This is a genomic window from Bradyrhizobium sp. SPXBL-04, assembly GCF_051853035.1.
Taxonomy (GTDB): domain Bacteria; phylum Pseudomonadota; class Alphaproteobacteria; order Rhizobiales; family Xanthobacteraceae; genus Bradyrhizobium; species Bradyrhizobium zhanjiangense.
This window is the reverse complement of sequence record NZ_CP182472.1, coordinates 4,696,511-4,750,183: the sequence shown is the minus strand read 5'-3', so window position 1 is coordinate 4,750,183 and position 53,673 is coordinate 4,696,511. Positions and strand designations below refer to the sequence as shown.

The following is a 53,673-nucleotide window of genomic DNA, read 5'->3' as shown; positions in this document are numbered from 1 at the left end:
CGCGAGGAGAGGGCGTTCACCACGGAGATGCCGACGCCGTGCAGACCGCCCGAGGTCTCGTAGACCTTGGAGTCGAATTTGCCACCCGAATGCAGCGTGCACATGATGACTTCGAGCGCCGACTTCTTCGGGAATTTCGGATGCGGATCGATCGGGATGCCGCGTCCGTTGTCGGTCACGGTCAGGAACCCGTCCGCGCTCAGATCGACCTCGATGAAGGTCGCGTGCCCGGCCAGCGCCTCGTCCATGGAGTTGTCGATGACTTCGGCGAAGAGGTGATGCAGCGCTTTCTCATCGGTGCCGCCGATATACATGCCGGGTCGGCGCCGCACCGGTTCCAGCCCCTCGAGCACTTCGATGTCAGCCGCCGTGTAGTCGGCTTCCCCGCCGCTGCCGCGCGAGGCCGTCTTGGCGGCGGACGCACGGGACTTTGGCTCGTTGGCGCCGAACAGATCGTCTTTCGCTTTGGTTTTCAACTGCTTGGACATATTTCTTGATACGTTTTGAGGGCCGCAGGCGCGGCGAATCGGTTAGGCCGACTATGCCACTTCTGACTCGGAAAGGTTACAGCTCGGCCTGTCGGGCCGTGTGGTTGGGAGCCAATCCCGGCGATTTTACGCCGCAGACCCGCCTGTTCCCGGCAATTTGACGTCCCGGCCGACCTTGGGGCGGGTTTTGTGACTTGATGTCACACAAGCCCTTGGCTTACCAGTCCTTTTCATCGAGCAGCACCTTGAGACAGGGCGGAAGGCTAATCTGGAATGGAGCAGTTTGCGCACGCCCTGGCCGACTTCGTGCGCGCTCACCAGGCTTGGGCGGCGCCGATCGTGTTCCTGCTCGCCTTCGGGGAGTCGCTTGCCTTCATCTCGCTGCTGGTTCCGGCCTGGGGCGCGCTGGTGGGGATTGGTGCGCTGATCGGGGTGAGCGGCATCAGCTTCTTTCCGGTCTGGATCGCTGGCGGCCTTGGCGCGGCGCTGGGTGACTGGGTCTCCTACTGGTTCGGCTACCGCTACAAGGAGAGCGTCGCCCAGATGTGGCCACTCTCGCGCTATCCGGAGCTCCTGCCCAAGGGCGAGGTCTTCGTGCGGAGTTGGGGCGTGCCCAGCATCTTCATCGGCCGCTTTTTCGGCCCCTTGCGCGCCTCGGTGCCGCTCGCAGCCGGCATCTTCGAGATGCCTTATTGGAGCTTCCAGATCGCCAATTTCGTCTCGGCACTGGTCTGGTCCGCGGCGCTGCTGCTGTTCGGCGACGTGATCGCGAAGCTGATGGAATGGATCTGGCGTCTCCTCTGAGACCGCGAACCTTGACGGGAACCGGATCTGGCCTTATAGCCGCGCGCCATGATCAACGCTGCGACCATTCTGTTCGCCCGTCGCCGCCGCCGCTCTTTAGCGGTTTGGGCGGTTGATCGCGTTTGAGATCATCGTCTTTGCCGCTGGATCCGGTCCGCGGCATTTTCTCTCCTGTCAGCGCGATCTGATCCGGCGGCTTCCCAAGGAGGCCCAGCAGGAGACCACGATGTACACGCCACCCTTTTTCAAGCAGGACCGCGCCGCGAGCCTGAAATTCGCCGAGGAGCGCGGCTTCGGCACCATGTGCGCCTTCGATGGTCACAAGCCGGTCGCGTCCCCGCTGCCGTTCTATCTGACCTACGCCGCTGACGGCACGCCGCAGGCCGCCTTTCATGTCGCCCGTCACAATCCGCTGCTAAAGCTTGCGGGCGGTGATGCGTCCTGGCTGCTCGTGGTCAATGGTCCCGATGCCTATGTATCGCCGGACTGGTACGTCTCGCCCGATCAGGTGCCGACCTGGCTCTACCAGTCGGTGCATCTGAGCGGGCCGGTGCGGCTGCTATCGGACGACGAACTGGCGCTGCAGATCGACACGCTCAGCGACAAGTTCGAGAACCGGCTGCTGCCGAAAAAGCCGTGGACGTCAGGCAAGATGACGGCGGGCCGGCTGGAGACAATGAAGAAGGCGATCGTAGGTCTGGTGATGACGGTTGAGGAGGTCGAAGGCAGCTTCAAGCTGAACCAGCACAAATCGGACGCCGACTATACGGCGATCGCCAATGCGCTTGGCGCCGGCGATGCCGATGCGAAGCAGATCGCGCATTTGATGCGGCAGGCCCGGCCGCAAGCTTTTGCAAACGAAACGAACATGCTCGAAGGGAGCGCGCCATGAGCCTCGCTGACACCACCAAAGCCTCGACCTCCAGCGCGGCGAAGAAGCCCGCAACCGTCTTCGTCGACGGCGGCTCCGGCACCACCGGGCTCGGCATCAACGAGCGGCTGAAGCTCCAGGGCGACGTCGCGGTGAAGACCATCGCCGACGACAAGCGCAAGGACCCCGCGGCCAAGAAGGCGCTGATGGAGGAGGTGGATCTCGTCATCCTCTGCCTGCCCGACGATGCCGCCAGGGAGACGGTCGCTCTCGTCGACAGCATGGGCGCCTCCGCACCGAAGGTGCTGGACGCCTCCACCGCCTATCGGGTCGCGCCCGACTGGGCCTATGGCTTCCCCGAACTGACGCCGGATCAGGCCGGCAAGATCAAGGCCGCGAAAAAGGTCTCCAATCCCGGCTGCTATCCGACCGGCGCGATCGCGCTATTGCGGCCGATCGTCGATGCCGGCCTGCTGCCGCAGGATTATCCCGTCACCGTCAATGCCGTGAGTGGCTATTCCGGCGGCGGCAAATCGATGATCGCGAGCTTCGAAGACGGCAGTGCGCCGTCCTTCGAGCTCTACGGTCTCGGCTTCGAGCACAAGCATCTGCCGGAGATGCAACTCTATTCGAACCTGACGCGGCGGCCGATCTTCATTCCCTCGGTTGGCAACTACCGGCAGGGCATGCTGGTCTCGGTGCCGCTCCAGCTCGACACGCTGCCGGGCAAGCCCAGCGGATCCGATCTCCAGGCCGCGCTCGCCAAGCGCTACACCGGCTCGAAATACGTCAAGGTGATGCCGCTCCAGAACGAGGCGACCAAGGGCGGCCGGCTCGAGCCGGAGGCGCTCAACGAAACCAACATGCTCGAGCTCTACGTCTTCGCCAGCGACAAATATCACCAGGCGGTGCTGGTCGCGCGGTTCGACAATCTCGGCAAGGGCGCCTCGGGCGCAGCCGTGCAGAACATGCGGCTGATGCTGGGACTGCCGGAGGAGTAGCTGAATCGAGCGTTGCTCGCGAGGCCAGTCTGGTGGACGAAGCGACGCTGCAACTTTCTACCCCGGCAAGACAATCGAATGACGCCTGAAAGGTACGCGTGATGAGCTCGAAGAAGATCGGCATTCTCGGCGCCTCTGGTTACACCGGGGCCGATGCGGTGCGCCTGTTGGCGCGGCATCCGAATGCCGAGATCGTCGCGCTCACCGCCAACACCCACGCCGGCAAGTCGATGGGGGACGTGTTTCCTCATTTCTTTATGCTGGACCTGCCGAAACTCGTGGAATGGGAAAAGGTCGACTGGAGCAAGCTCGACGCGGTGTTCTGTGGGCTGCCGCACGGCACCACGCAGGAAATCATCGCCGCCGTCCTCGAAGCAAATCCCAAAATCAAGGTCCTCGACATGTCCGCCGATTTCAGGCTGCGGGACAAGAACACCTATGCGCAATGGTACGGCCATGAGCACCGGGCGCTCGAACTACAAGGCGAAGCGGTCTATGGTCTCACCGAATTCTATCGCGAGAAGATCGCGTCGGCGCGGCTGGTCGCCTGTCCCGGCTGCTATCCAACTGCTGCGCTGCTCGCGCTGGTGCCGCTTGCGAAAGCAAAACTGATCGACGTCGATGACATCGTGATCGACGCGAAATCGGGCGTCACCGGCGCCGGCCGCGGGCTGAAACAGAGCACGCTGTTCAGCGAGGTGGGTGAGGGGCTGTCGCCTTACTCGGTAGGCACGCACCGGCATGCGCCCGAGATCGAGCAGGAGATCGGGGTTGCCGCTGGCCACGCTGTGACCGTCAACTTCACCCCACATCTCATCCCGATGGCGCGGGGCGAGCTTTGTACGTCCTACGTCAAGCTCAACGGCGCGACGCCGGACGATTTGCGAACAGCGCTGGAGAAGGCCTACGGCAACGAGCCGTTCGTCCATGTCGCGAACAAGGGCGTGATGCCACAGACCCAGAACGTGCGCGGTTCGAACTACGTGCAGATCGGCGTATTCCCCGACCGCATCAAGAACCGGGCCATCGTGATCTCGGTGCTCGACAATCTGGTGAAGGGGTCGGCAGGACAGGCGGTCCAGAACATGAACCTGATGTTCGGCTTCCCCGAGACTGCGGGCCTGGAGCAGATCGCGCTGTTTCCGTAAGTGGGATGTAGTCATGGACGAAACCACGCTGCAATTCTATCGGAGTAACGCCCAGTCCTATGCGGACTGGGCGAAAGCGCCGTCGACGCGGCTGCCGGGCTTTCTCGTCTTGCTGCCGCGAGGGGGCGCAATCCTCGAACTCGGCTGCGGCGCCGGCAATCATGCGGCGGTGATGCTGGCGGAAGGTTTTTCGCTGTGCGCCACCGACGGCTCGCCCGAAATGGCGAAGATCGCGTCGCAGCGGCTGGGGCATCCCGTCGAGGCGATGCGCTTTGACGAACTCGACGCGCAACAGGCCTATGACGGCGTCTGGGCGAGCGCCTGTCTGCTGCACGTCCCGCGCGACGAGCTCGCCGGAATCCTCAAGCGGATCCATCGCGCGCTCAAGCCGTCAGGTGTGTTTTACGCCAGCTACAAGATGGGTGAGGGTGACGGCCGCGACAGCCTCGGCCGCTACTACAGCTATGTGTCGCCCGAGTGGCTCGAGGCGACCTACGCCAGCGCGGGGCCGTGGATCACGCTGTCATCCGACACCAACGTGATCCAGAGCTTCGATGAAACGCCAGCCAACATGCTCAATTTCGTCGTTCGCAAGCCGGTGGCTTGATCCATCGGAAGTCTTGAAAGCTGCCGGCGCCAGCTAAGCGGCGATCCATTCGAGAAGGGCGTTCTGCGCGTGCAGAAGGTACGCCTTCGCTATGCATGAGCCCGCATCCGGGCGAACTTAAACCACCCCGAAGATCGCCAGCGCCAGCACGGCCTGGGCGAGGAAGCCGACGGTGAAGGCCAGGGTGCGGAACACCGGGATTCCCATCGCATAGACGATGACATGTGCGACGCGCGACCAGAAATAAATGGCGCAGGCGAGCACGGTCCATTTCGTGGAATAGTCGATCGCGTTCAGGATCAGCACCAGCGGCGCGAAGATCACGAGGTTCTCGACCGCATTGTCATGCGCGAACATCAGCCGGGTGGCCCATTCGGCCTGCGGCTTGTCGCTGCGCGAGGGATTGGCCATGGCCCCGGAAAGACCGCGGACCTGGCAGCGGTTGATGATGTAGGGGATCCAGAGGATGCCGGTCAGGATCACCGTCAGTGTCAGCCAGAACAATTCGCGCGTCATAGTCCGGTCCCCTCTGTCGTCACGGTGGTGAGAGCGAGTCTATACGAAAGCGCGCAAGATTGCGCCATGCGCAAGGATGCCTTGTTTGCGCATGACGCTTTCGGAAAACCGCTTCGCACTTTTCCGGATCATGCGCTATGCGCGGACCGTGACATAGCTGCCGGGCGCGTCTTCGATCGGGGGCAGGGCGTCGCTGCCGACCGTGCGCGCCGGGACCTCCTCCGGATCGAGTGCACCCAGCCATTGCCGCCAGTCCGGCCACCACGAGCCCTTGTGCTCGACGGCGCCCTTCATCCATTGCGCGACGTTGACGTCCTTGATGTTGTCGTTGGTCCAGTACTGATATTTGTTCGAGGCCGGCGGATTGACCACGCCGGCGATGTGGCCGGAGCCCGACAGCACATATTTCACCGGGCCCCCGAAGAACTGCGAGCCGTACAGCACCGATTCCGCCGGCGCGATGTGGTCCTCGCGGGTGGCGAGGTTGTAGACAGGGACCTTGACCTTGGAGAGATCGAGCAGGGTGTTGTCGAGCACCATCGTGCCGGTCGACAGCCGGTTCTCCAGATAGCAGTTGCGCAAGTAATAGGAATGGTTCGACGCGGTCATGCGCGTCGCATCGGAATTCCAGTGCAACAGGTCGAACGCGCTCGGCTGCTGGCCCTTCAAATAGTTGCTGACGACGTAGGACCAGATCAGATCGTTGGAGCGCAGCATGTTGAAGGCCATCGCCATCTTCGAGCCTTCGAGCACGCCGGCGGTCTTCATGTCGTGCTCGAGCGCTGCGATCTGCTCCTCGTCGACGAACACGAGGAGATCGCCGGCATGGGTGAAGTCGACCTGGGCCGCGAAGAACGTCGCCGATGCAACGCGCTGGCGGCGTTTCTCGGCGAGCCAGGCCAGCGTGGTCGCGAGCATCGTGCCGCCGACGCAATAGCCGGCGGTGTGGACCTTCATCTCACCGGTGGCCCTCTCGATCACGTCCATCGCCGTGAGCGGGCCTTCCTTCATGTAGTCTTCCCAGCCCTTGTTGCCGAGCCGCTTGTCGGGATTGACCCATGAGATCACGAATACGGTGATGCCCTGGTCGACGCACCACTTGATGTAGGATTTCTCCGGCTTGAGATCGAGGATGTAGAATTTGTTGATCCAGGGCGGCACGATCAGGAGCGGGGTGCGCAGCACCTTCTCCGTGGTCGGCGAATACTGGATCAGCTGCATCATTTCGTTCTGGTAGATCACCTTGCCCGGCGTCGTCGCCATGTTGACGCCGACGACGAGATTGTCCGGATTGGACTGGCGGATCTTCAGCATGCCCTTGCCGGCCGCGATGTCCTCGGCCAGCATCTTGAGGCCGCGCGCGAGGTTCTCGCCGCTGGACGCCACCGTCTCGCGCAGCACCTCCGGATTGGTCAGCACGAAGTTCGATGGCGACAGCGCGTTGGTGACCTGCTGGACGTAGAACTCGGCCTTGCGGCGGGTGTGCGGATCGAGCCCTTCGGCGTCGCGCACCAGTTCCTGCGCCCATTTGGTCGTGAGCAGATAGAGCTGCATCACGAAATCGAAGAACTGGTTCGACTTCCATTCCGGATCGGCAAAGCGCTTGTCGCGCGGCGAGGGCGCGATCGCGGGCGGGGCGTCCTGGCCAGCCATGCGGCGGACCGCCGAGCCCCAGAGGTCGAGATAGTCCTTGGCGAGCTTGGTCTGGAGATCGGAGGAGCGGGACGTGTCCGACAGCCAGTATTCGGCGACCGAGGTGAAGGTCTTGACGACCTCGGCAAGCTCGGCCGGAGGGCGATCCTGCACCTCGCCGCTCTCGCGTGGTTTGAGGTAGGCAGCGAGCGCCTTGCCACCACTCTCCATCGCCCGCGCGACATTCATCGCGAAGGCTTCGGCATCGAACTTCGTCTCGAACGTGTTGCCGGATTTGGGCGTGTCGGTTGTGATGGTACTCATGCGCAGAACAGTAACGATTCATTCCGTATTCGTCACCGCGAAGCTCGCATCTTTGGCGTTAAACACTCTCGAAGATGTGCTGCAGTGCGACAAATTTTCTTGGTTTCGTCACAATCGAGCCGCACCGCTCGGCTTGGTAGTGCTGGGCTATTTTCTCGCTTACACCATTTGGGCAGCAATGGTTTGAGCTTGGGCACGGTCTTGGGTAAGGTTTGCCCGGGGCCGTGCTTTGGGACGAGTAGGGGATTTCCCAAGTGTTGGCGTTATGGGACCTGCAAAAGACGCTGCCGATCCGCGGCGCGCTGTTGATCGCGGCGCTCGCCATGGGCGGCTGCTCAAGCCAGCTCGCGGATATGACGCCTGCGGATGCGCAGGCGCATCCCAAGGAGCCCGGCAGCTATCTGCCGGTGCATGATCTGCCGCCGGATCGCGATCAGGCGATTATCCCGCCGGACCAGCGCGCCAAGATCGAGGCTGAGCTTGCCGCGGCGCGCGATCGTCAGGCCGTGGCCGCCAAGGACGCGAAGTGAGCAGCCAAGTGAGCAAGTGAGACGGTGCAAGGTAATCGCTGGCGCCCCCGTCTTGCCGTGCTAAAAGACCTCAGTTCAGCCGAGAGTCAGGGCGAACGACTTCAGTCGCCATTGTCGATGATTGCTCTAAGTATTTGATTTTGAGTAATTTTCGCGAGGGGCTGGGCGCGTTTCCGAACGGCCGTTGTGGCCTGTCGATTCTGTCCTGACCGGTTGCCCGGAGCCCAGAGAGCCATGGAAGAATTTTACCGCATCCGCCGCCTGCCGCCTTACGTGTTCGAACAGGTCAACCGGGCCAAGGCGGCCGCGCGGAATGCCGGCGCCGACATCATCGACCTCGGCATGGGCAATCCGGACCTGCCGGCCCCGCCGCATGTGCTCGAGAAGCTCAAGGAGACGCTCGGCAAGCCGCGCACCGATCGCTACTCGGCCTCCCGCGGCATCCCGGGGCTGCGCCGGGCCCAAGCCGCCTATTATGACCGCCGCTTCGGCGTAAAGCTCAACCCCGACACCCAGGTCGTAGCGACGCTCGGCTCCAAGGAAGGCTTTGCCAACGTGGCGCAGGCCATCACCGCGCCGGGCGACGTCATCCTCTGTCCGAACCCGAGCTATCCGATTCACGCCTTCGGCTTTTTGATGGCGGGCGGCGTGATCCGCTCGGTACCTTCGGAGCCGACGCCGCAATTCTTCGAGGCGGCGGAGCGAGCGATCATCCATTCGATCCCCAAGCCGCTGGCGCTGGTCGTCTGCTATCCCTCGAACCCGACCGCCTATGTCGCGAGCCTCGACTTCTACAAGGATCTCGTCGCGTTCGCGAAGAAGCACGAGATCCTGATCCTGTCCGATCTCGCTTATGCCGAGGTCTATTTCGACGAGAGCAACCCGCCGCCCTCGGTGCTCCAGGTGCCCGGCGCGATGGACGTCACCGTCGAGTTCACCTCGATGTCGAAGACCTATTCCATGGCCGGCTGGCGCATGGGTTTTGCGGTCGGCAATGAGCGCGTGATCGCGGCACTCGCCCGCGTCAAATCCTATCTCGACTACGGCGCGTTCACGCCGGTGCAGGTCGCCGCGACCGCGGCGCTGAATGGCCCCGACGATTGCATCAAGGAGATGCGCGACACCTACCGCAAGCGCCGCGACGCGTTGGTGGAATCGTTCGGCCGCGCCGGCTGGGAGATTCCGCCGCCGGAGGCCTCGATGTTCGCCTGGGTGCCGCTGCCGGAGGCCTTCCGCAGCGTCGGCAGCATGCAGTTCGCGACCCTGATGGTGGAGAAATCCGGCGTCGCGGTCTCGCCCGGCGTTGGCTTCGGCGAGCATGGTGAAGGATATGTCCGCATCGCCATGGTGGAAAACGAGCAACGGATCAGGCAGGCCGCGCGCGGCGTGCGCCGCTTCCTTGAAAGCGGCATCGAAACGTTGCACAACGTCGTTCCGCTCGCCAACCGGCGCTAGTTCTCTTCTGCAGGTTTTCTGAAGTATCATGGTCGCACCCCTAAAAGTGGGCATAGCGGGGCTCGGCACCGTGGGTGCCGAAGTCGTCCGTTTGATCGAAACGCAAGCGCGCGTGCTCACCGGGCGCAGCGGCCGGGGCATCCGTGTCGTTGCCGTCACCGCGCGTTCGAAGGCGAAAAAGCGCGACGTCGACCTGCGCGGCGTCGAATGGGCGAAGGATCCGATGGCCCTTGCCACCCATCCCGAGGTCGATTGCTTCGTCGAGCTGATGGGCGGCGCCGGTGATCCCGCGCTGTCGGCGGTGGAAACCGCGCTCAATGCCGGGAAGTCGGTTGTCACCGCCAACAAGGCGCTGCTCGCCAAGCACGGCCTCAAGCTCGCCAAGGCGGCTGAAAAGCACGGCGGCGCGCTGAATTTCGAGGCAGCGGTCGGCGCCGCGATTCCTGTCATCAAGACGTTACGTGAAGGTCTTGCCGGAACCGGCATCAACCGCGTCTATGGCATCCTCAACGGCACCTGCAACTACATCCTGACCCGGATGGAGCAGGAGGGACTGTCCTTTGCCGAATGCCTGAAGGACGCGCAGCGGCTCGGCTATGCCGAGGCCGATCCGTCCTTCGACGTCGACGGCCACGACACCGCGCAAAAACTCGCCATTCTCGCCAGCCTCGCTTTCGGCACAAAAGTTGCTCAAAGCGCAGTGTATGTCGAAGGCATCTCATCCATCGCGCCGGAAGATCTCCGTGCGGCGGCCGATCTCGGTTACCGCGTCAAGCTGCTCGGCGTTGCGGTCCGCACCGCCAAGGGCATCGAGCAGCGCGTGCATCCGACCATGGTGCCAAAATCCTCCTCGATCGCGCAGGTGATGGGTGTCACCAATGCAGTCACGATCGACGGCGAGGGGATTCCGCCGATCACGCTGGTCGGCCCCGGCGCAGGCGGCGCTGCGACCGCGTCCGCCGTGGTCGCCGACATCGCCGATGTTGCGCGCGGCATCCGCGCCAATCCGTTCGGCCGGCCGATTGCGCAACTGCACGACACCAAGAAGGCGCCGATGGAGCGGCATGAAGGCGGTTATTACATCCGCCTGCTCGCGCGCGATTTCCCGGGTACAGCGGCCGCGATCGCGACCCGGCTTGCAGAACAGAAGATTTCGATCGAGTCGATCGTGCAGCGTCATCCCAATGGCGGCGCTGCGCCCAGCGACGGCAAGGCGGTGCCCGTGCCGGTCATCCTGATCACCTATGCGACCCATGAAGACGCCGTGCGCCGCGCGCTCGCCGCCGTTCAGCACGACAAGGTGATCAGCGGACGGCCGCAGGTAATCCGGATCGAGAAGAACTAGAGCATGATCCGGACCCGGAAGGCCACGTTAGCGCAACGCATGTGGCGGTTTTCCGGAAAAGAGATCATGCTCAAGCGGAGAGGACGGTTCGAACGAACCGTGGGCGTTGCGAGTTGATGCGGACACAGGTGTCCGCCGAGCCGTTTTAAAGGAGTGAGCCAATGTCGACCCATATTTCAGTCCCGCCGCAAGCGTTGCTCGAGCGCATTCTCACGCTGGAGATCGTGCGGGTGACGGAGCGGGCGGCGGTGTCCTCGGCGCGGCTGCGCGGCCACGGCAACGAGAAGCAGGCTGATCAGGCCGCTGTGGACGCCATGCGCCGCGAGCTCAACAAGCTCCCGATCGAAGGCACCATCGTGATCGGCGAAGGCGAGCGCGACGAGGCGCCGATGCTCTTCATCGGTGAGAAGGTCGGCATGAATGCCGGTCCCCAGGTCGATATCGCGGTCGACCCGCTCGAAGGCACCACGCTTTGCGCCAAGAACATGCCGGGTGCGATCGCGACCATGGCGATGGCCGATGGCGGCACCCTGCTGCACGCCCCCGACGTCTACATGCAGAAACTCGCGATCGGGCCAGGCTACGACAAGGGCGTCGTCGATCTCGATGCTTCGCCCGCCGACAACGTCCGCCGCCTCGCCAAGGCCAAGGGCGTCAAGCCGGAAGGCATCACCGTTCTTGTGCTCGACCGTCCGCGCCATGCCGACATCATCGCGAGCGTGCGCTCGACCGGCGCGGCCGTGCGCCTCATCACAGACGGCGACGTCGCCGGCGTGATCCACTGCGCCGACCCCGACAACACCGGCGTCGACATGTATCTCGGCACCGGCGGTGCGCCGGAAGGCGTGCTCGCCGCGGTGGCGCTGCGCTGCATCGGTGGCCAGATGCAGTGCCGCCTGATCCTCGACTCCGAGGAGAAGCGCGAGCGCGCCGCCAAGATGGGTGTCAACGATCCCAAGATGATCTACGGCATCGAGGACATGGCGCGCGGCGACTGCCTGTTCGCCGCCACCGGCGTCACCACGGGCTCGCTGCTGTCGGGCGTCAAGTTCCGCAAGGATGGCGTGATCGAGACCGAGACGGTAGTGATGCGCTCCGTCACCGGCACCGTACGCTACATCAAGGCCGAGCACCGCGAGCTGGCGAAGTTCCATTTGGATTGATGCTCCCTGTCATTCCGGGGCGACGGGACCGCGCAACGCGCGGCCCGGAGAGCCCGGAATCCATAGGGCGCAGAGTTCGAGGTGCAATGGATTCCGGGTGCCCCATGGGCCACCGGAATGACGATAAGAACAAGGGGAAGCGCCCATGTCCGACCTTTCCGCCGTCAAAGCCCTCGTCTTCGACGTGTTCGGCACCGTGGTCGACTGGCGCACTAGCCTCATCACCGATTTCATGTGGTGGAGCAGGCAGCGCGGCATCAGCGCCGACTGGACCGCTTTGGTCGACGGCTGGCGCGGCATGTACATGGCCTCGATGGATGACGTGCGCAAACATCCCGAGCGCGGCTATGTCATGTTGGATGATCTGCACCGCCGCTCGCTGGAAAAGCTGGTCGATCAATTCTCGATCAAGGGCCTCACCGAAGCCGATCTCGACTATCTCACCAAAGGCTGGCATCGTCTCAATCCCTGGCCCGATAGCGTCGCCGGCCTCACGCGGCTCAAATCGAAATTCGTGATCTCGCCGCTGTCGAACGGCAATGTCGCGCTGCTCACCAACATGGCGAAGTTTGCAGGGCTCCCGTGGGACCTCATCATGTCGGCCGAGCTGTTCGAGCACTACAAGCCCGATCCGGAAACCTATCTCGGCGCCGCGCGCCTGCTCTGTCTCAAGCCGGAAGAGGTGATGATGGTCGCTGCCCACAACGGCGATCTCGCGGCCGCGCAGAAGAACGGGCTGAAGACCGCCTTCGTGGCGCGGCCGACCGAATACGGTCCGCTTCAGAAGGTCGATTTCGAGGCCACCGGCAACTGGGACATCATCGCCAAGGATTTTGGCGGGATCGCCGATAAGCTGGGCTGTTAGGCCGTGTCTTCATGACCCAGTAAAGTCTGCTTGCGCACGACGACGGGACGTGAAGGCCTGAAGACCTATGAGCAAACCGATTCCCGAGCGCTATCGGAACCTCCGGATGTTTGCGTTCGGGGACAGCCCCGCACTCGCAGATGAATTGATCGAACTCGTTGTCAAGGGCATCAAGACCGCGACGTGCAGCACCGAAGACGAGCCGAACACGTCCACGCCCGGTGAGCGCTGGGTCGTGCTCGACGGGCGAGGAGAGGCGCGCTGCGTCATCGAATCCATCGACGTAACATATCGGCGCTTCAATGAGGTCGACGCAGCTTTTGCATATGATGAGGGTGAAGGTGACCGGAGCCTGGCCTATTGGCGCCGCGCCCATCAGGTCGGTAGGCTTGGACGATATCGCGACGACATGATGCTGATGTGCGAGCGTTTTCGCCTCGTCGAGGTCTTCGGCGACATTCCACGCCAGGATCCATAGCATCGGCGGTCGATGTTAGAAGTTCAGGGCCACGCCTCACGCGATGCGCAGTGTGAGGTCGTTTCCCTCCCTTTCGGCAAAACCCGCCTGCAAAACCTCTTCGCGCTTATGGCGCAGATGCGCACGCAGGATGTGGGCGAGGCCGGCGCCGTCGCGCCTTTGCAGCGCGTTCAGGATTGCATCATGCTCCTTCACTGCGAGCGCCCAGCGCTGCGGTGTCATCGGCGTGACGTAGCGCGCGCGGCGGATGCGTGCGGTCACAGACGTGTAAAGCCCCGCGAGCACTGGATTTCCGGCAGCATTGACGATGGCTTCGTGAATGGCGCGGTTGCCGCGATAGTACTGGATCAGATCACCCTCGCGATAATGCTGCACCATGTCCGCATGCGCGGCCGCGATCGCGTCGATCTCCGCGTCGGTGATGCGCTCGCAGGCAAGCTCGCCGGCGAGGGCCTCTAAGCCCTGGCAGACCTCGAACAGGTCGCGCATGTCCTTGTCGGTCAGCTTCGCCGCGCGCGAGCCGCGATGCGGCAGCAGCTGCACGAGGCCTTCGGCGGCCAGCACCTTGAGCGCCTCGCGCAGCGGCGTGCGCGAGATCTCGAGCCGCTCACACAGCTCGCGCTCGGGAATCCGCGCACCCGGCGGGATTTCGCCGTCGAGCAGGATGGCGCGGATACGGCCGACGACTTCTTCATGAAGCATGGGTCTGAACTCAGTTTGCATTCAAAAATGAACTCATGTGCGGATATTTGCAAGTTCCTGCTTGAAAATTCCAAATTTTGCATTCAAAAATGTAAAAAACAGAAAGGCATGAGGAAATGGACCTGCAAGTGGAGGCAGAAGACCTCGTCTTCGAACGCCAGGACGGCATTGGGCGGATCACCTTCAACCGTCCGCAGGCCCGCAACGCCTTCACCTTCGCGATGTACGAACGGCTCGCCGCGATCTGCGAGGAGGCCAACCGCGACCACGCGATCAAGGTGCTGGTGCTGCGCGGGGCCGGCGCCAAGGCGTTCGCCTCGGGGACCGACATCAACCAGTTCCGGGAATTCAAGACGCCACAGGACGCGATCGACTACGAGAACCGCATTGATCGGGTGCTGACCACGCTGGAGCAGTGCCGGGTGCCGACGATTGCGGCGATCAACGGGTTCTGTACCGGAGGCGGGGCGGGCATCGCCGCAGCCTGCGATCTCCGCATCGGCACCAAGAGCGCTAAAATCGGTTTCCCCATCGCCCGCACCCTCGGCAATTGCCTGTCGATGTCCAATGTCAGCCGTCTCACCGCGCTCATCGGCGCCGCGCGCGTCAAGGATCTGATCTTCACCGCACGTCTTGTCGACGCCACCGAGGCTGCAAATGTCGGGCTGCTTGGCGAAGTCGTCGAGGATATTGCCGCGCTCGAGCGGCGCACTGAGGAGGTGGCCAGGCTCGTCGCCAGTCATGCACCGTTGACGCTGAACGCGACCAAGCAGGCCGTGGCGCGCCTGCAAAGGCGGCTGACGCGTGACGAGGGCGAAGATCTCATCCTGATGTGCTACACGAGCCAGGACTTTCGCGAAGGGCTCGATGCTTTCCTCAACAAGCGCGCCCCGCAATGGCGCGGCCAATAGGAACGAGCCCGATGCAAAGTTCGCAATCCACCTCTCGTCGTTCGGGGCCGCTCGCCGGCCTCAAGGTCATCGATCTCACCCATGTCATGGCAGGGCCGACCTGCACCCTGATGCTCGCCGACATGGGCGCCGACGTCATCAAGATCGAGAAATGGCCGAACGGCGACGACACCCGCCATTCGGTGCCGCCTAAGATCGGCGACGAGGCGGCCTCCTTCCTGATGATGAACCGCAACAAGCGCGGCATCGTGCTGGATCTGAAGACCGACGGCGGCAAGCAGGTGCTGCACCGGCTGATCAAGAGCGCCGACGTGCTGGTCGAGAATTTTGCGCCCGGCGCGATGGAGCGTCTCGGTTTCGGCTACGAGGCACTGCACGCCGAATTTCCGGCGCTGATCTACTGCTCGCTGTCGGGCTTCGGCCGCACCGGTCCCTACAAGCATCGTCGCGGCTTCGATCTGGTCGCGCAGGCCATGAGCGGCATCATGAGCTTCACCGGTGAACGTCCCGACGGTCCGCCCGTCAAATGCGGCCCGCCGCTGTCCGACATCACCGCCGGCCTGCTCGCGAGCATGGGCATCCTCGCCGCCTATACGCATCGTCTCAAGACCGGCGAAGGGCAGTGGGTCGAGACTTCGCTCTATGAGGCCGCCCTGGTTCAGACCTACTGGCAATCGACCATCGCACTGGCCGCGGGCACCGCGCCGCGCGCGATGGGGTCGGCGCATCCGCTCAACGCGCCGTACCAGGCCTTCGAAGCATCGGATGGCTGGCTCGTCGTCGGCGGCGCCAACAAGAAGCATTGGCTGTTGATGCTGGAGGCGCTCGGCGCCAGCGAGCTCGCCGCTGATCCGCGCTTCGTTAACGGGGCCGACCGCATGGCCAATCTGAAAGAGCTGGAAGCGGTCCTGAGCGAACGCTTCCGCACCAAATCCCGCGCGCACTGGCTCGCGGCGCTGGACGAGAAGGGCGTGCCCTGCGGCCCCGTGCACGACATGCTGGAAGCCCTCAGCGATCCGCAGACCCTGGCGCGCGAGATGGTCGTCGAGGTCGAGCACTCCACGCTCGGCCCCGTCAAGACGATCGGACTTCCCATCAAGTTTTCGGAGACCCCAGGCAAAGTGCGATCAGGTGCGCCGGTCTATGGTCAGCACACGAGCGAGGTGCTGGCCGAGCACGGGTTCGACCAATCACGAATCGAAGCGCTCGAAAAAGAAGGCGCGATCGTGCTGGCCGCAGGAAGACGCCAGGAGCGCGTCGCCTGAGCGGACCTCGATACGACAACAACAAAAGACAAAAATCAGCTGGAGGAAATCATGGGTCGGACGTCAACATTTCTGCTCTCCGCGGCCGCGACCGTGCTCGCCGGCACGATGCCGGCGTGTGCGGCCTGGCAACCGCAAAAGCCGATCGAGTTCGTGGCCACTGCCGGGCCGGGCGGCGGCACTGACAACCTTGCCCGCGCGGTGCAGAACATCATCACCAAGCACAAGCTGACGGAGCAGCCGATTGTCGTTGTCAACAAGGGCGGCGGCAGCGGCGCCGAAGGCTATGTCTACGGCAAGGCCTCCGCCGGCGATCCCTACAAGGTGATCTTCGGCACCTCGAACGCCTGGCAGCAGCCGCTCGTCTCCAAGGTCGCCTTCAACTACACCGATCTCACCCCGATCGCGGCGATGGCCCAGGACGAGTTCCTGCTCTGGGTCAAGCAGGACTCGCCGTACAAGACGGCGGGCGACTATCTCAAGGCGGCAGCATCGGGCGAATTCAAGATGGGCGGCGCGCAGTCAAAGGACACCGACGAGGTGCTGACGCGCATGATCGAGAAGGCTGGCAAGGTCAAGCTAACCTATATCCCCTTCAAGAGCGGCGCCGAGACTGCGGTGCAGCTCGCCGGCGGACATCTCGACTCTCACGTCAACAACCCCAGCGAAAGCCTCGGACAGTGGCGCGGCGGCACGCAACGCCCGCTCTGTGTTTTCAGCCCGAAGCGGCTGCCGCAGGGCCCGAAGGTCACTGCAACCGAAGGCTGGAGCGATGTTCCGACCTGCATCGAGCAGGGCCTCGACATCCAGCAATATGAGCAGCCGCGCACGGTGTGGCTGCCCGGCAAGGTCACGCCGGACCAGGCGGCGTTCTATGTCGACCTCATGAAGAAGGTGCAGGCGACGCCGGAATGGAAGGACTACATCGAGAAGACCTCCCAGGTCGATACGTTCCTGACCGGCGCCGAGCTCGAAAAATTCATCAAGGAGGACCTCGAGCACGTCAAGCAGGTCGCGGGCGAGCAAGGCTGGCTCGTCAAGTGAGGCGGGGCTGTTGCATCGGCGGTGCCACAAATTCCGCCGTCGTCCCGGCGAAGGCCGGGACCCATAACCCCAGGGACGAGTTTGACGAAGACTCGTATCCACGTCGGTACGACGACCAATACTCCTCGAGAGATCACGCGGTATGGGTCCCGGCCTTCGCCGGGACAACCCCTGGGACAACGCGTGCGTCATGTCCGACCGCCCCTTGCACGCCGCTCGAACGGAGCCCCCAATGATCTCCCGCCGCGCGCTTGAACTTGCGACCGCCGTCCTCACCGGTAGTTTTGGTGTGGCTGTCGTCGTCTCCAGCCTCGACAACGGTATCGGCTGGTCGAGCGCGGGCGTGGACGCCGGCACGTTTCCGTTCCTGACCGGGATCATCATCGTGGTCGGGAGCCTCTACAATCTGGTGCGAGGCGTGCTGCCGGCCGCCACACTGGCGAGTGTCCCCATCGCCATCACGCCCATCGAGCTGCGCCGGCTAGCCGGCCTGTTCGTGCCAGCCGCGATCTTCGTGGCCGCGATCCCGCTGGCCGGGATGTACGTCGCTTCGGCGCTGTACGTCTTCGCAGTGCTGGCGATCCCCAGGCACCAATCCGTGCCGCGTGCGCTCGCCATGGCTGGCGCGACCGCACTCGCGCTCTACGTCGTGTTCGAGCGCATGTTTCAGGTCAGTCTGCCGCACGGCGCGCTCGCCGCCGCGTTTGGGTTCTGACGGAGAGGCCGATGGATAATCTCGCAGAGCTCCTGCACGGCTTCACCATCGCGGTCACCGTGCCGCATCTGGCGCTGATGGCAGTCGGCGTGCTGCTCGGCATTCTCGTCGGCGTGCTGCCGGGACTGGGTGCGCCGAACGGAGTGTCGCTGCTCCTGCCGCTGACCTTCGGCATGCAACCGGTCTCGGCGATCATCCTGCTCTCCAGCATGTATTGGGGCGCGCTGTTCGGCGGCTCGGTGACCTCGATCCTCTTCAACATTCCCGGCGAGCCCTCGTCGGTCGCGACCACCTTCGACGGCTACCCGATGGCGCGCGACGGCCGGCCGACGACGGCGCTCGCGACCGCCTTCGGTTCGGCGGCGTTCGGCGCGCTGATCGGCGTCATTCTGATCACCTTCCTCGCATCCTGGGTGGCGCAGGTTGCGCTCGCGTTCGGGCCGGCCGAGTATTTTGCGGTCTATTTCCTCGCTTTCGCGAGCTTCGTCGGCATGGGCGGCGTGGCGCCGATCAAGACCGTCGTGGCGCTGGCCATCGGCTTTGCGATCGCCGCCATCGGCATCGACACCGTCTCCGGCAGCGTGCGTCTCACCATGGGCGTCGATGAACTCGTCAAGGGCGTGAGCTTCGTCGTCGCCGTGATGGGCCTGTTCGGCATCGGCGAGCTGCTGGTTGCCGTCGAAGAGGAGTTTCATGCCCGCGCGGTGTCCTCCAAGATCGACTGGCGCGAAGTGTTCCGCGCGGTCGGCCGCCTGCCGCAGCATGGCGTGGCGCTTCTGCGCAGCGCGGCGATCGGATGCTGGATGGGGATCACGCCGGGCGGCCCGACCGCGGCATCCTTCATGAGCTACGGCATCGCCCGCCGTTTCTCGCGCCGCGGCCGATACTTCGGCACGGGCGAGGTCGAAGGCATCATCTCGCCGGAGACGGCCGATCATGCCGCCGGCACCAGCGCGCTGCTGCCGATGCTATCGCTCGGCATTCCCGGCTCGGCGACCGCGGCGGTCATGATGGGCGGGCTGATGATCTGGGGCCTCAATCCCGGGCCGATGCTGTTCGTCGACAGTAAGGATTTCGTCTGGGGGCTGATCGCCTCGATGTATGTCGGCAACATCGTCGCAGTCGCACTGGTGCTGCTGACCGTTCCGGTCTTCGCCGCCCTGATGCGGATTCCCTTCGTGGTGATCGCGCCGCTGATCGTGATCATCTGCGTCGTCGGCGCCTATTCGGTGTCGAACTCCTATCTCGACGTCGTCATGATGCTCGGCTTCGGGATCGTCGGCTATCTCTTCAAGAAGCTGTTCTATCCGCTGGCGCCGCTCGTGCTCGCGATCGTCATCGGCGACAAGGCCGAGGATGCGTTCCGGCAGTCGATGCTGATCTCCAAGGGATCGCTCGGGATCTTCTTTGCAAGCAAGCTGGTGACGTGCCTGATCGTGGCCGGGATCGCACTGTTGCTGCTTCCGCTCGTGCTGCAGCTCGCGCGGCTCTGGCGCAAACCCGCACCATCTACCGATCGGACGACAGCTGAGGAAAAGGTGATCATATGAGCGCAAAGCCGCTGATTGCATTGGCAATGGGAGACCCCGCCGGCATCAGCCCGGAGCTGACGGCGAAGCTCGCGGTGCAGGCCGACATCCGCGCCCGCAGCCGGCTCGTCGTCATCGGTGACCGCCGCATCTTCGACGAAGGTGCGCGCGTCGCCGGCATCAAGCCGGAGCTGACGGCGGTGGAGCAGGGGGCCGACCTTCGCGCGGCGGAGGGCGAGACGCTGTTCGTTGATCTGCGCCATCTCGATCCCAGGGAGGTCGAGCCGAGGACCGCGACCCTTGCCGGCGGAAAATTCGCGCTGACCAATTACCGGCATGCGCTCGAGCTCGGCCGCGACGGGCGCGTCGACGCCGTCTGCTTCACCCCTTTCAACAAGCAGGCGATGCGCCTTGCCCGCGCCGAGTACGATGACGAGATCGCATTTTCAGCCGAGGTGGTCGGCCTTAAGATCGCGGCGAGCGAGTTCAATGTGCTGGACCAGCTCTGGAACGCGCGGGTCACCTCCCATATCCCCCTCAAGGACGTCGCCGGGCGACTGTCCAGCGAACGTATCCATCGCGCGCTCAAGCTGACCGATTCCTGCATGCGCAATGCCGGCTTTGCGCGACCGCGCATCGCCGTCGCGGGTCTCAATCCGCATGCCGGCGACGGTGGCAATTTCGGCCGCGAGGAGATCGACGTCATCGGGCCCGTGGTCGCAACCGCTCAGCGCGAGGGCATCGCCGCGGAGGGACCGTTTCCCGCCGATACCGTGTTCCTGCGCGCCAAGGGCGGCGCCTTCGATGCGGTGCTGACGATGTATCACGACCAGGGCCAGATCGCGATGAAGCTGATGGGTTTTGATCGCGGCGTGACCCTGCTCGGGGGCTTTCCATTCCCGATCTGCACGCCCGCGCACGGCACCGCCTACGACATAGCAGGGCAGGGCATCGCATCGATCGGCGCCAGCCGCGCCGCGCTGCTGCTCGCCGCGGAGATGGCGGCGCGTCGCGGCGCTAAGTCGAGCTGACGGCAAATCAGGTCAGCGAGCCAGGCAGCTCGTCTGCAAACCGTTCCGCGATCGCAGATCGTCGTTGTGCAGACAGCGTTCTCGCGCGGAGCGTCGGTGACTTCGGCCGGCAGACCATATCGTGCCTTGAGCCAGCGCCGCTTGTCGTCGATGAAGCTGATGTAGGAGACCGGGCAGCCGCAGAGCTGCGCCGCGAGCTCGGCGATTTCGTCATCCGGCGCTATTTCGCGATCGGCGTCGTCAACTCCTTGTCGGCCGTGTCCACCACGAACACGGCAAGCAGTTTCGCAGGCTCGGTATCGCTGGCATTGGCGCTGACGGCGTGGCGGTCGCCGGGCCGCTCGGAAAAGTTCTCTCCCTTGGGAAAGACCTTGGCGGGGCCATCATTGACCTGACTGCGGATCGCGCCTTCCAGGACCGTGGCATAAATGAAGGCGGAGGGGGCGTGAATGTGGGCGGGTGAGGAGCCTCCGGGACCATACTCGACCAGCACGCCCTTCATGCTCTTGCCGGGGACGTTGGGCAGAGCCTGGTCGAACACGACCGTTACCTTTGCCAATGGCGCTGCTGGCTCGGCTGCATGAGCCGTCAGCAACGAGGCAGCATAAACCGCTGTAGCGATCAGCAATCTGCGCATGGGATGTCCTTCACTGCGGTGATGGTCGTGATTACAAGTCTCAGAGGCCGGCGAGCCATGTTGTGAGCGGCGTTTTCCCGAGCCGCGCCTCGCCGAGCGGGTTCAGCGATGTGTCGTCGATGGGGGCGCCGTAATACAGCGCCTTCGGGTCTCCGACCACGGGACGTGTGCCGCCGGCGGCCTTCAGGCGGCGTGCGATGAATTCATTGAAGGGGGCCTTCTCAGGTCCTGCGATATCGATCGTGCCGTTGAGCGGCTGGCCCGTTGCGACCTCCGCGAGGCGAGCAACGACGTCATCGGCTGCGATCGGCTGAAACTGGGCCGTGGGAACGACGATCTTCCCCTCGAGCACGCTTGTTTCGGCAATGGCGGCGAGGAATTCGAAGAATTGAGTGGCGCGCACGATCGAGTAGGGGACCGAGGAGGACTTGATGATGGTCTCCTGGGTGAGCTTGGCACGGAAATAGGCGTTGTCGGGCGACCGTTCGGTGCCGACAATTGAAAGGGCCACGTGATGCTTCACGGCCGCAGCAGCCTCTGCCGCGACGAGATTTTGGCTCGAACGCTGGAAGAAATCGAGCACGGCGGCCGGCTCCCAGGACGGTGCGTTGGCGACGTCGACGACGACATCGGCGCCGGCCAGCGTGGCAGCGAGACCTTCCCCGGTCACGGCGTTCACGCCTGATTTCGGTGAGGCGGCCACCGCGTCATGACCCTGCTCCTTGAGCCTGGCCACGAGCTTGGATCCGATCAATCCGGTCCCGCCGATCACGACGATCTTCATGGCATGTCTCCTCGGTATTTCGGAGCGCGAGATGACCAATGCGAACTCGCGCTCTCACATCGATGAACGTGATGCGAAGCGACTCTACGCGACCATTGGCGCGGGGCTCTTGTCTGTAACGAGCGTGGCTTGCCGAAAAATGCTTCAGAAGCCGGGGTGCGATCTCACAAAACCGCTAAGGGATCATCCCTCGTGCAGTGAACACAACCCGCGATGATCGCAGATTGCCAGTGTTTTGCCCGACGTGTCAAAGCGTTGAGGCGGCCCCTAAGAACAGCAAGGAAGCCTCGTCGGAAAACACCAATGAAAGCAACCTCTTGCTACTGTGCATGGGGTTGTTTTCGCGAGTTTTGATATTGGCTGGCTACCCGTCCGATTTTGCGGGGCGCCTCACGCCCCGCAGACGATCACGCCGTACCAGCCGAGTCCACGATAGGTCTCATAGCCCGGGGTGGCATGGAATGCGACCAGCGCACCGGTGCGGTCGTGATAGAAGCCGGAGCGCTGGCCATTCAGCGAGATCGAGATGCGCTCGCTGAGGATGCCCTGGCCGTCGGAGGCCGCAATCACGCGAAGATTCGAATCGACCAGCAGCACGCGCGCCTTGTCGCTGTCGCCGATGCGTACGCCCTGGACGATGGCGCGGGCCTGGGGCTCCCAGTCGAAATGGATGGCGAGCACGCCGATCGGCGCGGCGTGGGCCTGGCCGCCGGCGCGGACGCTGGCGCAATAGGTCGCGACCTGCGCGTTGCCGAGCAGCGATTGGTTCTCGACGTCGCCGGCGACGTAGTCGTCGCCGGAGCGCAAGGATCGCGCCTCGCGAAACCATTTGGTGTGGGCGACGTTCTGGCCGACGACGCGGAATCGGTCGGCGCGGCCATTGGCGATGACGTTGCCATCGAGATCGCAGAGCCAGAGGTCGAGATAGACGGTGTAGGCCCCGAGGATCACACCGAGGCGCTGCGAGGCATGCGATACAGCGGCCGCACTCGGCGAAGCCGCGCAATCGACCACGGCGGAATCGGTCGCCCACCAGCGCACGTCGCAGGTCCGCTCATAGAGGTTGCGGTCGATCAGCTCGATGGCATTGAGCGACAGATCGACCATGCGCTCGCCGCGCGAGCGCTGGCTCATGCGGTCGATCGAGGCGACAAGATCGCCGGTTCGTTTCGTCAGCTGTGTCTCGAGCTCGCGGGCGATGGTCTCGACCTGCTGGCCGACGCCGCGCACCTCCTGCGCCACCACCGCAAAGCCCGCGCCTTGCGCGCCGGCGCGCGAGCTCTCGATCAGCGCGTTCAGGGCCAGCATCTTCATCTGGTTGGTGATCTGCTGGATCGCCTTGGTCTTGTCGACCGCGATCTGGTTGACCTCCGCAGTCAGGCGGTTGATCAGCGCGGAGATGTCGGAATCATCATCAGCGGGTTCAGTGGCAATCGGCTTGGCTTTCAGACCCAGCGCAGCGGACATCGGGGAGCTTCCCTTGGCAATGAGGTCTGATCTGCAATGAACCAAGGACAACAAATTACAGATCGAATACGATTCCTTTTCGGGGATTCCGCCTAACGCCCGCTTAATTTGCTGTTTTGCGGATTGCCTAAATGATAGTCACCTCGTGCCGCCAGGGTGGCTCATCCACCGCTTTGTGCCTGGTGACCGTTGCAAAATCCGGCGGCTTGCCGGCCAATCCGCCAGTGACCCGGACGCCTTGCGTGTTCGTCCGGCCCCCCGAGTTCCCAAGATCGCTCTCGAATCATGACGCCACCCGCCACTGCCTTGCCCCTCGAAGCGCCCCAGGCGTTCCTGGGGGTGACGCGCTCGCTCACCGACAAGCTCTGGCGTGACCGGCTCGACGGGCGCGGGGCGGCCAAGGCACTTGCCATCGTGCAGCGCCACCAATTGCCGGAGCTGCTGGCGCGGGTGCTGGCCGGCCGTGGCGTCGACATCGATACCGTGCCGGACTTCCTCGATCCGACCATCCGAAAACTGCTGCCGGACCCGTTCACGGTGACGGAGATGGAAGCCGCTGCCCAGCGGATCGCGGATGCCGCAACAAAGGGCGAGAAGGTCGCGATCTTCGGCGATTACGACGTCGACGGCGCGACATCGGCGGCTCTGCTCGCCTGGCATCTACGCCATTGCGGCCTCGATCCGCTGATCCACATTCCCGACCGCATCTTCGAGGGCTACGGCCCGAACACCGAAGCGGTGCGCGCGCTCGCTGCGAAGGGCGCGACGCTGCTTGTCACCGTCGATTGCGGCACCACCAGCATCGAGCCATTGGCTGAGGCGAAGCGCCTCGGCATGTCCGTCGTCGTGATCGACCACCACCAATGCGGCCTCGATCTGCCCGAGGTCGATGCGCTGGTCAATCCGAACCGCTCTGACGATCTGTCGGGCCTTGGCCATCTCGCCGCCGTTGGCCTCGTGCTAGTGACGCTGGTCGCCGTCAATCGCGAGCTGCGCCAGCGCGGTTTCTGGCGCGCCGAGATGCCCGAGCCCGATCTGCTCGGCATGCTGCATCACGTCGCACTCGGCACCGTCGCCGACGTCGCCCCGCTGATCGGTCTCAACCGCGCCTTCGTCGCAAAAGGGTTGATCGCGATGCGGCGGCGCGACCATGTCGGCCATACTGCGCTGATGGATGTGGCGCGGCTCAACGGCCCGCCGGAGGCGTGGCATCTCGGCTTCATGCTGGGGCCGCGCGTCAATGCCGGCGGCCGCATCGGCCGTGCCGATCTCGGCGTGCGGCTCTTGCTCGAAGGCGACAGCGTCGAGGCCGCGCGCATCGCCGCCGAGCTCGACCGCCTCAACAGCGAGCGCCGCATCATCGAGCAGGCGGCGGAAGCTCAGGCGGAAGCCGAGGCGATCGCCTCGATAGGGCTGGAAGACAAGCTCGGCGTGATCGTCACGGCCTCCGAAGGCTGGCATCCCGGCGTGGTCGGCCTCGTCGCCTCCCGGTTGAAGGAGAAGTTTTCGCGGCCTGCTTTTGCCATCGCGCTCGAGCCCGGCGGCATCGGCACCGGCTCGGGCCGCTCGATCGCCGGCGTCGATCTCGGCAAGGCGGTGCGGCAGGCGGTTGCTGATGGCATTCTGCTCAAGGGCGGCGGCCACGCGATGGCTGCGGGCGTGACGCTGCGCAAGGAGAAGCTCGCCGAATTCCGCGCCTATCTGGAGAACGCGCTGGCGCGCGATGTCGCGGAGGCGCGGCACGTCAACGAGCTCTATGTCGACGGCGCGGTCTCCGCGCGCGCCGTGACGCCGGAGCTTGCGACCACCCTCAACCGCGCCGGCCCGTTCGGCAGTGGCAATCCGGAGCCGGTGCTGGCCTTGCCAGCGCACCAGCTCGTCTATGCCGACGAGGTCGGGCAGGCGCACTTGAGGCTGCGCTTCAAATCCGGCGACGGCGCCATCGTCAACGGCATCGCGTTCCGTTCGGTCGGCCAGGAGCTCGGCAATGCGCTGCTCGCCAACCGCGGTCAGCAAATGCATGTCGCGGGATCATTGTCGATCGATCGCTACCAGGGCGTCGAGCGTGTGCAATTCCGCGTGGTCGACGTCGCGCTACCGGACCAGGGGCCATCCGTGATCAGATAGCGGCCGCAAACAACAAAAAAGAAAGGGAGTGAACATGGTAGGGCAGGTTGAGGGCAAGATCGCGCTGGTGACGGGCGGCGCCTCCGGCATCGGTGAGGCCATCGTCGAGCTGTTCGCGCGCGAGGGCGCCACCGTTATTGCAACCGACATCGACGAGCTGCGCGGCCCCGAGCTCGCCAAGCGCATCACCAAGGCCGGCGGCAAGGCAATTTTCCTGGAGCAGGATGTCACCAGCGAGGAACGCTGGATCGAGGTCGTCGCCGAGGTCGAAAATCGCTATGGCCGGCTCGACGTCATGGTCTCCAATGCCGGCATCGGCATCTCTGTCCCTTCAATCGTCGATATGACGCTGGCCGACTGGCGCAAGCAGAACGCGATCAACCTCGATGGCGTGTTCCTTTCGGTCAAGCACTGCCTGCCCTTGATGCGTAGGACCGGTGGCGGCTCGATCGTGATGATGTCGTCACTGGCGGGCCTGCGCGGTGCACCCGGGCTGTCGGCCTATTCGGCCACCAAGGGTGGCGTGCGGCTGTTTGCGAAATCGATCGCGATGGAGTGCGCGGCGGCCGGCGACGGCATCCGCGTCAACTCGGTGCATCCCGGCATCATCGACACGCCGATCTGGGGCAAGATCCCGACCGGCGCGACCGGTGCCGGCCAGAACGCGCCGATTGATCCGGAGGAGCGCGCCAAGGTCGCAACGCCGCTGGGCCGTGCCGGCCAGGCGGCGGAGATCGCCTCTGGCGTGCTGTATCTGGCCTCCGATGCCTCGCGTTATGTCACCGGCAGCGAGCTCGTCATCGACGGCGGCATGAATGCCGGCGGCGTGCCACGGCGCGCCTGAGCCGCGCAGGGCAGGGTGGCGGTCGCAGGGGCTGACGCGCAGGCGCAGCCCCTGTACAACGCAAGAAGCTTCCGACCGACAGAGGTGTCCTTCGCTATGGCGCACAGCCTTCACGCTTCCTCATCCGCGCCCCATCGTTCGAACCGACCGGACCTCGCCACCGATGCGATCCGCACCGCGCGCGAGGATCTTGCCGCCTGCTTCCGCATGGCCGCGCGCAACGGTTTTGAGGAAGGCATCTGCAATCACTTCTCGGCCGTGGTGCCGGGGCATGACGATCTCTTCCTGGTCAACCCCTATGGCTACGCCTTCCGCGAGCTGACCGCGTCAAAGCTGCTGATCTGCGACTTCCACGGCAACGTGCTCGACGGCGAGGGCGTGCCCGAGGCGACCGCCTTCTACATCCATGCCGAGATGCACAAGCGCCTGCCGCGCGCCAAGGTCGCCTTCCATACGCACATGCCCTATGCGACGGCGCTCTCGATGACCGAGGGCGAGCCCCTGATCTGGGCTGGCCAGACCGCCCTGAAATTCTACGGCCGCACCGCGGTCGACCGCGACTATAACGGCCTCGCGCTCGACAACCGCGAAGGCGCGCGGATCGCCTCCGCCGTCGGTGATGCCGACATCGTCTTCATGAAGCATCACGGCGTGATGGTGCTGGCCCCGACCATCGCTGAAGCCTGGGACGATCTTTATTACCTTGAACGCGCAGCCGAGGTGCAGGTGCTGGCGATGTCGACCGGACGAAAAGTGCTGCCGGTCGATCCCGCGGTTGCGGCCGAAACCTACAGGCAGATGCGCGAAGGTGATACCGAATCCGCGCGGCTGCATCTCGCCGCCATCCGCCGCCAACTCGACGCGGAAGAGCCGCAGTACCGGCACTGAGGTGGCCTACGACCCCTGCCGCAGCTTCGCCAGAACCTTCAGCCCGCCGTATCCGTCCGCCGGCGTGATGCCCGCGCGCTGCTGAAAATCCTTGACCGCTTTCATCGTGTCGTTGCCGACGCGGCCGTCGGTGCCGCCGGTGTCGAAGCCGGCCTTGGTCAGGCGCGTCTGCATCTCCTGCACCTCGGCGAGCGTCAGCGCCCGTTCGGAGCCGGGGAAGGGCTGGATGAAGGGAGGCGCGCCCAGGCAACGGTCGCCGAGATGGCAGATCGCGAGCGCATAGTTCATCGAGGGATTGTAGCTCTTCACCGAGTAGAAATTTGATCCGAGCAGGAAGCTCGGTCCGCCCGTAACAGGCGTCCACAGCTGCGCGGTGGCGTTCGGCTGTGGGAATGGCTGGCCGTCGGCACGGGTGACACCGGCCGACGCCCAAGCGGCGTAGGTGCGGTTACCGCTCATGTTGCCGGGCGCGCGCACCTCATAGCCCCAATGCTCGCCGCGATGCCACTTGCCACGATTGACGAGATATTTTGCGGTCGAGCCCAGTGCATCATCGGGCTTGCCGAAGGGTGAGACCTTGCCGTCGCCATCATAGTCGATGCCGACATTGAGCCAGACTTCCGGCATCCATTGCGAATGGCCCATTGCACCGGCCCAGGATCCCTGCATCTGCTCCGGCGTGCTCCAGCCCTTGTCGACGATGCGCAGCGCGTTGATCAGCTCGGTCTCCCAATAGGCCTTGCGCCGCGGTTCGTTCCAGGCGAGCGCGGCGAGCGAGGGAAACACCGGCGTCATATGGTTCTGCTGCACCAGCGGATCGCCATAGGCGGACTCGACGCCCCACAAAGCCAGCAGCGTGCCGCGCTCGACGCCGAAATCGCGCTCGATGCGCGCAAACAGCGCTTCGTTGTTCTTCAGCGCGATCTTGCCGTTGATGATGCGCCAGTCGGAGACGCGGCGGTTGATGTATTGCCAGACCTGCTCGTGGAATTCGGGCTGGTTGCGCATTTGCTTGAACACGCTCATGTCGGGCTCGACCCGCGCCATCGCGCGCTGCCAAGTCGCGGCCGAAATGCCCTTGGCCATCGCCCGTGCGCGAAAGGCTTCGCGCCATTCGTCGAAGCCTGGCGGCGCGGCGAGAGCGCGTTTCGGGACTGCAAGCAACGCCGCTGCAGCGAACGTCGAGTGGAGCAGAGCGCGGCGCGTTGGATGGGATGAGGAATCAGCGTGCGTCATGGGCACATTCTAGCCCGAAACATGGCGCGCGTGAGTCGGTTCCTGACCCCTGATTTCCGCACGGCCGGATCAGCCGTTCCGTCGGAACAAACTGTCGCAGTCCTGCATTCCTCCACGACAATGAGGAGGAGAAGATGAGGAAATATCCGGCCGCCATAGCAATCGGGGTGGAATGAAGATTCACGCACATCCGGAAAGCCATGTCGTCGAGCTCGACGACGGATCGCAATGGCAGATCTTTCCCGGCGATCTTGCAACCACGCTGAGCTGGAAGCCCGAAACCGATCTGCACCTGGAGCCTAGCCGTGACCGGGTGAGTTCGCACGTGCTGGTCAATGCCGCGGACCGAACCCGCGTGCGGGTGATTGCCGCAGGCGAATCCTGGCCCGACGGTGAGGTCAAGAATGTGTTGAAGGGCGGCTAGTCCTCCTGCAACTCGGCCGCGATGCCGGCGAGCCAGCGCCGGATCGTGGTTTCCGCCTTGCCATCCAAACCCAGAGCAAGGCGCTTCTCCAATTCGATCACCCGCTCGCGGCAAGCCTTCAGCAGCGTCGCGCCCCGCGGCGTCAGCGTCCATTGCTGAATGCGGCCGTGGACCGGATGCGGCGTCATCGCGATCGCACCGTCGCGTTCGAGGTTGCGAATGATGACGCCAACGGTCTGGGGGGTCAGGAAGGTGAGGCGGGCGACGTCGGCGCCGGACAGGCCAGGATAGGCGTTGAGCATGGTCAGCACCGCAAATTGCGGCGAGGTCACGCCGAGATCGGCGAGGGTGCGCTCCATTTTCAGCCGGACAGCGGCGTGAGCCTGGCGCAGGAGGTAGCCGAGATAGCCTTGCTCGCCGCGTTTGCCTTCGCCAGGCGCAGGAATACGCACGGCGCCGTCGTCGGCAGGTGCGGGCGCAGAGCGCGCGGTTTTCGATCCTGTGATGGCAGCGGTCTTGCGTGACATATCAGAGCTCTTATAAGATATCAGAACACTTACAATAATACGAGGTGAACCGCAATGTCACACGCCCGCAGCGAATACGAGGATTTCAAGCGCCTGGCGCCCGACGTCTATGATGTGGTGCTGGCGCTCGGTCAGCTTGCCGCCAAGGCCGGCCTCGACAAGCAACTCATCGAGCTCGTCAAGCTGCGCGCATCGCAGATCAACGGCTGTGCCTTCTGCTTGCAGCATCACGTCCTGCTGTCGGAACGGATCGGCCTTCCCGTCGACAAGCTCCATCTGGTTGCCGTCTGGCGCGAGACGCCGATCTTTTCCGCGCGCGAGCGCGCGGCGCTGGCCTGGGCGGAGGCGTTGACGCTGCTCCCCGGTGGCGTCAGCGAGGAGGTCTATTCGGAGGCAACGCGGGAATTCTCCGAAACCGAGCTGACTTACCTGACCTCGGCCGTCGCCTCGATCAACGTCTGGAACCGGTTTGGTGCGGCCTATCGCTGGACGCCGGCCAAGCGGCCAGCAGCCGCGACTGCTGCGGCATCCTGATCAAGCTGAGGGGAGGTCACGATGACAGCGATGAGTGTTTCCGCCGTGCAGCGTCCGACGCCCTCACGTTCGACGGCGCTCGCGGTCGTGGCAGGGCTTGCCTGCCCGCTTGCGATCGGCAAGGCGCTGCCGGTGACGATCGACAGTGTATCAGGCGCGCTGGCGCCGCTCTGCGCCACCGCTGCGGAGAGTTCGCCGCTCGACAAGGTCGAGCCGATCGGTTCCTACGCGCTACCGAACGTCCCTGGCAAGCGCGTCACCATCGTGCGCGTATCCTACGGTCCGGGCGGTTTCTCGCGGCCACATCGTCACGCAGGCTCGGTGACGGCCTATATCACCAAGGGCGAGATCCGCTCGCAACTCGGCGGCGGCCCGGTCGAGACGTTCAGCGTCGGCCAGTCTTTCTTCGAGCCGCCGGGCTCGACGCATCTGGTATCCGCCAATGCCAGCGCAACCGAGCCGGCAGAGTTGATCGCGGTGTTCGTGGCGGATGAGGGTGCGCAGCTGACAACGTATTTGGAGTAATGCCTCAACGTCGTCCCGGCCCCCCGCGCGCAATTGCGCGCTAGGCCGGGACGGCACCGAATGTGTGGTGAGAGCAATCCGTTTGCACGAGTTGCTCAATTCTCCTCGCCGCTCGATCCCTCGCGCAGGTCCGGCTTGATCACGTCCTCGGGCAGCGTGTGTGCAACGGGCTGCGGAGCGCCTGCGATCTCCGGGCCGACCTCGCGGCCGCGGGCGCGGATCAGGCGCTCATAGGCCGAGACCAGCGTGATGTAGGGGCTGACCCAGATCCAGCCGTCGCGGGTGAACACCTGCACATCGAAGTGCAGATGCATCGAGGTGCCAGCGGGATGGTCGAGATAGTTCGAGACCACGCCGATCTTCTCGCCTTCGCTGACGATGCGGCCGTTGACGAGGCCACCGGCGTTCATCGCCTGCGGGTTCATGTGCATGTAGCGGAATCGGATGTGTTCGGTCCGGCTGTTGACTTGCAGCGTCGCGGCCTGGTCCTTGGCGTTGCGGATCACGATCGCGTCGCGCACGGCGACGACACCGCGCTGCTTGGGATCGCAGGGCTCGCGCCCTTCTCCGGGCGGCGGGCAATCGGCGGCGCGAATGTCCTCGCCCTGGTGGCCGTATCCGCCGGCGCACTGCCAGACCTCGAAGCTGCGGGACTCGCAGAAATTGTCGCGCCAGGGATAGACGGTCGGGTCGTCGCTCTTGTCACGCTTGCTGTAGGATTGCGAGCGTACGAAGGCCGGCGTCTTTTCGAGCGGAAAGCGGATCTGCGCATATGCCATCACGTCGGGATGGCCGCCTTGCTTGCGATAACCCGTATTCGGGATGATGTCGCCGCTCGGCCGATAGCTGAAATCCGGCGAACGCGCGGCAGGACGATCGAGGATGTTGGAGGCAACATCCATCAGAGGCCGCATCCGTTGCCCCCCGGCGACCCGCAGCGTCTTCAGGAAGCGTTCTGCGACCGGATAGGCTTCCTTGCAGGCGAGCCGCCGCGGTTTTGCGACGCTGTCGAGGCACTGGACCGACACCACATAGGCGACACCGAAACGCGTGAAGGCGTAACGCACATAGCCTTCCCTGATGAACCTGCGCAGGTCCGGATAAAGCGTTGTGAGAGGTTTGATCAGCTCGCCCTTCCCGCCTGAGGGATCGGCGATGTCATAGACGAGCGCCGATCCCGTGATCTGCACCTCGACCGGCCTTGCAAACACCCGGCTCGGCATGCCTTCGCCGGCGCCAGGTTCGAACGAGAAGGTCGCGCTGTAGCCGGCGGGACCGGCGTCGAACATGTCGACGGGATTGAAGTCAGCCTGGTAGCGCGACAGCGCTGTTGTAGCCGGCGCACCGTTGCGCTGCGCCTCGAGATACGCGGCGGCGTCGAACGGCAGCAGCACGGGCACGGGGCTGCGGGCGATACCGGTGAAGAATTGCGAGGAGATCGCGTTGAGCTGCACCAGCGCAGGCATCGCGCGCGGATCAAAGCGCGGCACCGAACGGCGGGGTGCGAAAATGAAATCGTCCGCGACGCGGGGACGAGTGGTGATCTCGGAGCGGAGTTGGTCCAGCGCTGCGCGCCAATCGACGCGCAGGGCCGTGAGCGAGGGGCTGCGGAATTCATCCGCAGCCAGCGGGGTGGCAATGAGGAGCGAAAGCGACGCCAGAAGTTGCGAGACGAAGCGGAAACCGTTCCCAACCACTGTCTCGCCCCCCGGCGGCACCTGTTGCGATCGCTCTGTTCCCCGTTAGTCCTTGGCGCGCTCGGCGTAGGAGCCGTCTTCGGTCATCACCACGACGCGGGTGCCGACCGTGATGTGCGGCGGCACGGTGGTGCGCACGCCGTTGGAGAGCACCGCAGGCTTGTAGGAGGAGGAGGCGGTCTGGCCCTTGGTCACGGGCTCGGTGTCGACCACTTCCAGCGTCACGCGCTGCGGCAGCGCGATCGACACCGGGTTGGTGTCGTGCATGGACAGCTTGACCGTCATGCTCTCCTGAAGATACGCAGCGGCGTCGCCTACGACGTCCTTGGAGACCTGGACCTGGTCGTAGGTCTCCGGGTTCATGAAGTGGTAGCCGTCACCGTCCTCATAGAGGTAGGTGTAGTTGCGCTCTTCGATCGTGGCCTTTTCGACCTGGTCGGTGGTCTTGTAGCGCTCGGAGATCTTTACCCCGTCCGAGATTCGGCGCATTTCGATCTGGCTGACCGGGGTTCCCTTGCCGGGATGGATGTTCTCGGCGCTCACGACGACATAAAGCTTGCCGTCTTGCTCGATCACGTTGCCCTTGCGAATAGAACTGGCGATGACTCTCAAAGCTGTATTTCCTGCTTGCTTGGCCCGGCACCGGCCAGGACGTGGTCAAATCGATGGGGGACTTGGGGCCTCAAATCAGACCTCGGCGCCCGTTTCGGGCCGCAACATACTGATTTTGCCGTTGGATGCCAGCACTTTGCTGTTCCGAGGGGCGGTCGATTAATGACTGGGGACAAGCCGATTTCGCCGTTCTGGTCGACCGAGCGGCACCTCGACCGGCGGCCGTTCCTCCAGGCCAGGGGGGCCATTACCGGGGCTCTACGGGGATTTTTCGCCGAGCAGGGCTTCGTCGAGGTCGAAACCTCCGTCCTGCAGGTCTCGCCCGGCAATGAGACCCATCTGCACGCCGCCCGGACCGAGATCATGCGGCCAGACGGCAGCCGTGCGAGCCGCTACCTGCGAACCTCGCCGGAGTTCGCCTGCAAAAAGCTACTGGCGGCGGGCGAGACGCGGATTTTCGAGTTTGCCCGGGTGTTCCGGGACCGCGAGCGCGGCGACCTGCATCTACCCGAATTCACCATGCTGGAATGGTACAGGGCAGGCGCCCCCTATGACGCGATCATGGCGGATACCGTCGTCATCATCGCCCGCGCGGCGCAGGTGACCGGCATAGGGACCTTTTCGTTCCGGGGCCGGACCGCCGATCCCTTCGCCGAGCCGGAGCTTGTGACGGTCGCCGGCGCCTTTGAGCGCTTCGCCGGCATCGACCTGCTGTCGACAATCTCGGGCGGCGAGGGTAACCGTGCCGCGCTTGCCGTGGCCGCCGGCGGGCAGGTCCGTGTGGCCGAGGATGACACCTGGTCTGACATCTTCAGCAAGGTTCTGGTCGAGCATGTCGAGCCGCAGCTGGGGCAGGGCCGTTTGACCATTCTGTTCGAATACCCATCTCCAGAGGCGGCGCTGGCACGGGTGAAGGCGGACGATCCCAGGGTCGCCGAGCGGTTCGAGGTGTATGCCTGCGGCGTCGAGCTCGCCAACGGTTTTGGCGAACTCACCGACGCCGAGGAGCAGCGCAAGCGCTTCACGGAATCGATGGCGGAGAAGCAGCGCCGCTACGGCGAGGCCTATCCTCTGGACGAGGACTTTCTGGCCGCAGTCGCCGCAATGCCGGAGGCGAGCGGCGTCGCGCTCGGTTTCGACCGGTTGGTCATGCTGGCGAGCGGCGCATCGCGAATTGATCAGGTGGTCTGGACACCGCCTGTAAATGAAACGCTAAGTGAGACATGAGGACGACAAATCTTGCACGCACCTTGCGCGAGCCGGCCGAGCTCGTCGCCGAAGGTCTGGCGCCCGCAGCGACGCTGCCGGCGCTCGAACGCGTTGCTGCGCGCTATGCGGTGGCGATCACGCCGGCGCTGGTCGAGTTGATCGACACCGCCGATCCCGAGGATCCCATCGCACGGCAGTTCGTTCCGACCGCAGCCGAGCTGGACGCGCAGCCGGGCGAAAATGCCGACCCGATCGGCGATCATCCTCACTCGCCGGTTCCCGGAATCGTGCATCGCTATCCCGATCGCGTGCTGTTCAAGCTCGTTCACGTCTGTGCGGTCTATTGCCGCTTCTGCTTCCGCCGCGAGATGGTCGGGCCCGGCAAGGAGAACGCACTCTCGGACAGCGCCTATCGTGCGGCGATCGACTACATCCGCGCGCATAGCGAAATCTGGGAGGTGATCCTGACCGGCGGCGATCCCCTGATGCTGTCGCCGCGCCGCATGAGCGAGATCATGGCCGATCTGGCCGCGATCGATCACGTCAAGATCATCCGTCTTCACACCCGCGTGCCCGTGGCCGACCCCGCGCGCATCAGCGACGAGATGGTCGCCGCGCTCAAGGTCGACGGAGCGACCACCTGGGTCGCGTTGCATGCCAACCATGCGCGGGAACTGACCACTACGGCGCGTGCCGCCTGCGCGCGGCTCGTCGACGCGGGCATTCCCATGGTGAGCCAGTCCGTGCTTTTGCGCGGCGTCAATGACAGCGTCACCGCTTTGTCGGATTTGATGCGAGCTTTCGTCGAATGCCGGATCAAGCCCTATTACCTGCATCACGGCGATCTCGCGCCGGGCACTGTGCATCTGCGAACGACGCTAGCGCAGGGACAGGAGTTGATGCGGCAGTTGCGCGGGCGGGTGTCAGGGTTGTGTCAGCCTGACTATGTCATCGATATTCCCGGCGGCGCCGGCAAGTCGCCGGTCGGACCGAATTATGTGTCGGTGGCACAAAATACCGCAGGTGATGCGCGTGAAGCGGGAGCCGAAACGCGCTATCGTATCGTGGACTATTGCGGCGACGTTCATCTCTATCCGCCCGAAACCTGAGCGGTGTTGGAGCGTGCGCCGGCTGAGAATGGAGAGGCGGACATGAAAAAGATCATGGTGGCAGCATCGCTCGTGGTCTTGCTCGGGGGCGGGGCGGTTGCACAGACCGGCGGCTCCAAAGGATCGACATCGGGCGGCGCGACCCCTGGAACGGTGTTGCCGGCCCCCGTCGGTCACCGCCAGCCGCGCGCGGCCGACGTGCCGAGCGAGAAGAATCTGAGCAATCCGAATACTCCCGCGAATAAGGAAGACGCTGAGCTCGATCGCAAGATCAAGAGTATCTGCCGCGGCTGCTGATCTCTCTCACCTCTCCCCGCTGGGGAGAGGTGAGGAACTGAGCAAGCGACTGACACTTCGCCTCGTCACGCCTCAGGCCGATCGCTCGTGCAGCCCTGCGCGCTGGGTGTTGCGCCGGATCTCGACCGCGTCGGCGAGCTGCTCGAGCACGCCCGCCGTGGTCGCCCAGTCGATACAGCCATCGGTGATGCTCTGGCCGTAGGTGAGCGGCTTGCCGGGCACTACGTCCTGACGGCCGGCGACGAGATTGCTCTCGATCATCACGCCCATGATGCGGTTCTCGCCGCCTGAGATCTGGCCGGCAATATCGGTCATCACCAGCGGCTGGTTCTCCGGCTTCTTGCTCGAATTGGCGTGGCTCGCATCCACCATCACGAGCGGCGCGACGCCCGATTTGGTCAGCTCGTTACAAGCGGCCGCGACGCTTGCCGTGTCATAGTTCGGCTTGCTGCCGCCGCGCAGGATGATGTGGCAGTCCTCGTTGCCCGCGGTCGAGGCGATCGCCGAACGGCCGAGCTTGGTCACCGCCATGAAATGATGCGGATGCGAGGCCGACTTCACCGCGTCCGCTGCGATCCGCACGTTGCCGTCGGTGCCGTTCTTGAAGCCGACCGGGCAGGACAGTCCCGACGCCAGCTCGCGATGGATCTGGCTCTCGGTCGTACGCGCGCCGATCGCTGCCCATGACACGAGGTCGGCGATGTATTGCGGCGTCGTCATGTCCAGGAATTCGGTGCCGGCGGGCAGGCCGAGATTGTTCACCGCCGACAGCACGTTGCGCGCCAGCCGCAGGCCCTTGTTGATGTCGAAGCTGCCGTCGAGATCGGGATCGTTGATCAGGCCCTTCCAGCCGACCGTGGTGCGCGGCTTCTCGAAATAGACCCGCATCACGATCTCGAGCTGGTCGGCGAGGTCCTCGCGCAAGTGTGCGAGGCGCTCGGCGTAGTCGAGCGCGGCCTTGGGATCATGCACCGAGCACGGGCCAACCACGACCAGCAGGCGGTCGTCCTGGCCGTTGAGGATCGCATGGATGGCGTTACGCGCCGCCATCACCACACGCGTCGCGGTGAGCGTGCGCGGGACTTCCCGCATCACCTCTTCCGGCGTGTTCAGCTCTTTCAGTTCGCGGATACGAAGATCGTCGGTCGTGCTCAGCACGGCGGGCTCCTGTCTGTGTTTAGAACCTGCCGGCCCAATAAAAAAGCCGCCAGGTCTGGCGGCTTGTTCGGACGTTTGCTGCAATGTGTCAGATTGAGCGCGATCCTCCCGCCGCCAGCGAGCTGTCGTAGCTAAAGTACCAAAAATAGCTGGTGGCGACGGTGATCATGGCAGGCCATATAGCGCGCCGTTGGCGGGTTGTCACCCCCAAACGGCACAAGACGCGACGAGGCGTCTCAAGTGTTGCTCTTGCGTGCCGCCAGGGCCATGCCGATCAGGGTGGCGCCGCCGAACAGCAGATTGATACCGACGAGGACGCCGATCGCCCATTCCGCCGAGCTCGGGAGGCCGGCGATCACCATGAAGGAGATCGCGATGTCGACGAAGCCCGCGATCAGGAGCCACGACCAGCGGCTGCTCAGTTCGCGGCGGTGCTCCAGCGCATACATGATGGTGGCGACGCCTTCGGCGAGAAAGTAGGCACCGAGCACGATGGTCAGCGTCAGCACCGCCTGGATCGGTCGGGCCAGCAGAATTCCGCCGGCGAGCACCGCCAGCGCGGCGGAGATCAGCGACCACCAGAAGCCCGGCGTGCTGCGCGCCCAGTAAGTCACGATCAATCCGCCGATGCCGCTGATCAGGAACATCCAGCCGAGGAAGATCGCCGTCGCAAGGCTCGCGAGCGGCGGCAGGATCAGCGCGGCAATGCCGAGTACGGCGAGCAGGATTCCTTCGAACAGAAAGGCCTTCCAATGCTCCTTGACTGCCTGGCTCATCGCGGACTGCATCCGTGAAAACTCCTCGGGCGATGTCATCGGCAGGCTCCAGAACGAGAGGGCTGGGTTCAATCTAGTATGCGTGCGGCGCGCTCGCCATCCCGCGGGCTCAACCGCCGCCGGGCGCCGATGAAAAACCTTCCGCGCTGGTGCGGATGCGGTTGCGGCCGAGAATGTAGATTGCGGTCGTGACAATCAGAAGTGCAAGACCAAGCAGGATCGAGACGAAGCCGATCGGGATCAGGGCCAGCGTCAGATTGCGCTCGGGATTGATCAGCCAGTGATGGATCGAGGTCAGCACGAAGGCAAGGCCGAGAAAGCCGATGCCGCCGCCGGCAAGCAGCAGCGCCCACATCCGGCGCAGCTGGCTGAGCCGCTCCCGCGCAATATCGGTCCGGGGCGCGTGGTGGCGCGCGACCCGCCGGACCAGACGGATGGCGAAGGCGATCGAGCTGAAGCCGATCAACAGGCTCGCTGCGCCGAGCCACATCCGGAGCGTCGGGTCCAGATCCGGCATGCGCTGCAGGGTCAGCAGCGGGAAATCGAATGCCGAATGCAACGCGAGCGGGCCCGCGAAGATCAGCAGGCGGCTGGACAGGCGGGCCCAGTCGCGATTGTGGCGGTTGGCGCCCAGCGCCGTGCCGGCCCGAGCGATGGTGAGGTACGCGCCCGCGATGATGCCGAGCGCGCCATGGAAGGGCACCGTCAGCACGCTGCGCAGGGCGGCCAGCGAGCGCCACATCTCGGCATGCTGCACGAGGTAGGCGAGGTTCTCATAAGCGGCAAAGCCGAGGCCGACCGCGGCGCCATAGACCACCGTGTCCATCGGATTGGCGAAAGTCCGCCGCTTGGTCGAGGAGATCACTACGATGGCGATCACCTTGACGGCTTCCTCGGGCAGCGCGACGCCGAAGACCGAATGCATGGCGAGCGCGGCCCAGGGGTCGGCGGGCGCTGCGATCATCCTGGAGAAGGGGGCGCGGGCGAGGCCCAGCAGCGAAATACTGGCCGCGCCGAGCAGGAAGGCGGTCCAGACCTGGGCGGGCGGCCCTGGGCGCTCCTCGGCGGCAATAACGAGCCACAGCATCAGCAGCGCCGGGGCAATGGCGGCAGTTCCGATGACGGTGGGTAATGATTCAATCAGGTACATCGGCGCCGAAAATAGGTTCCCTTGATCCGCTAATCTACGTCCACCGATGCGACCATGTGTCATGAGCCTGCTGTCGCTTCGCTTAACAAGCGCGACAGCCGGCGTTCATAGGGGCGCCGCCGAACGTCAAAGACGTGCGCAATCAATTGCATGACAGAACCTGTTCGTCACCAATGGCAACAATCGGGCGCCGTCATCTGGACTGATTGATAAGCCAGATCAAGGGAATGCGGAGGTTTCTTCGATTCACATGCACGCGGGGCCGCGAAGGCGACCATCGCCCCAGCAACGGCGTTTCCCGCGTTCAGTGGGTGCTGAACGGCAGCGCGCTGGGGGCGATATCGAAGGCCCCGAGATGAAATTCCCCGCCGATGGGGGCGTCCGGCTCTGCCGGTTGCTCCAGCAGCGTGAACGCGGCCTGCGGATATTGCTTCCAGATCTCGAGATCGCCGGCGGTGATGGTGAGCCAGCCGAAGGTGTACATGTAGCGTCCGGGCTCGGTGACCCGGCCGACCCTGTCCCAAGTGATCTTATCAACTGTGATCTTGTCGACTGCCATTCGGTCCCCCGATCGCAAGTCTGCAAAAGATGACATCAGGCGCGTGGCGCAGGCCCATAAGCTGATCCCGCATTGGGGCCGCGATAGGGCAGCGATTTTTCTCAGGCCGACTGCAGCAAGGGCGTGCGGACAATCAGCCGGACGAGGTCGTCCCGGGACTGCTTCTCGGCGAATTTGACCGCAAAGCCGTGGCCGAACTTACGGATCACGCGGCCGACGCAGGCGCCGACTGCAAGCGGGGTTCCGACCGGCGGATCGTATTCGCATGAGATCGCGACGCCGGCCGTGGAGACGTCGATGATGAAGCACGGATGGGTGCTGCCGTCGGCGAGCGTCAGGAACGTGTGTGAGACCTGCGGAACGAAACGCGCATCGCGCCGCAGCTCCTGGACGCTGGCGTCCTTCTGCTTCTTCTCGAGCCAGGTCAGCTTTTCAGACATCCAGGCGCGCCGCGCCCGCGTCATGTCGAGCTCCATCAGGAAGCCCGACTTCAGCGTCGCGCTGATCGTGCACTGGAATTCGCCGAAATCCTCGAAGTAGGAGGTGACGCGCTCGCCGACCTTGCCGACGACAGGCACGTCCACGATCATGCGGAAGGGTGAGACGCGCTTGGTCCGGCAGGCGAAGCTGCGGAGCTTGCCCTCGCAATCGTACCACCGCGGCAGCGAGTAGCTGCCGCTCACGGTGACGTCCACTGCACGTTGCCTGAGGAACTCTGCGACGGACATGAAGTGCCAATGATGTTGGGGATTGCTTCCGTAGTTCCACGGTAGCAGTCAAATTCTAAGCAAATGATACCGGCACTCAGGAGCAGGGGTAAATTTCCGGTAAACGCGCGGTCCCGGCCTTCGCGATAAGTCGCTGCGCAAATTCACAACGAAAAAAGGCGAGGTCGCGCACTCAGTGCGGAGCGCTATTTGACCTAGGGCTGGAACCTAATCCCGACATTAGGCGTTCGTTTTCGGGAATGAGCAGCGCCGTCGCCCCGGCGCAGCAAGCGCCGAGGCCGAGGTTTGAGCTTGCGCGGGGAGAACGCTCATGAGACTTACCCTTTCAGTCATCAAGGCTGACATTGGCTCCGTCGGCGGACATACGAAGCCGTCGACACGCATGATGGCGGCCGTCGAGGGCGAGGTCGCCAAGGCGATCTGCAATGGCCTGTTGATCGATGGTTTTGTCTGCCACACCGGCGACGACATTGCGATCATCATGACGCACACACGGGGCGAGGGGAGCTCCGAGATCCATCAATTCGCCTGGAAGGCATTTCTCGCGGCCACTTCAGTTGCGAAGACTTCCGGTCTCTATGGCGCCGGCCAGGATCTTCTCGCAGATGCACCTTCAGGAAACATTCGCGGTGCCGGGCCGGGCGTCGCCGAGCTCAGCTTCGACCACAGCCTCTCGAGTCCGAGACCCGCGGAGTCCTTCATGGTGTTCGCCGCCGACAAGTGCGGCCCCGGCGCCTACAACCTGCCGCTCTACCTCGCCTTCGCCGATCCCATGTATTGCGCTGGGCTGATGCTGCCGCCGATGATCAGGGGCTTCCGTTTCCATGTCATCGACATGGATCACACCGCTGGCGACAGCGTGATCGAACTCGACGCGCCCGCGGACAATTACCACATTGCCGCGCTGCTTCGCGACAACGAGCGCTTTGGCATTGATCGCATCGTTTCTCAAACCTATGGCGAGGTTGCCGCCGCCGTGTCGGCGCAGCGTCTTCACGCGATCGCAGGCAAGTACACCGGCAAGGATGATCCGGTCGCGATCATCAGGAACCAGGGAATTTTTCCCGCGCCCGAGGAAATCGTCTCTCCCTTCGCCAAGGCACACTTCGTGGGTGGCGATGCGCGCGGCTCGCATGTGATGCCGCTGATGCCCGTCCCGATCAATACACCGGTGACTGGCATGTACTGCCTGCCGATCGTTTCCTGCGTCGGTTTTTCGATCGACAAGGAAGGCCGCTTTTCCGAGTCCTATACCGATTTCTTCGACAATCCAGCGTGGGACGAGGTACGCCGGCGCGCGCAAAGCAAGGCAATCGAGATGCGCAGCCAAGGCTGGTCCGGCGCTGCAATGCTGCCCTATTCCGAATTGGAGTATGGCGGCTTCCGCGACACCGTATCCGCACTCCTGAAGCGTTTCCGCCTGCGCGAGGAGCGCAAGCCGGAAGCGGCCGCGTAGAGAACGTGTGACGCAGGCGCTATTGCGACATGCCATACTGGGAGGTGGGGCGTGACGAGGAAACGCATCGGCATTCTCACCGGCGGCGGCGACGTCCCCGGTCTCAACGCAATCATCAAGACGGTGACCTATCGCGGGACCGAGGACGACATCGAGGTCATCGGTCTCCGCCGCGGTTGGGAGGCCCTCACGCACCTGAACCTCGACGACCCCGCCAGCAAATCCCACTACCTCATCCCACTCAACCGCGAAAACACGCGCATCATCGATCGACGCGGCGGCACCGTGCTGCACTCGAGCCGCACCAATCCCTCCAAAATGAAAAAGCTGCCGGATCATCTGGCTGGCCAAGACCTTCCAATGTCGGAGAGTACCAAGGGCGGCGTCGCAACCAAGAGCTGGGACGTCACCAGCCGGGTACTGGCGAACCTGTCGGGGCTCGGCATCGAACACCTCATCGCCATCGGTGGTGACGACACGCTAAGTTATGCGGACAAGCTCAGCGGACTCGGCGTGAAGATCATCGCCATCCCGAAGACGATGGACAACGACGTCCGCAACACCGAATATTGCATCGGCTTCTCGACCGCGATCACCCGCGCCAGCGATGCCGTCCAGCGCCAGCGCACCACTATCGGCTCACACGAGCGAATTGGCATTTTCCGCATCTTTGGCCGCGATGCCGGATTTACGGCACTCTACACTGCCTACGCGACCTCGATCCGATGCGTGATCCCGGAGTACAAAGTCAATCTCGACAAGCTGATCCGTTTGCTGCTCGAGGAGAAACGCGCCAACCCAAGCAACTACGCGCTGATCGTGCTGAGCGAAGGCGCCCAGTGGGAGGGCTACAAGATGCAGGAATACGGCGAACCGGACGCCTACGGTCACCGCAAAAGGACGAACGTGGCCGAAGCCCTTGCCGACGAGATCAAGGGGCGCGCCGGCGAGGAGACCATCGTCTCTGATCTCACTTACGATCTGCGATCGGGCGATCCTGATTTCATCGACAAGCTCGTCGCCCTGACTTTTGGCAACATGGCCTATGATGCCATTCTGGAAGGCAAGTCCGGCCTGATGTCAGCGCTGGTCGAGGGCCGCTATGACCTTGTGCCTATCCCTGACGCCAGGCTCGGGCCGCGCAAACTCGACGTCGCCAGTACATACAACACGGAGCGGTACCGTCCTCTCTATTCCAACAAGCGGGGGCTGCCGATCTTCCTCAACCGCGCGTCTTGAGCGGGATAGTGGTTTGTCAATCGCGCAAAAAGCGACCAAATCAAAGATATCTTGGAAATGTGGCGCTCCCTAGCGGAATCGAACCGCTCTCTCCACCGTGAAAGGGTGGCGTCCTAACCGATAGACGAAGGGAGCAAACGCAGGGCCCCGCCGCTTTCCGCGGCACGGCCGCTGGCCGGCCGAACAGTGCCCGGCGGCTTGCAGCGGGCGAACGTATAGTGGCCTTTGCGCTCCCGGGCAAGCCGTTCGGGAACGGTCTTTTGCCCCCGGTGGACAAGCGTCGGCCCCGGAATCATCCGGGGGCGAATTCAACGCTTTCTTAGGGTTCCCTGGGTAGCGCTGGAGTAGGAGATTTTCCTATGCCACCGCCCAAGAAGCGCGCAGAGCGCAAGCTGCTGTCGCGGCACGCCTGGATCACGCTCGACGGCGGATTCGCGGCGCGGCATTGCCTTGTCCAGGACATCTCGGCGACGGGCGCGAAGATCACGATGGACGAGGATGCGAGCCAGCTTCCTGGCGTGATCCGGATGGCTTTCGCTCGCGATGCGCGCACCGGGCGGAGCTGCCAGGTGGTCTGGCGCCGCGGCAAGTCGGCTGGCATCAAGTTCCTCTGACATCGCGGTGCCCGACCCGGATGGCGTGCGCGGCCCGTCCGGGCTACAAGGCGGCCATGCGCATGCCGCTCCTCGTCCTGATCTCGTTGCTGGCCACCTCCGCCACCGCGGCTGAGAGCCTGCGCCTGCCGCCCGCCGAGCGGCCGCAGGCGGGCACGGAGACCGGCAAGACGCTGCCGCTGAAGGGCAGCACGGCCGGCACGGCGAAGGCAGGTTCCTGCGCCTCCTATGGCCCGCGCTTCGTCATGGTCGAGGGCACCGGGACCTGCGTCAAGATCGGCGGCTCGGTCAGCATCGACACCAGCATCCGGCGCTGAAGGCCGATGGCGCCGGACCTGTTGCGGCTCGATATCCTCATCCCCGTGCTGATGTATGGCGCGCTGTTGTTGTGGGTCGGCCGCGGCCTGAGCTGGACCGCGCGGCTCGCCACCGCGGCGGTGACGCTGGCGCTGATCATCTGCGTGCTGCTGGTCGAGCGCGGCTGGCTCTAGCAGGCTGTTGAAGAAGTCTCTGGCAGGATGGCAGTGGACGTGATTCTCTCGATAGTTGAATCGGGAGGCCATGATGCGGGGATCGGACGAGCGGTCTGGATCGCTCTTCAGTTACGTGGATCTTGAAGCGCGGGTTCGCCCGGATCACGCCTTACGGAAGATCCGGGAGATTGTGAACGCTGCGCTGGACGATCTATCGAAGGCATTTGCGGGGCTTTACACGGACTTTGGCCGACCCTCGATTGCACCGGAGAGGCTGCTTCGGGCGATGTTGTTGCAGGCGTTCTATGGCATCCGCTCGGAACGACAATTGATGGAGCGGCTGGAGTTCGACCTGTTGTTCCGCTGGTTTGTCGGTCTTGGCGTGGACGATCCGGTGTGGGACCACTCGACCTTTTCCAAGAACCGCGACCGGCTGCTAGAGGGTGAGATCGCCGCTAAGTTCCTCTCCGCGGTAATGGCTCAGCCGAAAGTGAAGCGGCTATTGTCGAGCGACCACTTCTCGGTGGACGGCACGCTGATTGAGGCGTGGGCTTCGATCAAGAGCTTCCGCAGAAGGGATGGAGGCGACAACGACAGTGGGGGGCCGGGACGTAACGCTGAGCGCAGCTTCCACAAGGAGAAGCGTTCAAACAAGACGCACCAAAGCACCACCGATCCGGAGGCTCGGCTGTACAAGAAGGGCGATGGGCAGCCGGCCAAGCTCTGCTACATGGGGCATGCTCTGATGGAAAATCGCCATGGTTTGGCGGTCGGCGGCATTGTCAGCCAGGCCACCGGTACGGCCGAACGAGAGACAGCGCTGGCGTTGATTGATAATTGCCATCCCAGAGGCCGGCGGGTCACGCTCGGCGCGGACAAGGCTTATGACGTTACGCAGTTCGTGCACGACTTGAGAGAACGATCGGTGACGCCGCACATCGCAATCGACGGACACCTCAGCAAGACAGGCGTCCCGCGCAAGACGGCGGTCGATGCCCGCTCCACCCGCCATGCCGGCTACGAGATCAGCCAACGCTGCCGCAAGCGGATTGAGGAAGTGTTCGGATGGATCAAGAGTTCCGCCGGTCTGGCCAAGGTAAAGCTGCGAGGGCGCGAGCGTGTGGACGCCGTCTTTACGTTGGCGCTTGCCGCCTACAATCTGATCCGCCTGCCCAAGCTGCTGGCGGTGCAGCTATGAGCGTGCGGGGCAAATGGCGCGTCGTGGAAACGCCCGATCACGACATGGCCGGGTCGGGCTCTTACATCCTGTTCACAAACGACGGTGGCGAGTTCGCCCTGGATTGTCTCACCGGGGCAATATACGGCCGTTGCGAAGGCGATGCCGTCGAGTTCACATGGGATGGCAACGACGAGATGGAGCCCGCAAAAGGCCGTGGTTGGGCAGAAGAGCTCGCCGATGGCTCGCTCGAAGGTAAGATATGCCTCGAAGGCGGCGACGACATTCCTTTTATCGCCCGCCGATTGGCTACTTCTTCAACAGCCTGCTAGAGCATTATCGGTTCTGATTGAATCAGAACCGAAGTTCTAGATTCTTGGTTTGACGCGTTTTCTTCACGCGAACCGGCATCCACTTCGCTCGAAAACGCTCTAGCGCCACAACAAAATATGCGAAAACAACCCCATGCACAGTAGCCGTCAAGCGCTGCCGTGACGCCGGACGTTTGCGCCACAACGGCGATTCCTCCCGCGATCATCGCAGCTTACGCCGCGCCAGCGGTCACGACATCGGCGGTGCGACGAATTGTGCAAATCCTGGCCGTTTGCCGAGCTCGGCAAGCCAGCGGGTGAGGTGCGGCTGCGCCGGCCGGCTGATGCCCTCGACGCCGAGCCAGCGCCGCGCATAGGACCCGATCGCGATGTCGGCGAGCGTGAACGCATCGCCCTCGATGAAGCGGCGCGATGAGAGCAGGCGGTCGGCGATGGCCCAGACCTCGGCGGCGGCGTCGGCATCGCGCTGCACCTGGAGCATGTCGCGCTCGGCGGGCGCGGTGCGCACGATGCCCCAGAACACCGGGCGATCGACCGGCTGCACCGTCGACAACGTCCAGTCGAGCCAGCGATCGACGCTGGCGCGCAGCTTCGGCGCCTCGGGGTAGATCGGCGTGCCGCGCCCATGCGCGAGGCAGAGATAGCGCATGATCGAATTGGATTCCCACAGCACGAACTCGCCCTCGGCCAGCGTCGGGATCCGCGCGTTGGGATTCATCGCCAGATACTCGGCCTCGCGCGTCTTGCCGTATTGCATGCCGGCGTCGATGCGCTCGTAAGCCAAGCCGAGCTCGGTGAGGCACCACAGCACCTTCTGCACATTGACCGAATTGGCGCGACCCCAGATTGTCAGCTTGGTGTCAGGCATGAGGCGTCTCCCGCGGCGTGTTCGATTACGCGGGTGATAGCGGAATTCGCCTCATCGAGCGATGCGCGATTGCGCCGAGCCCCTCATGCAAAAAGCTCCGCCCGGGCGGAGCCTTCATTGCAAATTCAACGCGGCGCTCAGCGGCCGAAGAACAACCACAACAGAATGATCACCGGGATCGGCACGCCAAGCAGCCACAGCAACAGCCCTCTCGCCATCGCATCCTCCTCCAATCGGCTTCGTTGCGAAGAGAACGACGGGCGAGGGGCCTTGTTCCTGCCAAGTGCCTTACCAGTGGCCGGTATTCGGCATCGACGACCAGGGCTCCTGCGGCGGCTTCGGCTCACCCTTCTGCAACAGCTCGATCGAGTGCAGGTCGGGCGAGCGGACGAAGGCCATGTTGCCGTCGCGCGGCGGCCGGTTGATGGTGACGCCGGCCTTCATCAGCTTCTCGCAAGTGGCGTAGATGTCGTCGACCTCATAGGCGAGGTGGCCGAAGAAGCGATCCTCGCCGTACTTCTCCTCGTCCCAATTATAGGTGAGCTCGACCAGCGGCGCGCCGCGCGTTTGCGGCTGCTTCTTCAGCGCCTCGAGATCATCCGCCGAGCACAGGAATACCAGCGTGAAGCGCCCCTTGTCGTTCTCGATCCGCCGCACCTCCTTCAAGCCCAGCGCATCCTGGTAGAACTTCAGCGCGACATCGAGATTGCGCACGCGCAGCATGGTGTGGAGATAACGCATGTTTCTTATCCTTCTCAGAACGTTGTAGGAAGTTTCCGCCCGTTTCGACACGACGGGCATTAAATAGCAGCAAATTCAAACATGGTGCAGGGGTTCGCGTGACAATTGCGTGCCACCTTCCCTTTGCGCTCTCGATTGCGTGAGTGCTTTCTCATCTCAGGAGGCCATACAAATCGATTCCCCTTTCCATCGACGAACTCGCAACATTGAGAGACTAAGTCATCTCGACTCCGCGTGCCGGCGCTCTTAGCTCAACAGGAACGGCAAAGGGGCTTAAGTGGCCCTGCCGAGCCGAAGTGCGCCTCGGAATATCATCAATTGAAGTCAGAACGCGAACCACGCCAGCACCGCGATGCCAGGGAGAACGGCCATGCCGAAAACCACCAGAGGTGCGGGCTCATCGCCTGCGCGATCCTCATGACGGCCTCCTCAAGGAAAGCCCCGCAGCGACGACGCCACGGGGCTTTCAGTGCCAACATGCAGAAGGAGCATGCCGGCACCGCTTGATCATTGATTCCGACCTGTCGACCTGTTCCTATGGGACGCTGCGTCGAGACCCCGACGGTGCCTGTTGTTGCCAGTGTCTATTGGAGAGCCACTGACCTGACTCAGCGGGTGGACGGGGTCTTCAATAGCGCCTCAGGCGGGGCGGCTAGGCCCCTTATTCTTTTTCTTCTTGATGACCTTTGCTTGGGCCCTGAAGCCTGAGGCCAACGCCTTCAACTGCCGCGACACGAACTCGTCTGCGGTTTCCCGAGCCGCCCGCTCGGCTACCAGGGCCTGCTGTTTGAGCTGCTTCGTCGGCTTCATTCCAAAGCCCTCCACGCGTAAACGCACTTGGTTCTTGGGTGTTCCTCTTGCGGATAGATTCAATACTCTAGAGCACTTGCGAAACCCATCATGTTTCGTCAGGCAACGAGGCCCTCGATGGGTTTCGCTTCGCTCTACCCATCCTACGAGCTCTGCCGGCTCACCAAAGTCCCGCTCTTGCGCCGTATCTCGGAGTTTGTTGACCTCAATGTCAACCCCTCGGAAGTACGGTGACAGTGCACTCAATTGACAGGCGGCGCTAGCGTCGAACGAAGGCGCGGGGAGCAGGACATCTGGGAATGAATTTGTGCACTGTCGCCGTAATTACAGATAATCTCACACACGACACAACGACAATTTCCTCGATCGCCTCATCGCTGTAGCGGCTCACTGCGGTACGGTCATGAGTTCTAGCACGTGGCCGTCGGGGTCGCGAAAATAGACGCCGCGGCCGCCGTTCCAGTCGTTGAGCTTACCGTCGTCGAGGCTCCACGGTGCGCTGCCATAGGCGAGATTCACCTCGCGAATGCGGCCGAAGATGGCATCGAACTCGGCATCGCTGACGTGGAAGGCGTAGTGGTGGCTCTCGAACGACTCGTCGTCGTCGAAGAGGAGCGTGAGCGTGTCGTTGATACGTACCGGCGCGAAATGGCCGTCTTTCGGATCGGCATGGAGGCCAAAAATGCGCGCAAAAAATTGCGCCGCTGCCCTCTTGTCGCGGGCCGGAACGATGGTGTGGTTGAGGGTAATAGTCATCGAAAGACCTCTCGCTATCTGCTGACCCCTACGCGCTCGGTCGGCCTGAGACGCCTTATTCCTCGGGGGGTTGCAGACCCGATGACGTCAGCCATTCATCTATATGAGAAGCGGTTTCGAGCTGGCGCAGCTTGCTTTCTAGAAGATCACGCTGTGGTCCTGGCTGCGTATTTTCCAGTTCCGCTATGATGCGGGCACGTTCCGCGTTCAGGTTGTCGTCAATGTGGGATTGTGAGTGTCTTCCCATGGCACTCTCCTTTCCCTGCGTGAATTGGGAGGGAGCGCAAACCGGCGTTCTCATCACCGATCACAGCGCCGTGCGCTGGTAGAACCAGTGTGCACCCGGAACCGGCGTGACGCCAGAACAAAAGTCGACCCAGCGAACGTCTGCTGGGGGTCAAACTGCGAAGAACTCGGCCTGAGCAAAGCTAGTCCGCCATACCTCTATGAACGGACCTCTGTCAGATGAGGCGCCACTTCGCTGATGGGCCAATTGCAGATGTATGCAGCGCAGCAAACTGGATTGCTATTCGATCACCTCGTCGGCGCGGGCGAGCACGGTCCAGGGAGCACATCGGCTCAAACCAGTGATGGCGAAGCCCTGTACGGCGACCTAAACGATTGTGGCGCTCGGAACATAGGGCTACGATCGCTCCCCGCTCTGCTCTATGGAGCAAAATCCGATGACCCCGTTTGCTCAGGATGAGGCTGCTCGCGTCGCAGAGGTTCGCTCTTATAACATCGTCGGTACCCCGCCGGAACCGGACTATGATGAAATCGCGGAAATGGCGGCGCACGTCACGTCTTGTCCAGGCGGTTTGATCAACATCCTCGACGATAAAACCCTTTGGTCGAAATCGAGATACGGTGTGCCGAACCGGAGTGAACCTCTGCCCCGAGAGCTGTTTATGTGTTCGACGGCGGCACTTGGCTCGGGCTTGCTGGAAGTGCCGGATTGCAGTCGAGACGAGCGCTTCGCGCAGATGCCGGTTGTCAAAGGCGAGCCATTTGTCCGGTTCTATGCGGGCATGCCGTTGATCAATTATCAAGGCTATCATCTCGGGAGCCTTTGTGTCGTCGACTTTGCGCCGAGAGAAAAGCTCACGCTGGAACAGCGCGAAGCAATGCGCTGTCTTTCGCACCACGTGGTAACCATGCTGGAGTTGCGGCGCAAACTCATCGAGCTTGAACAGGCGAGGCAGGAGGCTTCGGCGGAACGTGAGAAAGCTGAGCGGCTCCTGCACAACATTCTGCCCGCATCCGTCGCGCGGGAACTCAAAGAGCGAAATCAAGTCGCACCAAGGTTTTTCGATTCGGCCAGCATCCTGTTCGCGGATTTCCAGCACTTTACACAGCTTGCGGAACGCCTGGAGCCGAGAGTGCTGATCGATCAGCTCAACGATTTCTTCTCCGGGTTCGACGTCATCGCGGAGAGAAACCGGCTTGAAATGCTGAAGACGATTGGCGATGCGTATATGTGTGTCGGCGGAGTACCGGAAGCCAATCGGACAAATCCGGTAGACGCATGTCTCGCCGCTCTTCAAATGCGGTCCGAAATGGAATTGGTCAATCGTCGACGCGAACGCCTTAATCTTCCCCGATGGGATGTGCGCATCGGCATTCACACCGGTCCCGTAATTGCCGGGATCGTTGGTCGTCGCAAGTTCATTTACGACATCTGGGGCGACGCGGTGAACATCGCGGCACGCATGGAGGCCGCAGGTGAGGCGGGGCGCGTCAACGTTTCCGCCGAAGTTTATGAGCGAACGAGGTTGTTCTTCGATTTTGAACCGCGCGGTAGCCTCGCGGCAAAGAACAAGGGCAAAATCGATATGTTCTTTCTTCTTGGACTTAAGCCAGAATTTGCGCGCGATCAGGAACGCTGTGTTCCCAACGCCTCTTTCGCGGCCCAATGTGAGGGATTCTTTACTGGGTACGTGCCTGCCCGTTGACGGGCCACCCTGCCGACCGCAGAAGCGATCCGGCGATGGCTAGAATTGTTGCAATCCGCGCTGCTTATTGAACCGGCCCCGCATGCGCTTTGTGCCCGCTCCGGGTCAATTCGCGTCGATTTGGCCGCGTCGCAACCACGTCCGGTCTGGCATCGGCTGCTGACGTGCCGGGCGCCATCGCGATCTTCGCCTTCGGGCCAGGATCTGACTGTCTGACCACATCGAACTTATGGGGCAGCCCCGTCAACGTGTCATGTAAAATACTGCAAAAAACACTGCCACAATGAAAAGCAGATCGATGCTGGAAACGATTTTGTCAACTATCACATAGGCTTTTGGGAAACGCCGTCTAGCCCTTTGTCCAAGCCATAGCGCAGCCGCCGCAAGCCCGACGAAAATGCAAAGGCCGATTAAGAACGTCCACATGATCTTCTCGCCAGGCACCGCAACGGTGCACCGATCCGCGCACCTTTCAGAAATTCTATATCCGAACGGAGGCCAAGCAAGCCCGTTCAAGAAAGTCCGCATGGGGTCATTCGCGTCGATCTTGCCCTTGCGTGATCAGGTCCGGTTTACCCCCGCGAACTCACCGATGGACGAATGCCGAATTTCGTCTGTATGGGTCATACTCGGACTCTTGCATCGCTAGGCTGACGAAGGGCCCTCAACAATCTTCCAATAGGAATCCTTGCGGATCACCTCGCCCGCGCGAAAGGTGTAAAAGTCACATCCTCGGACCTCGATCGCTTTTCCTTCGCGTGTCGTGCCGGTTAGTGTCCATTTTGAAATGCCCGTGTTTGCCATCGCATCCACAAAGTGTTCGACGTCGCCGTAGTGAACGTCCGGCAGGCCTTCAAAGCGCGTCGCGAGCCCGTCTCGTACTTTGCGTTTCCCCTCGAAGCGCGAGCCCCATGGCTCGGCTCCCCTCGGCATCTCCAAGATACAATCGTTAGCAAAGAAATCCATGATGGAATCCAGGTCGTGCGCGTTGAACGCTTCGCACAGCCCTGTTAATTTCGATCGAATGTCCATCCTTCCCTCCCTCATCTCGAAGTGGATACAATAGCATAAGGACACACGCGCGAGCTGAGGGGATCGATTATACGTCTGGTCGATGTCGCCTTCGCGGTCAAAACCGGCGGTCTACACCGTTGCAAGCCCTTTCCGTTCTATACCCAACAGCCGACGCTTGGACCAGAATCGAGCTAAGGCAGGTTCGGGCCAAAAGCTGCCGTTCCCCCGCACTCAGCTCGTGACGTTTCACCGCGCCCAGCACACGCCATCTTGAGATAGACTGGAGCACCTTAGCGCTGAATACCAAAGCCGGGAGGAGCCCATGGACATCGGGACCTGGCTATGTGGTCTGGGGCTGGGACAGTACGAACAGGCGTTCCGGGAGAACGACATCGATCCCGAGGTCCTCATGGACCTCACGGCCGAGGATCTGGTCGGGCTCGGGATCGTCTCGATCGGCCATCGCCGCAAGCTGCTTGCCGCCATTGCTGCACTGCGCGCCGGCTCGATGTCGGCAACCACCCCTGTTACGGCCGTACCCACCGTCACCTCCGGCAGCGCTGCGCTTGCACCGGAGGCTGAGCGCCGCCAGCTCACCGTGATGTTTGTCGACCTGGTCGACTCGACCGCGCTCGCGGCGCGGCTCGATCCGGAGGAAATGGCGCAAGTCCTGCGGTCTTATCAGAGCGCAGTGGCGGGCGCGATCGGAAGGTTCGAAGGGCATGTGGCGAAATACATGGGCGATGGTGTGCTGGCCTATTTCGGCTATCCGCGCGCCCACGAAGATGAGGCCGAACGCGCCGTGCGCGCGGGCCTCGCGGCTGTCGCGGCGGTACACAGCCTGGCATCGGCGGATGGCGACACGCTGGCGGCCCGTGTGGGCATTGCGACCGGTCCGGTGGTTGTCGGCGAGTTGATCGGCGAAGGTGCGGCGCGCGAGGAGACCGTGGTCGGTGACACGCCGAACCTCGCGGCGCGCCTGCAGACAATGGCCGCGCCCGGCACTGTGGTGATTTCCGCCCGCACCCGCGAGCTCATCGGCGGACTGTTCGAGCTTACCGAGCTCGGCATGCAGATCTTGAAAGGCTTTCCCGTTCCGGTGCGGCCCTGGCGCGTGGTCGGGGAAGGCGCCGCCGAGAGCCGGTTCGAGGCGTTGCACGGGGCTGGCCTGACGCCGCTGGTCGGTCGCGACCATGAGATCGGCCTGTTGCTCGAGCACTGGGAGCGGGCCAAGGAGGGAGATGGCCAGGTGGTTCTGCTGACGGGCGAGCCTGGCATCGGCAAGTCGCGCCTTCTGCGGGCGCTGCGCGGGCGACTTGAGAATGAGCCGCATACGGCCCTGAGCCACTACTGCTCACCGCACCATCAGACCAGCCCGCTCTATCCTGTGATCGGGCATCTGGAGCGGGCGGCGGGCTTTGCTGCGGACGATCCCGCTGCAACGCGGCTCGACAAGCTCGAGGCGCTGCTCGCGCTATCGACCGAACATGTCGCCGCGGTGGCTCCGCTGCTCGCGGCATTGCTGTCGCTCGAGACGGATGCGCGCTACCTGCCGCTCGACATGAGCCCGCATCGGCAGAAGGAGCGGACGCTCGAGGCGTTGGTCGATCAGGTCCTGGGGCTTGCGACGCGCCGGCCCGTCCTCGCCTTGTTTGAGGATGTGCACTGGGCAGATCCGACCTCGCTCGAGCTGCTCGATCTGCTGGTCGACCGGGTGCAAGGCGCCCCCGTGCTCGTCCTCATCACCTTCCGGCCCGAGTTCGTGCGGCGCTGGACGCGCTATGCCCATGTGACCCCGCTGACCCTCAGCCGGTTGAGCCGCCGGCAGGGCGCGGCAATGGTCGCGCGGCTGAGCGGCGGCAAGGCGCTGCCGCCTGCGGTGCTCGACCAGATCGTCGCGAAGACCGACGGCGTGCCGCTGTTCGTCGAGGAGCTGACGCGGACTGTGCTGGAGACCAATCTACTCCGCGATGAGGGCGACCATTACGCGCTCGCGGGGCCGCTGCAGCCCATGGCAATCCCAACCACACTCCAGGAATCGCTGTTGGCCCGGCTTGACCGGCTGGCCCCCGCTCGTGAGGTGGCCCAGGTCGCGGCCGCGATCGGGCGGGAATTCTCTTATGAACTGCTGGCGAGGACGGCGCAGTTGCCGGAGAGCGACCTGCAGGCGGGGTTGGATGACCTCGTCGATTCGGGCCTCGTGTTCCGGCGCGGGACGCCGCCGCAGGCAACCTACAGCTTCAAGCATGCGCTCGTGCAGGACGCCGCCTATGCGACCCTAGTGCGTCCGAAGCGGCAGCGCTTGCACGCCCGGATCGCCACTACCATTGAGCAGCATTTTCCGGAGACGGTGCAGACACAGCCGGAGCTCCTGGCCCACCATTACATGGAAGCGGGGCTGGCTGAGCCGGCAATCGACTATTGGCTGAGGGCAGGACAAGCAGAGATCGCGCGCTCGGCCACAGCAGAGGCGATCACGCAAGTGACCAAAGGGCTCGAGCTGATCTCTGCTCTCCCCGACGACGCCGC

58 protein-coding genes and 1 tRNA gene (2 of these 59 only partly in view) are annotated in these 53,673 nt (G+C 63.5%); 36 read left to right on the top strand and 23 right to left on the bottom strand.

What is annotated here, in order from left to right; genetic code table 11:
• Positions 1–488 carry the start of a DNA topoisomerase IV subunit B gene (parE, locus tag ACNJX8_RS22545; RefSeq protein WP_439356796.1) on the bottom strand. It extends 1,561 nt beyond the left edge of the window, so 488 of the gene's 2,049 nt are visible here — the first part of the coding sequence; the start codon lies at positions 486–488; the stop codon falls past the left edge of the window.
• 273 nt (positions 489–761) lie between these two features.
• On the opposite strand from parE, the gene ACNJX8_RS22540 reads away from it, so the two are divergent.
• The 5 genes from ACNJX8_RS22540 (at position 762) to ACNJX8_RS22520 (ending at position 4,919) form a co-directional block, all read left to right on the top strand.
• Positions 762–1,292 (top strand): DedA family protein, encoded by a 531-nt coding sequence (locus ACNJX8_RS22540; protein WP_128934078.1) that lies wholly within the window; start codon positions 762–764, stop codon positions 1,290–1,292.
• A 226-nt stretch (positions 1,293–1,518) separates the two neighbouring features.
• Positions 1,519–2,184 carry an FMN-binding negative transcriptional regulator gene (locus tag ACNJX8_RS22535; RefSeq protein ID WP_439356795.1) on the top strand — a complete coding sequence of 222 codons (666 nt, stop codon included), beginning with the start codon at positions 1,519–1,521 and terminating at the stop codon, positions 2,182–2,184.
• Positions 2,181–3,164 carry an N-acetyl-gamma-glutamyl-phosphate reductase gene (gene argC, locus ACNJX8_RS22530; RefSeq protein ID WP_439356794.1) on the top strand — a complete coding sequence of 328 codons (984 nt, stop codon included), beginning with the start codon at positions 2,181–2,183 and terminating at the stop codon, positions 3,162–3,164. The genes ACNJX8_RS22535 and argC (ACNJX8_RS22530) overlap by 4 nt, the downstream gene beginning before the upstream one ends.
• A gap of 101 nt (positions 3,165–3,265) precedes the next feature.
• A complete protein-coding gene (argC, locus tag ACNJX8_RS22525) occupies positions 3,266–4,312 on the top strand; it encodes an N-acetyl-gamma-glutamyl-phosphate reductase (RefSeq protein WP_439356793.1) in 1,047 nt (348 codons plus the stop codon).
• Between the two features lie 13 nt (positions 4,313–4,325).
• Positions 4,326–4,919: a class I SAM-dependent methyltransferase gene (locus ACNJX8_RS22520; protein WP_439356792.1), complete on the top strand. Its 594-nt coding sequence runs from the start codon at positions 4,326–4,328 to the stop codon at positions 4,917–4,919.
• A 117-nt stretch (positions 4,920–5,036) separates the two neighbouring features.
• On the opposite strand, the gene ACNJX8_RS22515 is transcribed toward ACNJX8_RS22520, so the two are convergent.
• Positions 5,037–5,435, bottom strand: coding sequence for an MAPEG family protein (locus ACNJX8_RS22515; protein WP_128942246.1), 399 nt, complete (start codon positions 5,433–5,435; stop codon positions 5,037–5,039).
• 135 nt (positions 5,436–5,570) lie between these two features.
• Positions 5,571–7,391, bottom strand: a complete 1,821-nt coding sequence (locus tag ACNJX8_RS22510) for a PHA/PHB synthase family protein (protein WP_439356791.1) — start codon at positions 7,389–7,391, stop codon at positions 5,571–5,573.
• Between ACNJX8_RS22510 and ACNJX8_RS22505 the strand changes: the two genes are divergently transcribed.
• The 7 genes from ACNJX8_RS22505 to ACNJX8_RS22475 all read left to right on the top strand — a co-directional run bounded on the left by ACNJX8_RS22505 (position 7,390) and on the right by ACNJX8_RS22475 (position 13,227).
• Positions 7,390–7,578, top strand: coding sequence for a hypothetical protein (locus ACNJX8_RS22505; protein ID WP_439356790.1), 189 nt, complete (start codon positions 7,390–7,392; stop codon positions 7,576–7,578). The genes ACNJX8_RS22510 and ACNJX8_RS22505 overlap by 2 nt on opposite strands.
• A gap of 67 nt (positions 7,579–7,645) precedes the next feature.
• Positions 7,646–7,921 carry a hypothetical protein gene (locus ACNJX8_RS22500; RefSeq protein ID WP_439356789.1) on the top strand — a complete coding sequence of 92 codons (276 nt, stop codon included), beginning with the start codon at positions 7,646–7,648 and terminating at the stop codon, positions 7,919–7,921.
• Between the two features lie 234 nt (positions 7,922–8,155).
• Positions 8,156–9,376: an LL-diaminopimelate aminotransferase gene (locus tag ACNJX8_RS22495; protein WP_128934070.1), complete on the top strand. Its 1,221-nt coding sequence runs from the start codon at positions 8,156–8,158 to the stop codon at positions 9,374–9,376.
• Positions 9,377–9,404: 28 nt separating this feature from the next.
• On the top strand, positions 9,405–10,721 hold the full coding sequence (locus tag ACNJX8_RS22490; RefSeq protein WP_128942242.1) for a homoserine dehydrogenase: 1,317 nt from the start codon (positions 9,405–9,407) through the stop codon (positions 10,719–10,721).
• 161 nt (positions 10,722–10,882) lie between these two features.
• On the top strand, positions 10,883–11,884 hold the full coding sequence (gene glpX, locus ACNJX8_RS22485; RefSeq protein WP_035703675.1) for a class II fructose-bisphosphatase: 1,002 nt from the start codon (positions 10,883–10,885) through the stop codon (positions 11,882–11,884).
• A 145-nt stretch (positions 11,885–12,029) separates the two neighbouring features.
• Positions 12,030–12,749: a haloacid dehalogenase type II gene (locus ACNJX8_RS22480; protein WP_128942241.1), complete on the top strand. Its 720-nt coding sequence runs from the start codon at positions 12,030–12,032 to the stop codon at positions 12,747–12,749.
• A gap of 67 nt (positions 12,750–12,816) precedes the next feature.
• Positions 12,817–13,227: an ASCH domain-containing protein gene (locus tag ACNJX8_RS22475; RefSeq protein WP_439356788.1), complete on the top strand. Its 411-nt coding sequence runs from the start codon at positions 12,817–12,819 to the stop codon at positions 13,225–13,227.
• A 36-nt stretch (positions 13,228–13,263) separates the two neighbouring features.
• On the opposite strand, the gene ACNJX8_RS22470 is transcribed toward ACNJX8_RS22475, so the two are convergent.
• Entirely contained in the window at positions 13,264–13,929 is a 666-nt protein-coding gene (locus ACNJX8_RS22470; RefSeq protein ID WP_128943504.1) for a GntR family transcriptional regulator, read from the bottom strand.
• Positions 13,930–14,045: 116 nt separating this feature from the next.
• On the opposite strand from ACNJX8_RS22470, the gene ACNJX8_RS22465 reads away from it, so the two are divergent.
• From ACNJX8_RS22465 to ACNJX8_RS22440, 6 genes are all read left to right on the top strand, one after another.
• Positions 14,046–14,840: an enoyl-CoA hydratase/isomerase family protein gene (locus ACNJX8_RS22465; protein ID WP_439356787.1), complete on the top strand. Its 795-nt coding sequence runs from the start codon at positions 14,046–14,048 to the stop codon at positions 14,838–14,840.
• Between the two features lie 11 nt (positions 14,841–14,851).
• Complete coding sequence (locus ACNJX8_RS22460) at positions 14,852–16,105, top strand: CaiB/BaiF CoA transferase family protein (RefSeq protein WP_439356786.1); 1,254 nt, start codon at positions 14,852–14,854, stop codon at positions 16,103–16,105.
• 51 nt (positions 16,106–16,156) lie between these two features.
• Positions 16,157–17,149 carry a Bug family tripartite tricarboxylate transporter substrate binding protein gene (locus tag ACNJX8_RS22455; RefSeq protein WP_439356785.1) on the top strand — a complete coding sequence of 331 codons (993 nt, stop codon included), beginning with the start codon at positions 16,157–16,159 and terminating at the stop codon, positions 17,147–17,149.
• A gap of 232 nt (positions 17,150–17,381) precedes the next feature.
• A complete protein-coding gene (locus tag ACNJX8_RS22450; RefSeq protein ID WP_128956444.1) occupies positions 17,382–17,864 on the top strand; it encodes a tripartite tricarboxylate transporter TctB family protein in 483 nt (160 codons plus the stop codon).
• An 11-nt stretch (positions 17,865–17,875) separates the two neighbouring features.
• Positions 17,876–19,414, top strand: coding sequence for a tripartite tricarboxylate transporter permease (locus ACNJX8_RS22445; protein ID WP_439356784.1), 1,539 nt, complete (start codon positions 17,876–17,878; stop codon positions 19,412–19,414).
• Positions 19,411–20,424: a 4-hydroxythreonine-4-phosphate dehydrogenase PdxA gene (locus ACNJX8_RS22440; RefSeq protein WP_439356783.1), complete on the top strand. Its 1,014-nt coding sequence runs from the start codon at positions 19,411–19,413 to the stop codon at positions 20,422–20,424. The genes ACNJX8_RS22445 and ACNJX8_RS22440 overlap by 4 nt, the downstream gene beginning before the upstream one ends.
• A gap of 220 nt (positions 20,425–20,644) precedes the next feature.
• Here ACNJX8_RS22440 and ACNJX8_RS22435 read toward each other — a convergent pair whose 3' ends face one another.
• The 3 genes from ACNJX8_RS22435 to ACNJX8_RS22425 form a co-directional block, all read right to left on the bottom strand.
• A complete protein-coding gene (locus ACNJX8_RS22435; RefSeq protein WP_439356782.1) occupies positions 20,645–21,061 on the bottom strand; it encodes a cupin domain-containing protein in 417 nt (138 codons plus the stop codon).
• Positions 21,062–21,101: 40 nt separating this feature from the next.
• Positions 21,102–21,845, bottom strand: a complete 744-nt coding sequence (locus ACNJX8_RS22430) for an SDR family oxidoreductase (RefSeq protein ID WP_439356781.1) — start codon at positions 21,843–21,845, stop codon at positions 21,102–21,104.
• A 390-nt stretch (positions 21,846–22,235) separates the two neighbouring features.
• Positions 22,236–23,312: a methyl-accepting chemotaxis protein gene (locus tag ACNJX8_RS22425; protein WP_128942231.1), complete on the bottom strand. Its 1,077-nt coding sequence runs from the start codon at positions 23,310–23,312 to the stop codon at positions 22,236–22,238.
• 285 nt (positions 23,313–23,597) lie between these two features.
• Here ACNJX8_RS22425 and recJ point away from each other — a divergent pair, with 285 nt between their 5' ends.
• The 3 genes from recJ (at position 23,598) to ACNJX8_RS22410 (ending at position 27,171) form a co-directional block, all read left to right on the top strand.
• Positions 23,598–25,439, top strand: a complete 1,842-nt coding sequence (gene recJ, locus ACNJX8_RS22420; RefSeq protein ID WP_439356780.1) for a single-stranded-DNA-specific exonuclease RecJ — start codon at positions 23,598–23,600, stop codon at positions 25,437–25,439.
• Between the two features lie 34 nt (positions 25,440–25,473).
• Positions 25,474–26,283 (top strand): SDR family NAD(P)-dependent oxidoreductase, encoded by an 810-nt coding sequence (locus tag ACNJX8_RS22415; RefSeq protein ID WP_439356779.1) that lies wholly within the window; start codon positions 25,474–25,476, stop codon positions 26,281–26,283.
• A 96-nt stretch (positions 26,284–26,379) separates the two neighbouring features.
• Positions 26,380–27,171: an aldolase gene (locus tag ACNJX8_RS22410; RefSeq protein WP_164935127.1), complete on the top strand. Its 792-nt coding sequence runs from the start codon at positions 26,380–26,382 to the stop codon at positions 27,169–27,171.
• A 6-nt stretch (positions 27,172–27,177) separates the two neighbouring features.
• Here ACNJX8_RS22410 and ACNJX8_RS22405 read toward each other — a convergent pair whose 3' ends face one another.
• Positions 27,178–28,407, bottom strand: coding sequence for a lytic murein transglycosylase (locus ACNJX8_RS22405; protein WP_249761382.1), 1,230 nt, complete (start codon positions 28,405–28,407; stop codon positions 27,178–27,180).
• A gap of 172 nt (positions 28,408–28,579) precedes the next feature.
• On the opposite strand from ACNJX8_RS22405, the gene ACNJX8_RS22400 reads away from it, so the two are divergent.
• Positions 28,580–28,831 carry a hypothetical protein gene (locus ACNJX8_RS22400; protein WP_128934051.1) on the top strand — a complete coding sequence of 84 codons (252 nt, stop codon included), beginning with the start codon at positions 28,580–28,582 and terminating at the stop codon, positions 28,829–28,831.
• Here ACNJX8_RS22400 and ACNJX8_RS22395 read toward each other — a convergent pair.
• A complete protein-coding gene (locus ACNJX8_RS22395) occupies positions 28,828–29,358 on the bottom strand; it encodes a MarR family winged helix-turn-helix transcriptional regulator (RefSeq protein WP_439356778.1) in 531 nt (176 codons plus the stop codon). The two genes, ACNJX8_RS22400 and ACNJX8_RS22395, sit on opposite strands and share 4 nt — an antisense overlap.
• Positions 29,359–29,412: 54 nt before the next feature.
• Here ACNJX8_RS22395 and ACNJX8_RS22390 point away from each other — a divergent pair, with 54 nt between their 5' ends.
• Together ACNJX8_RS22390 and ACNJX8_RS22385 are read left to right on the top strand one after the other, a co-directional pair.
• Entirely contained in the window at positions 29,413–29,892 is a 480-nt protein-coding gene (locus ACNJX8_RS22390) for a carboxymuconolactone decarboxylase family protein (RefSeq protein ID WP_439356777.1), read from the top strand.
• Between the two features lie 21 nt (positions 29,893–29,913).
• A complete protein-coding gene (locus ACNJX8_RS22385; RefSeq protein ID WP_128943495.1) occupies positions 29,914–30,417 on the top strand; it encodes a cupin domain-containing protein in 504 nt (167 codons plus the stop codon).
• A 95-nt stretch (positions 30,418–30,512) separates the two neighbouring features.
• Here the strand turns inward: ACNJX8_RS22385 and ACNJX8_RS22380 are convergent, their stop codons facing one another.
• Positions 30,513–32,135 carry a M23 family peptidase gene (locus tag ACNJX8_RS22380; protein WP_439356776.1) on the bottom strand — a complete coding sequence of 541 codons (1,623 nt, stop codon included), beginning with the start codon at positions 32,133–32,135 and terminating at the stop codon, positions 30,513–30,515.
• 24 nt (positions 32,136–32,159) lie between these two features.
• Positions 32,160–32,726: an elongation factor P gene (gene efp / locus ACNJX8_RS22375; protein WP_028177546.1), complete on the bottom strand. Its 567-nt coding sequence runs from the start codon at positions 32,724–32,726 to the stop codon at positions 32,160–32,162.
• Between the two features lie 162 nt (positions 32,727–32,888).
• On the opposite strand from efp, the gene epmA reads away from it, so the two are divergent.
• From epmA to ACNJX8_RS22360, 3 genes are read left to right on the top strand one after another with little or no spacing between them, the layout of a single operon-like run.
• Positions 32,889–33,953 (top strand): EF-P lysine aminoacylase EpmA, encoded by a 1,065-nt coding sequence (gene epmA, locus ACNJX8_RS22370; protein ID WP_439356775.1) that lies wholly within the window; start codon positions 32,889–32,891, stop codon positions 33,951–33,953.
• A complete protein-coding gene (locus ACNJX8_RS22365; protein ID WP_439356774.1) occupies positions 33,950–35,044 on the top strand; it encodes a lysine-2,3-aminomutase-like protein in 1,095 nt (364 codons plus the stop codon). The genes epmA and ACNJX8_RS22365 overlap by 4 nt, the downstream gene beginning before the upstream one ends.
• Before the next feature lie 42 nt (positions 35,045–35,086).
• A complete protein-coding gene (locus ACNJX8_RS22360; protein ID WP_128934044.1) occupies positions 35,087–35,341 on the top strand; it encodes a hypothetical protein in 255 nt (84 codons plus the stop codon).
• A gap of 72 nt (positions 35,342–35,413) precedes the next feature.
• Here ACNJX8_RS22360 and ACNJX8_RS22355 read toward each other — a convergent pair whose 3' ends face one another.
• The 5 genes from ACNJX8_RS22355 to ACNJX8_RS22335 form a co-directional block, all read right to left on the bottom strand.
• Positions 35,414–36,499 (bottom strand): 3-deoxy-7-phosphoheptulonate synthase, encoded by a 1,086-nt coding sequence (locus ACNJX8_RS22355; protein ID WP_439356773.1) that lies wholly within the window; start codon positions 36,497–36,499, stop codon positions 35,414–35,416.
• A gap of 236 nt (positions 36,500–36,735) precedes the next feature.
• Complete coding sequence (locus ACNJX8_RS22350; RefSeq protein WP_128934042.1) at positions 36,736–37,314, bottom strand: HdeD family acid-resistance protein; 579 nt, start codon at positions 37,312–37,314, stop codon at positions 36,736–36,738.
• Between the two features lie 70 nt (positions 37,315–37,384).
• A complete protein-coding gene (locus ACNJX8_RS22345; RefSeq protein WP_439356772.1) occupies positions 37,385–38,425 on the bottom strand; it encodes a PrsW family glutamic-type intramembrane protease in 1,041 nt (346 codons plus the stop codon).
• A 304-nt stretch (positions 38,426–38,729) separates the two neighbouring features.
• Positions 38,730–38,984: a hypothetical protein gene (locus tag ACNJX8_RS22340; protein WP_370987421.1), complete on the bottom strand. Its 255-nt coding sequence runs from the start codon at positions 38,982–38,984 to the stop codon at positions 38,730–38,732.
• Positions 38,985–39,085: 101 nt separating this feature from the next.
• On the bottom strand, positions 39,086–39,712 hold the full coding sequence (locus ACNJX8_RS22335; protein ID WP_439356771.1) for a PilZ domain-containing protein: 627 nt from the start codon (positions 39,710–39,712) through the stop codon (positions 39,086–39,088).
• 310 nt (positions 39,713–40,022) lie between these two features.
• On the opposite strand from ACNJX8_RS22335, the gene ACNJX8_RS22330 reads away from it, so the two are divergent.
• Positions 40,023–41,168: a fructose-1,6-bisphosphatase gene (locus ACNJX8_RS22330; protein WP_091887857.1), complete on the top strand. Its 1,146-nt coding sequence runs from the start codon at positions 40,023–40,025 to the stop codon at positions 41,166–41,168.
• 51 nt (positions 41,169–41,219) lie between these two features.
• A complete protein-coding gene (locus ACNJX8_RS22325) occupies positions 41,220–42,407 on the top strand; it encodes a 6-phosphofructokinase (RefSeq protein ID WP_439356770.1) in 1,188 nt (395 codons plus the stop codon).
• Between the two features lie 60 nt (positions 42,408–42,467).
• On the opposite strand, the gene ACNJX8_RS22320 is transcribed toward ACNJX8_RS22325, so the two are convergent.
• A tRNA-Glu gene (locus ACNJX8_RS22320) sits at positions 42,468–42,542 on the bottom strand.
• 224 nt (positions 42,543–42,766) lie between these two features.
• Between ACNJX8_RS22320 and ACNJX8_RS22315 the strand changes: the two genes are divergently transcribed.
• From ACNJX8_RS22315 to ACNJX8_RS22295, 5 genes are all read left to right on the top strand, one after another.
• Entirely contained in the window at positions 42,767–43,021 is a 255-nt protein-coding gene (locus ACNJX8_RS22315) for a PilZ domain-containing protein (RefSeq protein ID WP_091887851.1), read from the top strand.
• A 56-nt stretch (positions 43,022–43,077) separates the two neighbouring features.
• Positions 43,078–43,338, top strand: coding sequence for a hypothetical protein (locus ACNJX8_RS22310; protein ID WP_439356769.1), 261 nt, complete (start codon positions 43,078–43,080; stop codon positions 43,336–43,338).
• A 6-nt stretch (positions 43,339–43,344) separates the two neighbouring features.
• Entirely contained in the window at positions 43,345–43,512 is a 168-nt protein-coding gene (locus ACNJX8_RS22305; RefSeq protein WP_091887849.1) for a hypothetical protein, read from the top strand.
• Positions 43,513–43,585: 73 nt separating this feature from the next.
• Positions 43,586–44,692: an IS5 family transposase gene (locus ACNJX8_RS22300; RefSeq protein ID WP_128937143.1), complete on the top strand. Its 1,107-nt coding sequence runs from the start codon at positions 43,586–43,588 to the stop codon at positions 44,690–44,692.
• The gene (locus tag ACNJX8_RS22295) at positions 44,689–45,003 is read left to right on the top strand and encodes a hypothetical protein (RefSeq protein ID WP_128931407.1); all 315 of its coding nucleotides are present in this window, start codon (positions 44,689–44,691) and stop codon (positions 45,001–45,003) included. The genes ACNJX8_RS22300 and ACNJX8_RS22295 overlap by 4 nt, the downstream gene beginning before the upstream one ends.
• A gap of 229 nt (positions 45,004–45,232) precedes the next feature.
• Here ACNJX8_RS22295 and ACNJX8_RS22290 read toward each other — a convergent pair whose 3' ends face one another.
• The 5 genes from ACNJX8_RS22290 to ACNJX8_RS22270 all read right to left on the bottom strand — a co-directional run bounded on the left by ACNJX8_RS22290 (position 45,233) and on the right by ACNJX8_RS22270 (position 48,425).
• Positions 45,233–45,871 carry a glutathione S-transferase family protein gene (locus ACNJX8_RS22290; RefSeq protein WP_439356768.1) on the bottom strand — a complete coding sequence of 213 codons (639 nt, stop codon included), beginning with the start codon at positions 45,869–45,871 and terminating at the stop codon, positions 45,233–45,235.
• A 288-nt stretch (positions 45,872–46,159) separates the two neighbouring features.
• On the bottom strand, positions 46,160–46,612 hold the full coding sequence (locus ACNJX8_RS22285; RefSeq protein ID WP_249761389.1) for a VOC family protein: 453 nt from the start codon (positions 46,610–46,612) through the stop codon (positions 46,160–46,162).
• A gap of 639 nt (positions 46,613–47,251) precedes the next feature.
• Entirely contained in the window at positions 47,252–47,422 is a 171-nt protein-coding gene (locus ACNJX8_RS22280; RefSeq protein WP_439356767.1) for a hypothetical protein, read from the bottom strand.
• 387 nt (positions 47,423–47,809) lie between these two features.
• On the bottom strand, positions 47,810–48,178 hold the full coding sequence (locus tag ACNJX8_RS22275) for a VOC family protein (protein WP_439356766.1): 369 nt from the start codon (positions 48,176–48,178) through the stop codon (positions 47,810–47,812).
• 55 nt (positions 48,179–48,233) lie between these two features.
• Entirely contained in the window at positions 48,234–48,425 is a 192-nt protein-coding gene (locus ACNJX8_RS22270) for a hypothetical protein (protein ID WP_128942208.1), read from the bottom strand.
• 436 nt (positions 48,426–48,861) lie between these two features.
• Between ACNJX8_RS22270 and ACNJX8_RS22265 the strand changes: the two genes are divergently transcribed.
• On the top strand, positions 48,862–50,130 hold the full coding sequence (locus ACNJX8_RS22265; protein WP_439356765.1) for an adenylate/guanylate cyclase domain-containing protein: 1,269 nt from the start codon (positions 48,862–48,864) through the stop codon (positions 50,128–50,130).
• A gap of 645 nt (positions 50,131–50,775) precedes the next feature.
• Here ACNJX8_RS22265 and ACNJX8_RS22260 read toward each other — a convergent pair.
• A complete protein-coding gene (locus tag ACNJX8_RS22260) occupies positions 50,776–51,162 on the bottom strand; it encodes a nuclear transport factor 2 family protein (protein ID WP_439356763.1) in 387 nt (128 codons plus the stop codon).
• Between the two features lie 304 nt (positions 51,163–51,466).
• Between ACNJX8_RS22260 and ACNJX8_RS22255 the strand changes: the two genes are divergently transcribed.
• On the top strand, positions 51,467–53,673 hold the 5' portion of the coding sequence (locus tag ACNJX8_RS22255; RefSeq protein WP_439356762.1) for an AAA family ATPase. Its footprint extends 1,207 nt past the window's final position; only the first 2,207 of its 3,414 coding nucleotides appear in the window; it begins with the start codon at positions 51,467–51,469; its stop codon lies beyond the right edge, outside the window.

What these genes read in the sequence shown, in the direction of transcription:
- ACNJX8_RS22540 (WP_128934078.1), top strand. Translation starts at nt 762, where the DNA reads ATGGAGCAGTTTGCGCACGCCCTGGCCGACTTCGTGCGCGCTCACCAG.
- ACNJX8_RS22535 (WP_439356795.1), top strand. Translation starts at nt 1,519, where the DNA reads ATGTACACGCCACCCTTTTTCAAGCAGGACCGCGCCGCGAGCCTGAAA.
- argC (WP_439356794.1), top strand. Translation starts at nt 2,181, where the DNA reads ATGAGCCTCGCTGACACCACCAAAGCCTCGACCTCCAGCGCGGCGAAG.
- argC (WP_439356793.1), top strand. Translation starts at nt 3,266, where the DNA reads ATGAGCTCGAAGAAGATCGGCATTCTCGGCGCCTCTGGTTACACCGGG.
- ACNJX8_RS22520 (WP_439356792.1), top strand. Translation starts at nt 4,326, where the DNA reads ATGGACGAAACCACGCTGCAATTCTATCGGAGTAACGCCCAGTCCTAT.
- ACNJX8_RS22515 (WP_128942246.1), bottom strand. Translation starts at nt 5,435, where the DNA reads ATGACGCGCGAATTGTTCTGGCTGACACTGACGGTGATCCTGACCGGC.
- ACNJX8_RS22505 (WP_439356790.1), top strand. Translation starts at nt 7,390, where the DNA reads ATGCGCAGAACAGTAACGATTCATTCCGTATTCGTCACCGCGAAGCTC.
- ACNJX8_RS22510 (WP_439356791.1), bottom strand. Translation starts at nt 7,391, where the DNA reads ATGAGTACCATCACAACCGACACGCCCAAATCCGGCAACACGTTCGAG.
- ACNJX8_RS22495 (WP_128934070.1), top strand. Translation starts at nt 8,156, where the DNA reads ATGGAAGAATTTTACCGCATCCGCCGCCTGCCGCCTTACGTGTTCGAA.
- ACNJX8_RS22490 (WP_128942242.1), top strand. Translation starts at nt 9,405, where the DNA reads ATGGTCGCACCCCTAAAAGTGGGCATAGCGGGGCTCGGCACCGTGGGT.
- glpX (WP_035703675.1), top strand. Translation starts at nt 10,883, where the DNA reads ATGTCGACCCATATTTCAGTCCCGCCGCAAGCGTTGCTCGAGCGCATT.
- ACNJX8_RS22480 (WP_128942241.1), top strand. Translation starts at nt 12,030, where the DNA reads ATGTCCGACCTTTCCGCCGTCAAAGCCCTCGTCTTCGACGTGTTCGGC.
- ACNJX8_RS22475 (WP_439356788.1), top strand. Translation starts at nt 12,817, where the DNA reads ATGAGCAAACCGATTCCCGAGCGCTATCGGAACCTCCGGATGTTTGCG.
- ACNJX8_RS22470 (WP_128943504.1), bottom strand. Translation starts at nt 13,929, where the DNA reads ATGCTTCATGAAGAAGTCGTCGGCCGTATCCGCGCCATCCTGCTCGAC.
- ACNJX8_RS22465 (WP_439356787.1), top strand. Translation starts at nt 14,046, where the DNA reads ATGGACCTGCAAGTGGAGGCAGAAGACCTCGTCTTCGAACGCCAGGAC.
- ACNJX8_RS22460 (WP_439356786.1), top strand. Translation starts at nt 14,852, where the DNA reads ATGCAAAGTTCGCAATCCACCTCTCGTCGTTCGGGGCCGCTCGCCGGC.
- ACNJX8_RS22455 (WP_439356785.1), top strand. Translation starts at nt 16,157, where the DNA reads ATGGGTCGGACGTCAACATTTCTGCTCTCCGCGGCCGCGACCGTGCTC.
- ACNJX8_RS22450 (WP_128956444.1), top strand. Translation starts at nt 17,382, where the DNA reads ATGATCTCCCGCCGCGCGCTTGAACTTGCGACCGCCGTCCTCACCGGT.
- ACNJX8_RS22445 (WP_439356784.1), top strand. Translation starts at nt 17,876, where the DNA reads ATGGATAATCTCGCAGAGCTCCTGCACGGCTTCACCATCGCGGTCACC.
- ACNJX8_RS22440 (WP_439356783.1), top strand. Translation starts at nt 19,411, where the DNA reads ATGAGCGCAAAGCCGCTGATTGCATTGGCAATGGGAGACCCCGCCGGC.
- ACNJX8_RS22435 (WP_439356782.1), bottom strand. Translation starts at nt 21,061, where the DNA reads ATGCGCAGATTGCTGATCGCTACAGCGGTTTATGCTGCCTCGTTGCTG.
- ACNJX8_RS22430 (WP_439356781.1), bottom strand. Translation starts at nt 21,845, where the DNA reads ATGAAGATCGTCGTGATCGGCGGGACCGGATTGATCGGATCCAAGCTC.
- ACNJX8_RS22425 (WP_128942231.1), bottom strand. Translation starts at nt 23,312, where the DNA reads ATGTCCGCTGCGCTGGGTCTGAAAGCCAAGCCGATTGCCACTGAACCC.
- recJ (WP_439356780.1), top strand. Translation starts at nt 23,598, where the DNA reads ATGACGCCACCCGCCACTGCCTTGCCCCTCGAAGCGCCCCAGGCGTTC.
- ACNJX8_RS22415 (WP_439356779.1), top strand. Translation starts at nt 25,474, where the DNA reads ATGGTAGGGCAGGTTGAGGGCAAGATCGCGCTGGTGACGGGCGGCGCC.
- ACNJX8_RS22410 (WP_164935127.1), top strand. Translation starts at nt 26,380, where the DNA reads ATGGCGCACAGCCTTCACGCTTCCTCATCCGCGCCCCATCGTTCGAAC.
- ACNJX8_RS22405 (WP_249761382.1), bottom strand. Translation starts at nt 28,407, where the DNA reads ATGACGCACGCTGATTCCTCATCCCATCCAACGCGCCGCGCTCTGCTC.
- ACNJX8_RS22400 (WP_128934051.1), top strand. Translation starts at nt 28,580, where the DNA reads ATGAAGATTCACGCACATCCGGAAAGCCATGTCGTCGAGCTCGACGAC.
- ACNJX8_RS22395 (WP_439356778.1), bottom strand. Translation starts at nt 29,358, where the DNA reads ATGTCACGCAAGACCGCTGCCATCACAGGATCGAAAACCGCGCGCTCT.
- ACNJX8_RS22390 (WP_439356777.1), top strand. Translation starts at nt 29,413, where the DNA reads ATGTCACACGCCCGCAGCGAATACGAGGATTTCAAGCGCCTGGCGCCC.
- ACNJX8_RS22385 (WP_128943495.1), top strand. Translation starts at nt 29,914, where the DNA reads ATGACAGCGATGAGTGTTTCCGCCGTGCAGCGTCCGACGCCCTCACGT.
- epmA (WP_439356775.1), top strand. Translation starts at nt 32,889, where the DNA reads ATGACTGGGGACAAGCCGATTTCGCCGTTCTGGTCGACCGAGCGGCAC.
- ACNJX8_RS22365 (WP_439356774.1), top strand. Translation starts at nt 33,950, where the DNA reads ATGAGGACGACAAATCTTGCACGCACCTTGCGCGAGCCGGCCGAGCTC.
- ACNJX8_RS22360 (WP_128934044.1), top strand. Translation starts at nt 35,087, where the DNA reads ATGAAAAAGATCATGGTGGCAGCATCGCTCGTGGTCTTGCTCGGGGGC.
- ACNJX8_RS22350 (WP_128934042.1), bottom strand. Translation starts at nt 37,314, where the DNA reads ATGACATCGCCCGAGGAGTTTTCACGGATGCAGTCCGCGATGAGCCAG.
- ACNJX8_RS22345 (WP_439356772.1), bottom strand. Translation starts at nt 38,425, where the DNA reads ATGTACCTGATTGAATCATTACCCACCGTCATCGGAACTGCCGCCATT.
- ACNJX8_RS22340 (WP_370987421.1), bottom strand. Translation starts at nt 38,984, where the DNA reads ATGGCAGTCGACAAGATCACAGTTGATAAGATCACTTGGGACAGGGTC.
- ACNJX8_RS22335 (WP_439356771.1), bottom strand. Translation starts at nt 39,712, where the DNA reads ATGTCCGTCGCAGAGTTCCTCAGGCAACGTGCAGTGGACGTCACCGTG.
- ACNJX8_RS22330 (WP_091887857.1), top strand. Translation starts at nt 40,023, where the DNA reads ATGAGACTTACCCTTTCAGTCATCAAGGCTGACATTGGCTCCGTCGGC.
- ACNJX8_RS22315 (WP_091887851.1), top strand. Translation starts at nt 42,767, where the DNA reads ATGCCACCGCCCAAGAAGCGCGCAGAGCGCAAGCTGCTGTCGCGGCAC.
- ACNJX8_RS22310 (WP_439356769.1), top strand. Translation starts at nt 43,078, where the DNA reads ATGCGCATGCCGCTCCTCGTCCTGATCTCGTTGCTGGCCACCTCCGCC.
- ACNJX8_RS22305 (WP_091887849.1), top strand. Translation starts at nt 43,345, where the DNA reads ATGGCGCCGGACCTGTTGCGGCTCGATATCCTCATCCCCGTGCTGATG.
- ACNJX8_RS22300 (WP_128937143.1), top strand. Translation starts at nt 43,586, where the DNA reads ATGCGGGGATCGGACGAGCGGTCTGGATCGCTCTTCAGTTACGTGGAT.
- ACNJX8_RS22295 (WP_128931407.1), top strand. Translation starts at nt 44,689, where the DNA reads ATGAGCGTGCGGGGCAAATGGCGCGTCGTGGAAACGCCCGATCACGAC.
- ACNJX8_RS22290 (WP_439356768.1), bottom strand. Translation starts at nt 45,871, where the DNA reads ATGCCTGACACCAAGCTGACAATCTGGGGTCGCGCCAATTCGGTCAAT.
- ACNJX8_RS22285 (WP_249761389.1), bottom strand. Translation starts at nt 46,612, where the DNA reads ATGCGTTATCTCCACACCATGCTGCGCGTGCGCAATCTCGATGTCGCG.
- ACNJX8_RS22280 (WP_439356767.1), bottom strand. Translation starts at nt 47,422, where the DNA reads ATGAAGCCGACGAAGCAGCTCAAACAGCAGGCCCTGGTAGCCGAGCGG.
- ACNJX8_RS22275 (WP_439356766.1), bottom strand. Translation starts at nt 48,178, where the DNA reads ATGACTATTACCCTCAACCACACCATCGTTCCGGCCCGCGACAAGAGG.
- ACNJX8_RS22270 (WP_128942208.1), bottom strand. Translation starts at nt 48,425, where the DNA reads ATGGGAAGACACTCACAATCCCACATTGACGACAACCTGAACGCGGAA.
- ACNJX8_RS22265 (WP_439356765.1), top strand. Translation starts at nt 48,862, where the DNA reads ATGACCCCGTTTGCTCAGGATGAGGCTGCTCGCGTCGCAGAGGTTCGC.
- ACNJX8_RS22260 (WP_439356763.1), bottom strand. Translation starts at nt 51,162, where the DNA reads ATGGACATTCGATCGAAATTAACAGGGCTGTGCGAAGCGTTCAACGCG.